The organism is Anoxybacillus sp. J5B_2022 (genome assembly GCF_026847645.1).
In the GTDB taxonomy this organism is placed as follows: Bacteria; Bacillota; Bacilli; order Bacillales; family Anoxybacillaceae; genus Anoxybacteroides.
The window spans coordinates 1-54717 of sequence record NZ_JAPSMC010000017.1; the positions used below are offsets into that span (position 1 = coordinate 1).

Sequence of the window (54717 nt, forward strand, 5' to 3'; positions counted from 1 at the left end):
ACTTTATATAAATCAAGCGAAATATTGCCGGACGGTTTCGTGACAAAATCGACCGCTCCGTATTGCATCGCTAAAATCGTATTTTCTGCCCCTTCTTTTGTTGTGCTCGAAAGCATGACGACCGGCAAAGGGGCGTTTTCCATGATCGTCTTTAACGCCTCTAGTCCGTTCATCACCGGCATTTCGACGTCCATCGTAACGACGTTAGGGCGGAGGGATGAAATTTTCTCCAGTGCATCTTTTCCGTTGCGAGCTGTTCCAACGACTTCAATTTGCGGATGTTCCGATAAAAAATCTGTAATTACTTTTCGCATAAAGGCGGAGTCATCGACGACTAATACTTTGATGTGCTTCATAAACTCCCTACCTTTCTAACAGAAATTGGCGCAACCGCGCAAAAAAATTGGCAGGACGGGAAGCAGTCGCTTCGTCGAACGTCCGATTCGCTAAATAACGTTCTACTAGTTCATTCATCGCCCGACTAATTTTCGTTGCTGGGTCGAACAGCAGAAACGGTGTTTGGCTTGTGACCGCTTTAGAAACGGTGCGGTCTTCCGGCAAAATGCCTAATTTTGTTACGTCTTTGCCAAGAAACTGTTTCATCGCGTTTTTCAGCCGCTGCAACGTGTCGCGTCCCTCTTGATCTGTTTGGGCGCGATTGACAATCACATAAAATGGTACCTTTTTTTCTTGCAAGTGAATGTATTTCATCGCTGCGTACGCATCCATAATGGCAGTCGGTTCGGGAGTGGTAATAACAAAAATTTCATGAACGGCCATTAATAACCGTAGCCGGTCTTCTGACATGCCCGCCCCCATATCGAAAATAAAGTAGTCGTACTGTGTAGACACCGATTGAAGTTGCTCTAAAAAATAATCGACTTTTTCATTATCCATCGCGAATAGCTTCGCTAGCCCTGTTCCGCCGGAAATAAAAGATAAGTTGCCCGGTCCTTTTCGGATTAACTCTTGAATGGAGATGCGCCGCTGAAATAAATCAATAATCGTCGTCTGTGACGACTGACCGAGCAAAATATCGATGTTCCCCATGCCAATGTCCATGTCAAATAGCAGTACGTGAAAGCCTCGATTGGATAACGATAGCGCAAAATTAAGCGAAAAATTAGACTTTCCCACACCGCCTTTTCCGCTAATGACCGCAATCGCTTTCGTTTCCGCGCCTTTGTTCATTCGACTTAATCTTAGACGTAAGCTTTCTGCTTGATCTCTCATCTTCAATCGACCCCAAGCAACGTATTCACAATTTTTTCTGGAGATGCTTCAATAATGTCATCAGGAACGTTCTGACCGTTCGTCAAATAGGCTACGCCGACGTGATAATCGGTCATTAAATTGAACATCGCCCCGTATTGGCTCGTTTCATCTAATTTAGTAAAAATTATACGATCAATATGAATGAGCGAAAATTGTTCGTAAATGGTTTTCATATCCGAATATTTTGCCGTTAATGCCAACACGAGAAACGTTTCCATCTCGGCGTCAAAATCAATAATTTCCCGCAAATCTTGCACGTATTGTTGGTTGCGGAAGTTTCGCCCAGCTGTATCAATAAAAATGAGATCGTACACGGAAAATTTTTTCTTCGCTTCGCGAAAATCATCGATGTTATAACATACTTCTAACGGAACGTCTAAAATTTTCGCATACGTTTTTAACTGCTCAATCGCCGCAATACGGTACGTATCTGTCGTAATAAACGCTACTTTTTTCTGATGCTTCAATACGCAATGTGCAGCGATTTTCGCCAATGTCGTCGTCTTGCCGACGCCTGTCGGTCCAACGACGTTGACGTATTTTTTCGTAAATGAAATACCGCCAAACGACAAATCAGCCATTTTCTTTAGCAACAGCTCTTTTGTCCACTGCAAAAGTTGCTTCTTGTTTGCCTCGCCTCGCTGCAAATACCATCGCTCCACTAACTCCCCCATCATTTCTTGCCGAAGCGTATTCGATAGCTCTTGTGCGGCTAACGATTCATTTAATTCGTTTAACGGTTGTGGGTAAGTGGCAAAATTCGTCGTTACATTCGTAGAAAGCTGTTTCAGCATTGCTTTTAGTTCGGTTATTTCCCCCAACAGTGCTGCATCAGCTAGCTGCTTTCCTTCTTGCACCGGTCGCTCGGAAAGCTTTTCTACCGATTTCCCTTTTTTTTCTGTCACGGCAGAACGGGCTGGTTTTGGGTCCACGGCAGCAATTACTTCGATATTTTTTTTCGTGAACAACCCGAAGAACCCGCCTTTATGAACGACTTTTGAATTTAAAATGACCGCATCGTTTCCAAGCTCTGCCCGAATCATTTTCATCGCTTCCGGCATCGATGGAGCGACAAATTTTTTTACTCTCATTCGATATCCACCACCCCGACACTTTGAACTTCCACCGTTGCCTCTAATTCATTATAAGATAAGACAGGAACATGAGGAAAATAACGCTCTGTAAGCTGGCGCACGTACATCCTTACCGCTGGTGAACAAAGCAAAATTGGCGTTTGGTTTTGGATGGCGTTCTGCTCTAGTTGCATCGCTACTGATTCAATGATTGCTTGCGATACGCTCGGATCAAGCGACAAGTAGTTTCCGTGCTCGGTTTGATGCACTCCTTCTGCCACAGCTTTTTCCACTTTGCCTGACAACGTAATGACCCGCAACGGTTCGCCGGATACCGCGTACTGGCTCGTAATTTGCCGCGCGAGCGCTTGACGGACATATTCTGTTAATATGTCCGTATCGCTTGTCACCCGCCCAAAATCCGCAAGCGTTTCAAAAATGACCGGCAAATTGCGAATCGATACTTTTTCTCGTAATAATTTTGCCAATACTTTTTGCACATCGCCGATAGAAAGTGGGGTTGGGGTGACCTCTTCCACTAAAATCGGATACGACTCTTTTAAGTGATCAACTAATTGCTTCGTTTCTTGTCTACCGAGCAATTCATGGGCATGCGCTTTTAACACTTCCGTAATATGCGTTGATACGACCGACGGCGGGTCAACCACCGTGTAACCGAACATTTCGGCTTGCTCCTTCATTTCTTCAGAAATCCATTTTGCCGGCAAACCGAAAGCAGGCTCAAGCGTATCAATTCCTTCAATCGAATCATCGTCGATTCCCGGACTCATCGCTAAATAATGATCGAGCAGCAACTCGCCTCTCGCCACTTCATCCCCTTTAATTTTTAAGCGATACTCATTCGGCTGGAGCTGAATGTTGTCGCGAATGCGCACAACTGGGATAACAAGACCAAGTTCAAGCGCTAGTTGCCGGCGAATCATGACGATGCGATCCAACAAATCCCCGCCTTGATTGGCATCTGCGAGTGGAATAAGCGCATAACCAAACTCAAATTCAATCGGGTCTACACTCAGTAAATTAACAACACTTTCCGGACTTTTCATTTGGTCCATTTCAGCCACTTCGCCTTGCTCTTCTACCACCGTTTCTTCTTCTTTCGCCGATCTTGTCGAGAAATGATATCCTCCAAGCGCTAGCAATCCAGCGATCGGGATCGTTAACACGTCGTTAATCGGGGTAAACAATCCTAATAAAAAAATCGTTCCAGCCGTTACGTAAAGCATTTTTGGGAAGGCGAACAACTGTCGCATAATATCGCCGCCGAGGTTGCTATCAGACGCTGCTCGAGTGACGACAATCCCTGTTGCGGTGGAAATGAGCAGCGCAGGAATTTGGCTGACGATACCGTCCCCAACTGTTAGCAACGTATAACGATGGGCTGCTTCCGCCACGTCTAGTCCTTGTTGAACGACGCCGACGACCATGCCGAATAACATGTTAATAATCACAATAATAATGCCGGCAATCGCATCCCCTTTGACGAATTTGCTCGCCCCGTCCATCGCTCCGTAAAAATCGGCTTCTTGCGCCACTTTTTCGCGGCGTTGGCGCGCTTCCTGTTCCGAAATCATGCCGGCGTTTAAATCGGCATCAATGCTCATTTGTTTTCCCGGCATCGCATCAAGCGTAAAACGCGCCGCTACTTCGGAAACGCGCTCCGCCCCTTTCGTGATCACGACAAACTGAATAATAATTAAAATTAAGAACACGACGAAGCCGACGACGACGTTTCCCCCGACAACGAACGTCCCGAACGTTTCGACGACGCCACCTGCTTCTCCTCTGCTTAAAATAGAACGAGTGGTCGATACGTTCAACCCTAAACGAAACAACGTTAAAAGGAGCAAAAGCGATGGAAAAATCGAAAATTGCAGCGGCTCGCGCATATTCATCGATGTCAAAAGCACTAGCAGTGCAAGGGAAATATTAATAATAATGAGAACACTAAGAAGCCACGTTGGAAGCGGAATAATTAACATTGCCACAATGAGCACAACCATAAGCAACACTGATAAGTCTCTTGCTGGCATTCTTTTTCTCTCCTTGAATAGCATCTCTTATAGATGCAATTTAGCATTTTAACGTTCCCGTCTTTTATGGTTACTTTTCGAGTGTCGCGTGGCGAAAGCAAGTCACCGAATTGCTCCGACAAGTCGGAAAAATGAGTAGTCTAGCTTGTATACTGCTAAATTTTTCGTTTTAAACGGTATACATACGCTAAAATTTCCGCCACCGCTTTGAAAAACTGCTCCGGAATCGCGTCGCCAATTTCCGTTTGACTATATAATGCCCTAGCGAGTGGGCGATTTTCCACCGTCACGACATCATGCTCTTTTGCTAGTTGTTTAATTTTCAGCGCCATATAATCCACCCCTTTTGCAATCACAATCGGCGCATCCATTTTCCCGTCCTCATATTTTAGCGCCACCGCATAGTGCGTCGGGTTCGTGATGACAACATCGGCTTTCGGTACTTCTTGCATCATGCGCTTCATCGCCATTTCCCGTTGTTTTTGCTTAATTTTCGATTTGATCAACGGATCCCCTTCGGTTTTCTTATACTCTTCTTTAATTTCTTGTTTCGACATGCGGATATTTTTTTCAAAATCGAACCGTTGATATAAATAATCTAAAAATGCAAGAAACAATAAAGCGGCGGACGCATAAAGCCCCATTTGAACCGCTAAACTAGCTAACGAGCTTAATGTCGTGTTCAACGATTTCGTTGTTAACGACAAAATTTGTTCAAGTTTCGTCCATAGCACAAAAAATGTGATAAACCCAACAAACGCAATTTTTAAAATCGATTTTAATAATTCTACAAACGAACGCAACGAAAACATCCGCTTAAACCCTTGAATCGGATCAAGCTTGCTTAATTTCATTTGCAGCGGCTCGGTCGTAAATAAAAAACCAACTTGCAAAAAATTAGCGATCAATGCACCAAAAATAGCGACGAGAAAAATAGGGGCAACGATCCACGCTACTTGCTTAAGAATTGTTAAAAATAAAAGGTGCACCGAGTCAATCGTCACATCTGCTTTGATATATTGTTGAAATGATTGTTGCAAAAGCCGAAAAAACGCTTCTTTATACAAACTACCGGAAAATAAAAGGGCAGCAAAAACAAATAGCAGCACGATTGCAGTGTTTAAATCCGCGCTTTTGGCAACTTGTCCTTTTTCGCGCACTTCTTGACGCTTGCGCGGCGTCGCTTTTTCCGTTTTTTCTCCAGCAAAAAACTGCAAATCAAGACGTAATGCTTTCATTTACCTGCCCCCTATTATGTTCATGAGATCACGTAATGACATAAACATCGTTTCGAACAGATGTTGGGCAGCGATAAACAATGTCGCCATCATCACCATCAGCAACAAAAAACCGACGATCACTTTCACAGGTAGTCCGACAACAAAAATATTTAGTTGCGGCACCGTTCGCGCGACAACACCAAGCGCAACGTCGACTAAAAATAAACACCCGACGATCGGAGCGGACATTTGAAACGCGATAATAAACATTTCGCTGAACGCTTTTAACGCGAAGCGCGCAAAACTCTCGTCACTAAACGGAACAACCGTATGCAACGGAATGAACCGATAGCTATAAAATACCCCATCCAATAAAAGATGGTGCCCATTTAAAGACAGCAGCAACAAAAGCGCAAACGTATATAAATATTGCCCCATCAACGGGCTTTGCGCCCCCGTTTGCGGGTCAATGACGTTGGCAATCGCAAACCCCATTTGAAAATCAATAAGCCCGCCAACAATTTGGATCGCTGCCATTATCATATAAGCGAAAAAACCGAGACAAAGACCGACCAATACTTCTTTGCCGACAAGCAATACGTACGTGTCATCGAGCGGAATCACTTCCTTTTTCATTCCGAGAAACATGATCCAGCTAACAAAAAATGACAAGCCAATTTTATGTGCATTCGGAATGGTCCGGTACGAAAATAATGGCATCGTTGTAAAAAAGGACGCCACTCGGGCGAACACTAATAAAAATGCCGGGAAATAGGACAACACTTGCTCCATACGATCAGCCTACAAATCGGGTTAAATTATTTAAAATTTCGTATGCATAAGAAACCATTCGCGACAGCATCCACGGACCGAAAAAAACGAGCCCAATTAACACCGCAACAATTTTCGGAACAAAGGCAAGCGTTTGTTCTTGAATTTGTGTAGTTGCTTGAAAAATGCTGATTAGCAAACCAACGGCAAGCGCCAGCAACAATAGCGGACCACAAACGATTAAAATCATATACACGCCCCGTTCGGCAAGTTGGACTACGACGTTAGCATTCACATTCGTTCACCCACTTTTCAAAAGCTTTCCAGTAACGATTTGACGACTAAATACCAGCCATCGACTAAAACGAATAATAAAATTTTAAACGGCAACGAAATCATGACTGGCGGAAGCATCATCATTCCCATTGACATCAGCACACTCGCAACGACCATGTCAATGACGAGAAACGGAATAAAAATCATAAATCCCATTTGAAACGCGGTTTTAATTTCGCTAATCGCAAAAGCAGGAACAAGCGTAGTCAACGGAATGTCTTGAACGGTTTTTGGCGTTTTTGCCCCGCTGTATGTTAAAAATAGCGCCAAATCTTTTTGCCTTGTATGTTCGCTCATAAACTCTTTGAGCGGAACAGAAGCGCGCTCGTATGCTTGCTCTAAGTTGATTTTTTCAGAAAACAATGGTTGAAGAGCTTGATCGTTAATTTGCTTAAACGTCGGTGCCATAATAAAAAACGTTAAAAATAACGCTAACCCGATGAGCACTTGGTTTGGCGGCATTTGCTGCGTTCCAAGCGATGTACGAACAAACGATAAGACGATGATAATGCGAGTAAAGCAAGTCATCATAATTAAAATGCCCGGTGCAATCGAAAATACCGTCAATAGTAGTAACAGCTTTACCGACATTGAAACATTTTCCGGAGCCACCTGGTTAAAAAACTGCATAAACTCATTCATCGGACGTTGTCCCCTTCTCTATCTGCTTCAGCAGCTTTTGGCGCTCTTTCGTTAATTCTTGCATTTGTTGGGCGAATAAATCGCGAAACGAGGTTGTTTCCTGTTTCGTTTCCTTTTTCATTAAACGATGCAACCATGAAGTGAGCAACTCGTTCGGTTCTAACATTTTTTGTAGCGATTCGTTATGCATCGCCAATAGTTCCTTTATTTCTTCTTCGTCATCAATTTCTCGTAACAAATGAACGGAATCGCCGACACCTACTACAAAAATGCGTTTCCCTACTTTTACAAGCTGGACGGAACGATTTGTCCCAACATGAGCACCGCCGAGATGTTCGACTAAGCCGCGTTTCGACAAAAAGCGGCCTCGTTGATTCATAAACCGCAACAATGCGTAAATAAGCGCTAACACAAACAACGTTGCGAAAATTAATTTTACGACATCCCAAGCAGTAAACGAGGAGACTGCTTGCGCCGGCTGCTGATCGGTTGTCCCTTTTTGATTAACAGCCGTTGATTTTTCGCACGTTTCCGGATGTTCTAAACATTGTTTGACAGTAGGAGATTGCTCCGCAAACACAGGCGTACTTGTTTGCGAAGCAACCATCGCTACTAACCATATAAATGTGAGTAAAATGGTTCGGAGTTGAAGCAAATTCGTTCCACCTCTTATGTTAGCTAAGCGTTTTGTTAATCGCTTCAATCACGCGATCCGCTTGGAACGGTTTAACGACGAAATCTTTCGCCCCCGCTTGAATCGCATCGATCACCATCGCCTGCTGTCCCATGGCAGAGCACATAATGACTTTAGCGTTGCTATCAAATTTCCGAATTTCTTTTAGCGCTGTAATCCCGTCCATTTCTGGCATCGTAATATCCATCGTCACTAAATCTGGGCGAACTTCCTTATATTTCTCAACAGCCTGAACCCCGTCTGCTGCTTCTGCGACGACTTCATGTCCGTTTTTTGTTAAAATGTCTTTGATCATCATTCTCATAAATGCTGCATCATCTACGATTAAAATTCTCGCCATTCCAAAAACCTCCTACATTATTTTAATTTTTTTAAACGATCGCTCTGGCTAATAATATCGGTCACGCGCACACCGAAATTTTCGTCGATGACAACAACTTCCCCTTTGGCAATTAATTTGTTGTTGACGAGTATATCGACCGGTTCCCCTGCAAGCTTATCGAGTTCAATGATCGCTCCAGACGAAAGGTTTAAAATGTCTTGCACCGATCGCTTCGTTCTTCCTAGTTCAACCGTCACTTGCAACGGTATATCAAGAAGCATGTTCAAATTGCGCGTTTCTGCTTCCACTAAAGGAACTGGTTCAAAGCTTGCAAAATCAACCGGTTGGACATGCTGCTGTCCCATTCCCGCATAGGCGCCGGCGCCAAAATGATTCGGCGTATGCGGCGGTTGTTGCGCATGTGCATAAGATGGATACGACTCTTGCGGCATGTGAGGTACCGGTTGCCCATAGCCATAAGCCGTTTGATTCGACAGATTCGTCATCGAAGAAGGAGATGGTGCATTGTTCCCCCCGCTATTCTCCACGTCTATTTTATCGGATGCAGGCTCGCTCGGACTAGACATTTGCAATAAATTTTGCACTAACTCTTTTGCGAAATCAACCGGCAATAGCTGCATAATGTTCGAGTCAATTAAGTTTCCAATTTTTAGACGGAACGAAATTTTAATTAAAATATCTTCTGGCGGCAAATATTCGATTCCTTCGCCTTCTTTCACATCTAGTAAATGAAGCGTCGGCGGCGAAATATCCACCTTTTTCCCGAAAATTGTTGACATCGATGTTGCCGCTGAACCCATCATTTGGTTCATTGCTTCTTGAACAGCGCTTAACTGAATTTCTCCTAACAAATCAGCTGGGTTCAGCCCGTCGCCGCCAAGCATTAAATCAGCGATAATCGCTGCGTCAGACTGTTTAATGACGAGCAAATTCGTTCCTAAAAAACCGTCTGTATAGTTCACTTGGATAGCTACGTACGGGTGTGGGAACTCTTGTGGCACATCTTCTCGGCGAATGACCGATACGCTCGGTGTTGTAATTTCTACTTTTTGGTTTAATAACATCGAAAGCGCCGTTGCTGAGCTACCGAACGAAATGTTGCCAATTTCCCCTAACGCATCTTGCTCCATCGTCGATAATACGTCGTCGACAGACGGAGTGGCGGGCGGAGTATCATCAAAACTCGCCGTTCCGCGCAACAGTGCATCAATCTCATCTTGGGATAGCATATCATCGCTCATCATCGTTGTCTTCTCCCCCTTTCATCGTATCCAGCACTTGAATTGCCAAGCGCTTATTCCTTTTTCCTGGCTGACCAATAAATTTCGGCACATCGCCAATTTTAATAATTAATGGCTCGTGAATCGATTGGTCAAGTTGAATAACGTCACCTACGTCCAATTGTAAAAATTCTTGCACTGTAATCATCGCTGTCCCTAACTCCGCAATAACTGGCAGTTTCGCCACTTTAATTCGTTTTTCCAATACTTCCACTTCTTCGGGAATCCGTTCTTTCTTTTGCGTCTGCATCCAATAATGAACGGAAAGACGAGGAATAATTGGCTCTAACACAACGTGCGGAATACATATGTTAATCATCCCGCTCGTTTCGGCAATTTGCGTGTTTAACGAAATGACAACAACCGTTTCATTCGGCGATACCATTTGCAAAAATTGCGGATTCACCTCAAATTCGGTTAACATCGGATCAATTTCAGTGACCGATTCCCATGCATCACGCAAATTGCTGAACGCTTTTTCAAACAAATTGGACATAATTCGCATCTCAATTTCCGTTAAATTGTCCACTTTATTTAAGCTCACGCCCCGTCCGCCCATCACACGGTCAAGCATCGCATAGGCAATGTTTGGGTTGACTTCCATAATAATGTGACCGTCTAATGGCGGCACTTCAAATACGTTTAAAATCGTCATCTTTGGAATGGAGCGAATAAATTCTTCGTACGGAATTTGATCAGCCGAAGCGACAGAGATTTGCACATACGTCCGTAATTGCGCTGAGAAAAACGTCGTTAGCAGCCTTGCAAAGTTTTCATGAATGCGGGTAAGGCTGCGAATCTGGTCTTTGGAAAAGCGAAGCGCACGTTTAAAGTCATATACTTTTACTTTTTTATCCGCTTCTTCTTTTTTTAGTTCCTCCGCATCCATTTCTCCTGCAGACAACGCCGCTAACAACGCATCAATTTCACTTTGCGATAACACTTCACCAGACAACGCTATCACCTCCTCGCATAGTTATTGGAGGATGAAGGAAGTAATGTACACTTGCTCCACTTTCCCATCTTGCATAATTTGATTAATTTTTTCTTTCAAGCGATTTTTTAAGTTCGTCTTTCCTTGCTCCCCGTTAAAATCGGCTGGTTTCATCATCGATAATTGCTCGATAATAATATCTTTTATTTGAAAATCGCGCTTTTCTGCCTCGGCTTTCCCATCTTTGCTGTCCATCTGGATTTTAAATGAAATTTTGATAAAACTTCCGTCGGCTAAGTTTGTCGTAATTTCTGGCACATCCACCGAACTAGCGACAATTTCATCCGCCGTCGGTGCTTTTTTCTCTTGATTGCCGGTAAATTTCAAAACAATCACTAATGCAACGACCGATATAAGCGTAATGCTCACTAATGTAACGAGCATTATTTTCCATAGTTTACTCACTATTTAATCCCTCCACCTCTCGAGGAAGCCCTAAAATTGAAATTTGTTGGTAAAATTGTTTGACGAGTTCTACCACATCCTGTACAGATTCGCGTACGACAATTTTTTTGCCGTTCGTTAATGTGATCGTTGTATCGGGAAAGGCTTCCACTTGTTCTATGTATAGCGCGTTTAACGTAAATGTTTTTCCATTTAGCCGCGTCAATGTGATCATATGTATGTGGGCACTAGACGGCGTCTAGTGCCCTCCCTCCCTTATTATTTCTTTAGGTTGACAAGTTCTTGCAAAATTTCATCGGACGTTGTAATAATGCGCGTATTTGCTTGGAAGCCACGTTGGGCGACGATCATTTCGGTAAACTCTTCAGAAAGATCGACGTTCGACATTTCCAGTGCGCCGGAAATAATTTCACCAGCTCCGTTTAACCCTGGACGCGATAATTCATTAATCGTTAAACCGTTCGCATTTCGGTCGAGTTTCCCTGAGTTGTTCGTTTCTTTAAACGTATTGCCACCCATTTTTTCTAAGCCACTTGGGTTCGGGAATTGCGCTAATAAAATTTGTCCAGCAATTTTTAATTGCCCGTTGCTGTCGATAAACGTCACTTTCCCGTCTGCGGTAATTCCAAAGCTTTTCGCCGTCTTCGGAATTTGAATGAGTCCTGGCTCAAAGCTAGTCACATTTCCGTATTTTGGCTCACTATAATCTTGTAACACTCGTTGGACACTTTCAACAAAACCGCTAATTCCTTCCAAGTAAGGTCCCATCATTTTTTCGGCTTGATCCAACGTAGTTGGCCATCCGCTCGTCGGAATTGTTGTCATGTTGTTAATGCTTGCATTGGGCGAAACTTTGTTATTAAAGTTGCCGATATTCGTATTCATATTATTAATTTGCGTATTAAAGTTATTGATAAAAGTATTAAATTTAGTAAACGAAGGAGGATCAAAATTATTTTTCCAATTTTGAATAAAATTAACTAACCCTCCAGGTCCATTAACAAAACTATCAAGCTGAGTTCTTAAAGTGTTAACTTGATTAAGGTTTTCGGCAGAAGGCAATGTTTTAATCGCTGCTTCACCGATTAAATATTGTCCATCGGAGTTTACAACATAACCGTATTCATCTAAATAAAAGTTCCCCGCACGTGTAAAGTTCAAATTGAACACTTGATCAATCGGAACTCCTGTATTCACTTTATTTGTCCCTAATTTTCCAGCTGGTCCATCCATACTAATTAACGTCACATCATTAATCGACCCAACGACGAAAAAGCCGTCGCCGCCAAGCGCCAAATCAAGCGGACGCGATGTCGTTTGCGTCGAACCTTGTGTATGAATCGTTTCGATGGAGCCTAGGCCGCTTCCTAACCCGATTTGTTTTCCGTTAATCCCCCCGCGCGTCCCAGTGGATGACGTCGCAGCAGAAATTTGTTGGGAGACGAGATCTTTAAATGTAACGCGCGCTTTTTTATACCCGTACGTATTGACGTTGGAAATATTGTTGCCGATGACGTCTAGTTTATATTGGAAGTTGCGAATTCCACCAATTCCTGTAAACATGGATCGAAGCATAAAGAAATCCTCTCCTTATTCGTAATTTTGAGCCGCTTCTGTCATTCCGCAAGCTCTTGGCCTCCAAAATGGTCCAGCCTTATTCTAAAATAATCGCACCGTTAATGTTCGTAAACAGTTGCGCTTGTGCTTCTTCACGGTTCATCGCTGTAATGACCGTTTGATTGGCTGCGTTCACAATAAGCGCCGCCTGATTTGTTAATACTAGTGAATCCCGTACCCCTTTTTGCTTCGCCTCCAACACTTTTTGCCCAATGAGCGCCCATTGCTGCTCATCGATCAAAATATTTCGCTCTTCTAACCGTTGTTGCGCATGTTTGCTAATTTTCAATGTTTGCTTCGCTTCGGACAACGCCTCGCGAAACGATGGTGAAGCGATTGCCTTTCGCGTCTGGGAAGCATTCGGTACAAGCGGTGTACGTGGAAAAAACTGCACCCGGTAACTCAAACGCTCACCCCCTATGACTCTGTTACTTTTGTTACATCAGATGGTGAAATCGTATCACCGTTATCTAACTCTAACATCCACTTTGTTCCTTGTTGAAGAACAGACTTTACTAGCGCAGATTTCTTTTCGCCTGCTGTAGTACTCCACTCCACTAGTTTGCCAATCAATTCGCTATATCGCGTTAACGACTGAATGCTTTGTTGCTGGACAAGCTGCTGCAACGAATCCGACATGCTCGTCAATTTTTCCGACGTCGCTGATTGCGAATCAATAAATTTTTGCATCATCGTCGACATATTGACCATCTGCTCTAACGTCGAAAAACTAGCCATTTGCGAAATAAATTCTTTATCTTCCATCGGATTTAACGGGTCTTGATGCTCCAGTTGTGCAATTAATATTTTTAAAAAATCGTCTTTGCCTAACGTTTGCTGCCCTGTTTTTCGTTCCGCCGGTTTATAGTTGCTTAAAAATAAACTAGAGTCGATCGTGTTAGTAGTAGCCATCCCACTCACTCCTAAATAGTCGTATTTAGTTCCTCTTGTAGCGCATCTGCAAACTCTTCGGCAGCTCGTTCTGATTTCTCGGCTTGTTTTTCATGTTCAAACGGTTGTTTCGATTGGTGCTGCTGTGGATGCCGGTTCATTCCATCAAATTCCTGTTGTGTCCATACATCAAACCGCTCTACGACAATATTTTCCGTCGGGATAATATGACGAATTTGGTGAATACTTGCTTCCACTAACTCTTTTGCAGCGGTTGTATTCGTCACAATTTTCGCGGCTAACTCCCCATCCTTTTGAGCAATGAGCTTAATCGTCAACGTTCCTAAGTGCTCTGGATGCAGCCGGATGACGAGCTGTGATTGGCCATTAGGGCCCTTCGTAAACTTGCCTGTTTTCATAATTTCTGTCAATTGGTAAACGAACGATCGTTGAACATCACTTTTTGCTGCATTCGACGGCAATGAAATGGTATGTTCACTCAACACTTTCCCCCCAACGAGAGCGGTTGCTAACTCTTCTTCGCTATTCGCTAGTTCTTCATTGTTGATTAACGTTGGAGCGACAGCTTCATGAGAAAGCTGCGTTTCTTGCTTTAGCTGTTCTGTTTGTGGTATTTGCTGTTCTAGTGATGGGCGAATATGGAATATCCCTTTAGAAAAATCATTCGATAGTAACGCTGCCGCTTGATTTTGTACTTGCAATGAGCGGCTTAATTTGTCAAGCAATGCCCGCACGTTCCTATCACCTACATGAGATGGAACAACGGTTTCGTTGACTGGAAAGACCGTTGCGAGCCGTTGCTGCAATCCTTCGAGCGCGTCAGACGGAAGCGGAAGTTGTCTTTGCTCTAATTGAAACAGCATGAGGGCAACTGCAAGCAACGTCCCGTTGTTTTCTAACGCCTTTTCATCTTCAACCATTTGCTCAACCGAACGACCTGGAACAAACACTTCGGTTACTTGTTCTTTCAACGCTGTCGGCAATCGCTGAAGCAGCTGTCCAACTATAGGATCATTCAACGTCTCTTGTCGCGCATACCCTTCATCGATCGGAATCGAATCGAACAATTGCTGCAGCTCGTTGTACAATTCCGTCGGATAAGCCGGAAGCACCGGCAAAGACGATGACGTGCTGCTCAGTTCGTCTTGTGGCAGCATTGCCTGTTTCGTATTAGTCAATAGTGCCGCAAATCCGGACGCCGTTGCTTCTTGTTTCGGCGCAATTGGTGATACTATCGTTGCTGGCGGAAAAACGACCGGGCTAATCATTTTCTCACCTCCTTTCATTGCTTCGCGTTTGCTTGTGCTTCTTTTGTCAAAAGCGCGGTATATTTCGCCGCATCCGCCGGTGTCATTTTTTCAAGAATCGCCGCTGCTGTATCCCTGCCTAACGTGGAAAGAATGCGGACAGCTTCTTGATCCGACATTTTCGGAATAATCGCAGCCGCATTTTTCGGCGACATCGTTTCATACATTTTCGCAATATCTTGAATGGTCGGCTTTGTTTCACTTGGCGATGTTGACGTTGTTTCTTGTTTCTGTTTAGCTGATAGTTCGGCATTTAACCGCTTGATTTCTTGCTTTAGCGCATCGATTTCACTTTGTTTATTTTTGATTTCTTTTTCGAGCTTTTTGACTTGTTGCGTTTTTTCTTCGATCATCGCTTTTTGCTCGAGCATCGTTTTTTGTAACACTTGCTCCGCTGATTGTTGTTTGCCGTTCATCCATTCCGATAGAAAAGGAATGTTCGACCCATATTTTTGAACAGCGCCAAACACATTAAAACCGGCAACAGTGGCAATAACAAGTGCTAGCGTGATCGTAAATAAAAGCGGTATGACGATCACAAACAAGAACCATTTTAACTTTCCAACTTTCTCTTCCGCTTCTACGTCGATCTCTTTTTCGATTCCTTGTTCTTTCATCATCTCACCCAATTCTTACGATGGACAAATTGCTGCAACGAAACTTCATCCATCCATCGGTTTTCCGCTGTCTGAATCGCTTTTTGTACAGCTTCTTCATGTTTTTCTTTCATTTTTTCATATTTTTTTACTTCGATCGTTACTTCCGTTAACTTCGTCTGTTTGAAAAACATATGCTCTCGTGCTTGGATCACTAGTTGTTGGTAATGAGAAATGGTTCGTTCTAAGTTCGTCACAAATTGCCGAAAATGGCGGATATCTTGAATGGCAAGACCTTCGCTCATTTTTTGTTTGTACATCTCTTCGTAGTCTTCCTTTTGTTTTAACAGATGATACAGCTTTTCCGCCACCTCTTCAAATCGCTTCACCGCTTCGTTATATTCGCTAAGCGCTTTTTCCTTTTCTTTTTCTTTAATCGTTAATAGTTTATCTAACTTAAATGAACGGATCATCGTTTACTCACCCTGAGTGCACGAGCTGAAGCAGCATATCAATGCTTTCTTCTTTCGTGAATTTTTCGTGTGTATCTTGCTTTAAAAACTCAAGAAGCTTCGGATAATAACGAATCGCCTCATCAATTTCCCGCGATGACCCACGTTTATATGCTCCGATATTAATCAAATCTTCTGAATGCATGTATGTCGAAAGGAGTTGGCGAAATCTTTCAGCTGCCGCTTTATGCTCTGGCGTAATGATATAATTCATCACACGGCTAATGCTTTTGAGCACATTAATCGCTGGATATTGCCCTTTATTCGCTAAATTCCGCTCCAACACGAAATGCCCATCCAAAATGCCACGAACGGTATCAGCGATTGGTTCGTTCATATCGTCCCCATCGACTAACACTGTATAAAACGCAGTGATCGTGCCATGTTCGTTCGTTCCCGTCCGCTCAAGCAACTTCGGCAAAATCGCAAACACAGATGGCGTATACCCTTTCGTTGTCGGCGGCTCCCCGATCGCTAGCCCTACTTCCCGCTGCGCCATCGCCACACGCGTGACGGAATCCATCATTAGCATGACGTTCATCCCTTTATCACGGAAATACTCGGCAATCGCTGTCGCCGTATACGCACCTTTAATGCGCATGAGCGCCGGCTGATCCGAAGTAGCGACGACTACGACCGAGCGGGCAAGACCTTCCGGGCCAAGATCTCGTTCGATAAACTCACGCACCTCACGTCCCCGTTCACCAATTAGGGCGATGACGTTCAAATCCGCATTTGTGTTGCGAGCAATCATGCCAAGCAATGTACTTTTGCCGACACCAGAGCCGGCGAAAATGCCGACGCGCTGGCCTTTTCCTACGGTCAGCAAGCTATCGATCAAGCGAACACCGACTTCGACCGGTTCAGCAATCGGCGGCCGCAATAGCGGATTCGGCGGCTCTTGCTCGATCGATAACGACCGTAAGCCTTTCGGAAGCGCGCTCCCATCGAGCGGCTGACCAAGTGAATCTAGCACTTTGCCGACTAAATCTGCACCGACTTTGATTTGTAGCGGTTTCCCAGTCGCCTCTACAATACAACCTGGGGAAATATCTTGAACGGTGGAAAATGGCATTAGCAACACATGTTGCTCTCGGAAGCCGACAACTTCAGCAGCAATTTTCTGCTTTTTTCTTCCCCCGCCGACATGAATATAACAAACGTCTCCGATAGAGCTTTCTGGGCCTTTCGCTTCGATCATCAAACCGATGACGCGCGTCACTTTTCCGAACCGCTTATAGGAGTCGATCGTTTCGATGTCGTGAAGCAACGTTTGCCAATTCACCGTTCCGCCTCCTCGAGCCGTTCAAGCAACTGTTGCTTTATTTGCTGCAACTGCGTATCCACGCTTGCGTCGATACGCCCGAACGGTGTTTCAATGACACATCCGTTTTCAGATAATTGCTCATCCGGGTAAATAAAAAGATCTGTCGATTGATTAAATATTGCTCTTAGTTCGTCTTTCTGCTGCACAAGCCATTCATAATAGCGCGGATGAACGTAAATTTTCACTTCGGCTTGCTCTCGCACTTCTTTCATCGCCCGTGTGACAAGCGAAAGGAAATGTTCATGACTTTCTGTAAGTTTCTCACCAAGAATGCGCTCGGCTACTTTTAGCCCGATGAGCAAAATCGTTTCACTTGCCGCTTCAATTTGTTCATAAAACTGTTCGTTTGCTGTTTCGACGATGCGTCTAGCATCGTGAAGGAGCCCTTGATATTGGCGAAGCGCTTCTTCTTTCCCTTGAACAAAGCCGGCTTCATATCCTTCTTGCTGGGCCATTGCCGCAAGCTGTTGTTTCTCGATTTGCCACTGTTCTTGCTCTTGTAAAATTTGCTGCTTCACTGAATGATAATATTGTTCTGCTTCTTGTTGAATCAATTGCGCTTCCTGCTTCGCTTGCTCGATCAGCATTTGCGCATCTTCTTGTTCTTCTTGATCGAGTGGTGAAGCATCTGGCTGTTTCAGAAAATAATGTTTTATTTCAATCATTTTTTTATTTTGGTGGTCGGTTTTTGTAAACGGAGCTTTAATGACATTAGACAATAATATCATCTCCTCCACCGCGTGCTACAACGATTTCGCCCGCTTCTTCGAGACGGCGAATCACTGCTACAATGCGCGATTGTGCTTCCTCCACATCGCGGAGGCGAACAGGTCCCATAAACTCCATTTCCTCTTTGAACGTTTCCGCCATGCGCGTTGACATGTTCCGGAAGACGACTTCTTTCACTTCGTCGCTCGATACTTTTAATGCCAGCATTAAATCGTTATTATCAACTTCGCGAATAACGCGCTGAATCGCACGGTTATCGAGCGTCACAATATCTTCAAAGACAAACATCCGTTTCTTAATTTCTTCCGCTAATTCTGGATCTTGAATTTCAAGCGCATCTAAAATCGTGCGTTCTGTCGCCCGGTCTACTCCGTTTAACACTTCGACGACCGCTTCGATGCCGCCTGTTTGCGTATAATCTTGTACAACAGTAGCCGAAAGCTTTCGTTCTAAAATTTGTTCCACTTCGTTAATGACTTCTGGCGATGTGCTGTCCATCAACGCAATTCGACGAGCAATATCCGCTTGCATCTCTTGTGGAAGCGACGATAAAATTTGCCCGGCTTGTGCTGGTTCTAAATAAGAAAGGACAAGGGCAATCGTCTGCGGATGCTCGTTTTGAATGAAGTTTAATAGCTGCGCCGGATCCGCTTTGCGCGCGAAGTCAAACGGGCGAACCATCAACGCAGATGTCAGCCGGTTGATGATATTTAACGCTTTTTCCGAACCAAGCGCTTTTTCTAACACTTCTTTCGCATAGGCAATCCCGCCTTGGGCGATATAATCTTGCGCCAAGGCGATTTGATGAAACTCCTCCAACACTTCCTCTTTTTCTTGTGCCGCCACTTGACGAACGTTAGAAATTTCTAGCGTTAATTTTTCGATTTCCTCTTCTGATAAGTGCTTATAAACCGATGCGGACACATCCGGTCCGAGCGAAATGAGGAGTATGGCCGCTTTTTGTTTTCCCGTTAGTTCCCCTTTTTTTTCTTTCTTCGCCATTTTCCCCCTCCTTCTAGTCTTCTGCTAACCATGTTCTTAACAATTGAGCAAACTCATCCGGCTTTTCTTTCGCCAGTTTTTCCAGTTGTTTACGTCGCAACGTTGCTTCTGTTTCCTTTTCTTCGTGAATATCCGGAAGTTCTGGCGTAGGCGATGAATCGATAAGCTCCTTGATCTCTTCGTTCTCTTTTTTCCGTTTGCGCATAAAGAGAAAGACGACTAAACCGATTAGCACGAGCAAAAGCGCGCCCCCGGCGATATAAGCCCATGTTGGAATCGTTGACTGCGGCTGTGTAAAATCTGTTTTCCCATTGAATTTTTGCACCGAAACGACAATTCGGTTTTGAATGTCTTGATCGGTCAACGTTTGTCCGTCTTGTTTATTAATCGATGTGCGAACAACCGTGCCTAAAATTTTCTTAATATCATCGACTGTTTGTTGCGGCAAAGAATTCGGGTTTTTCGGGTTCGGCGGCTCCACCATTACTTGAATGCCTAAATCCCGCACTTTATACGGACTTTCGACAATATGCTTTTTAATTCGGTTCACTTCGTTATTAATCGTTTCTTCCGTTTTTTCATAGTCACCGTTCGAACCGCTTGTTGATGCTTGATAGCTCGGAACGTCATTTGTACCAGAACCAGTCACCCCACCCGGCTGGGCACCTTGACCAGAGTATGTTTCTTTAATACGTTGCACGCTCACCGCGATCCCTTGTTTATTTTGTTCGTCGACTGGAGCGACAAGATTTTCCTCGCGATTTTCTTGTGTGAAATCGACGTCCGCTGTCACGGACACAACTACTTTATCTTGCCCCATCATCGTACCAAGCATTTGCTGAATTTGCCGTTGAATGTCGCGTTCAATTTGCTTTTTAATCTCATTTTGCGTCGTGAACGCCGTCGCTGTCGAAAATTTTTCATCATTTTTTAGGTCAAAGTACTCAAAATATTGGTTCATAATGACGATATTATCAGTAGGAAGATTAGGGACGCTTTTTGATACGAGATGATAGAGTGCTTTAATTTGTTCGTCGCTAAATTTATACCCCGGTTTTGTTTTTAGGACGACAGAAGCAGACGCCTCACCCTGATCATCCGACACAAATACGCTCGGCTGTGGAAGATTGATCATCACCTTGGCATCTTCCACACCGTCAATATTTTTAATTAAATTCGCCAGTTCTGTTTGCATCGCTTTCAGCTTAACAACATTAAACTCATTATCTGTCATACCAAAGCTAGCGTTTTTCCCGAAAAAGGAATAATCAATGCTCCCGCTGTCAGGAATTCCTTCTGCCGCTAATTCGACCTTTAGCGTATCTGCCAACTTTTCTGGGACTTTTATCGTTGTGCCGTTATCAGCTACTTCGGACTGAACACCGCGCTGGTCAAGCGTGGCTTTAATTTGTCCGGCTTCTTGCGGCGTAAGGTTGCTGTATAGCGGGACGAAATTCGTTTTCGTCGCAAAATACGAGGCCGTCCCGACAATGGCAAAGAAAAGAAGGAGCGCACCTACCGCCATTGTTTTTTGTGCTTTCGTTCTTTCCCGCCAAAAAGCTGCCAATCGCGTAAGCCACTCTTTTATTCTTTCGTTCATAGTATTCCTCCGATTATTGCAAGATAAATAGAGTGCTCGTTTCGTAGCGCATCAATTATACTTGCATCCGCATCATGTCTTGATATGCTTCAATCGCTTTATTGCGAATTTCGATCGCAAGCTGCAAGGAAATGCTCGCTTTTTGCGCAGCGATCATCACTTGATGCAAGTCGACGTTTTCGCCTTTCACTAATTTTTCTGTCAATTGATTTGCCTGAATTTGCTCGTCGTTCACTTTATGGATCGCGTCTTTTAAAAAAGCAGCAAACTCTTTTTGTGCCTCCGCTGGTTTCACCGATGTAGCCGTTGCCGTAGCAGCAGTTGAAAACAAATTTGCGTTAACTCCGTTAATCATGGCTCATTCTCCTTATTTCCCGATTTCTAACGCTTTCATCAGCATTCCTTTGGACGCGTTGAATACCGTCACATTCGCTTCGTATGAACGAGTGGCACTCATTAAATCGACCATTTCTTTTAACGGATCGACGTTCGGCAATTGGACATAGCCGTCTTTGTTCGCGTCGGGGTTCGTTGGATCATACACAAGCTTAAATGGAGTCGGATCTTCCACAATTTTTGTAACTTTTACCCCGCTTCCGACCGACGAACGATCATCCATCGCTGCCTGTAAATACGAAGAAAAGCCTCCCTCGTTCGGCTCCATGACTACTACTTTCCGCCGGTACGGCTCCCATTGTCCATTGACTAATTTCGCGCGCGTCGTATCGACGTTAGCCATATTGGAGGAAATAACGTCCATTCTTAGCCGCTGAGCGGTTAACGCTGAAGCTGTTGTATTTAAGCTTTGAAAAATCGACACGGATTATTTTCCTCCTTTAATGACCGTTTTTAACGTATTAAACTGGCCGTTTAGCCGCTCAATTAATGCATTGTAATAAATTTGGTTTTCGGCTAAATCCGACATTTCTTTGTCAATATCGACACTATTTCCATTATGATTGTATACTACATCACTTCTTGTCGTCACTAAAAAATTGCTAGTATCAGAGCTTTTAAACGAAAAATGTTTCGGATTCGTCCGATACGCTTCAAGCGGTGCCATCGCTTGTTCGAGCTCCGTCTTAAAGCGTACATCTTTTGCTTTATAATTCGGTGTGTCCGCATTCGCGATGTTGTTCGCGATCACTTTCTGTTTTAGCGACGCATAATCAAGGCTTTGTTCGAGCATAGTAAACGTGCGGGAAAATAATTTCACCGAAAATCCCCTCTTTATCTTCTTTTTTCGACAATATCTGATAGTTTCTATTTTAAAAGAATGTGTAAATAATGTATAGCCGGAAGTTTGTACTATTTTTGCCTTTTGAGCACACAATAAAAGGAGCTGACAAAATCAGCTCCTTTAGTTAGCTTTTAACTTTTCTAATTCTGTTAAAAACTTATCGTTTAGCACTTTAATATACGTTCCTTTCATGCCAAGCGAGCGCGATTCGATAACGCCTGCACTTTCGAGCTTCCGCAACGCGTTGACAATGACCGAACGCGTAATGCCGACACGATCGGCGATTTTGCTAGCAACAAGTAGTCCTTCTGTTCCATCTAATTCTTCGAAAATATGTTCAATCGCTTCTAATTCACTGTACGATAGTGAGCTGATCGCCATTTGCACGACTGCTTTACTGCGTGCTTCTTCTTCAATTTCTTCCGCTTTTTCGCGTAAAATTTCCATTCCGACAACCGTTGCGCCATATTCTGCTAAAATTAAATCGTCATCATCAAATTCACGGTCGAGCCTTGATAAAATCAACGTTCCAAGCCGCTCGCCACCGCCGTTAATCGGCACGATCGTCGTCAAGCCCGTTTTAAACAACTCGCGGTTTTCCACCGGAAACGCCGTATATTCGCTGTTAATATCCAAGTTCGGCGATGTTTCCGTAATATTGAACAAATTGTTCGTATATTCTTCCGGAAATTGACGATCTTCTAGCATTTTTTTCATTCGTTCGTTTTCAATGGATTGTTTAATCGCAAATCCTAACAATTTTCCGCGGCGGCTGACGACAAATATGTTCGCCTCGATCACTTCGCAAAGTGTTTCCGCCATTTCTTTAAAATTAACAGGTTTCCCTGCTGCTTTTTGCAACATTGCATTAATCGTTCTTGTTTTTTGTAATAAGTTCATCTTCAACAGCCTCCTAATATTCCCTACAAAATAAACTCGCTTAAATCTTTGTTTTTGACAATATTCCCTAGTTTTTGTTCCACATATTGCGGCGTAATCACGATTTTTTCTAACACAATATCCGGTGCTTCAAATGATAAATCTTCCAACAGTTTTTCCATAATCGTATGAAGCCGTCTAGCTCCAATGTTATCTGTTGTTTGATTGACTTCAAACGCCACTTCTGCAATCTTACGAATAGCATCGTCAGAAAATTCAAGTTGTATACCTTCTGTTGCCAAAAGTGCTGTATATTGTTTGATGAGCGCATTGTTTGGTTCCACAAGAATTTTCACAAAATCATCGACGGTTAGTTTCGATAACTCAACCCGAATCGGAAACCGCCCTTGCAACTCCGGAATTAAATCGGACGGCTTTGACATATGGAATGCCCCTGCGGCGATAAATAAAATATAATCCGTTTTCACTGGGCCGTATTTCGTCATGACCGTTGAACCTTCGACGATCGGCAAAATGTCGCGCTGCACCCCCTCGCGAGAAACGTCCGCTGAGGAAGCACTTTGTCCTCTGCGCGCAATTTTATCGATTTCATCAATAAAAATGATTCCAGATTGTTCGGCAAGGTGAACCGCTTCCTGCGTTACTTCGTCCATATCGATTAATTTTTGCGCTTCTTCATTGATTAATACTTTGCGTGCTTCGCTCACTTTCAGCTTTCGCTTTTTGCGCCGCTTCGGCATGAAGCTGCTGAGCGCATCTTGCATGTTCATTCCCATTTGCTCAATGCCAGCACCTTGCAAAAAGTCAAACAGTAGTGCTTGCTGTTCTTCGACTTCGACCGTCACAAATTCGTCCTCCAGCTCTCCGTTTGCCAGCTGGGCGGCTACTTGCTTCCGCTTTTGTTCAATATATTGATCGTCCTGGCTGTAACTTGCATCTTGTTGCGCTGTCTGGCCACCGCCAAATAGTAACTCCAACGGATTTTTGATCGTCTGTTTTTGCTTTCCGGGTACTAACAGTTCAACGAGCCGCTTATTGGCTTGCTGTTCCGCCCGGTCTTTGACTTCGTTCATTTTCCGCTCTTTTACAAGCCGTACAGATGTTTCAACAAGATCGCGCACCATCGATTCCACGTCACGCCCTACATAACCGACCTCTGTAAATTTCGTTGCTTCCACTTTGATGAATGGGGCGCCTACCAGTTTCGCAAGCCGTCTAGCGATTTCGGTTTTCCCTACCCCTGTCGGCCCGATCATTAATATGTTTTTCGGTACGACTTCATCGCGTAATTTTTCATCGAGCAAGCTGCGACGATAACGATTTCTTAAAGCGATGGCCACCGCCTTTTTCGCTTCTTTTTGACCGACGATAAACTGATCCAACTTTTCAACAATTTGCCGAGGCGTTAAATTCATCGTTTTTCCCCCCTCCGCTACAATTCTTCGACGATGATGTGATCGTTCGTATACACACAAATATCCGCAGCAATTTCTAAAGCAGCTTCAGCAATTTCTTTAGCCGTCATTTGCTCACCAGCATATCGCTTCAGCGCCCGACCGGCAGCAAGCGCGTAGTTCCCGCCTGATCCGATCGCTAAAATGCCATCGTCCGGCTCGATCACTTCACCCGTTCCAGAAATCAAAAGCAAATGGCGTGCATCCATCACAATGAGCATCGCTTCCAGTCTGCGCAATACTTTATCACTGCGCCATTCTTTCGCTAATTCCACGGCAGCACGTTGCAAGTTTCCATTAAATTCTTCCAACTTCCCTTCGAACATTTCGAACAATGTAAACGCATCCGCAACTGCTCCTGCAAATCCTGCCAATACTTTCCCGTGAAAAAGTTTCCGCACTTTTCTCGCCGTATGTTTCATCACGACCGCATTGCCGAACGTCACTTGGCCATCGCCAGCCATCGCGCACGCGCCATTATGTTGAATCGCAAAAATCGTCGTTGCATGGAATTGTTCCATGTCAAATCCTCCTTTTTAAAAGACAAGAAAGTAGAAACATTTGAATCGTTGTCTAGCTGCGAACTAACATCCTCCTTCGTTCCGCTTTCTCCGCTCGACGTGCATGCACGGCTTCGTCGAAAGCTTGTGCTTCGTCGGATGTTTCCTTGGCTACGCCAAGGACCGTTCTCCGCTTTTCTTGTTTAAGCCCGCGGATGCGTACGCAAATAAATGTGGCGCAGGCGATCTTTCGTCACATGCGTATACACTTGTGTTGACGAAAGATGCGCATGCCCTAACAATTCTTGAACGGTACGCATATCCGCCCCTTCATTGAGCAAATGAGTGGCAAACGTGTGCCTAAATACGTGCGGGCTCACTTTTTGCGTCAGCGCCGCTTTTTCAACCACTTCATTCAAAATGTGGCGTACCCCTCGAGGTGTTAAAGGATTGCCGCGAAAGTTCACAAACAAATAGCTATGCGCTACTTTTCCTTTTTGCAAAAGTTCGTTTCGTCCGTTTTGCACATATCGTTCGAGCGCTTCTTTAGCAAAACTTCCAAACGGAACGTAGCGTTGTTTATTCCCTTTCCCATAAATTAAGATCGTAGAAAGCGAAAAATCGATATGAGAAAGTTGAATGTGACAACATTCACTAACACGAATACCTGTTGCATAAAGCAATTCAAGGAGCGCTTGATTGCGCTGACCGATCGCTGTATTTAAATCATTGACATGAAATAAACATTCTAATTCTTGTTCGTACAAAAAATGAGGAATTTTTTGTTCTTTCTTCGGCAGCGATGCAAGCGCAAACGGATTTTCCGCGACTTTCTTTTCCCGTAACAAAAATTTATAGAAACTTCGCAAACTCGAGATTTTACGGGAGATGGATCGGCTCGTGAAGCGTTCGTTATGTAGCTTCGTCAAATATAAACGGACATCGCTATACGTCACTTCCTCTAGTCGCTTGATCGCCTGCTCACGCATGAACGAGAAAAATTGTTCAATATCATGCGTGTAACACGCAACAGTATATTGTGAATAATTTTTTTCAATTTGTAAATATTCTATGAATAATTGTAACGAAATTTTCAAATTTTCCATTTGCCACACCTCACAAGGGCTACTAAATATTAACACATATTAGTAGCCCTTGCAATTATTTTTTATAAAATTCTGAATTGTGTCTAACGCCCGTTTCGCGTATTGTTCATTGCGGCGTTTTTTATCTTTAATCGTTTCTTCCAGCGGAGCAAATAAACCAAAATTGGCGTTCATCGGTTGGAAATATTTCGGATCCGCCGATGTAATGTAATGTGCCATGCTACCGATGGCGGTTTCTTTCGGAAATACAAGCAGCTCTTGTCCTAACACGAACCGGGCGGCATTTATACCAGCGACTAAGCCAGAAGCGGCTGATTCGACATACCCTTCCACACCGGTCATTTGTCCTGCAAAAAATAGATCATCGCGTCCTTTATACTGATACGTTGGCCGCAATAACTTTGGCGAGTTAATAAACGTATTGCGGTGCATAACACCATAGCGAACAAACTCCGCATTTTCCAGCCCCGGTATGAGACGGAATACTTCTTTTTGATCGCCCCATTTTAAATGGGTTTGAAAGCCGACAATGTTGTAAAGCGTGCCGGCAGCATCATCTTGACGAAGCTGAACGACCGCAAACGGACGCTTCCCTGTGCGCGGATCTTCAAGGCCTACCGGCTTCATCGGACCGAATAATAACGTTTTCTTTCCGCGTTTAGCCATCACTTCAATCGGCATGCATCCTTCAAAATAAATTTCCTTTTCAAATTCTTTTAACGGCACCGTTTCTGCTGAAACGAGAGCTTCATAAAAACGATCAAATTCTGCTTCGGTCATCGGGCAGTTCAAATAGGCGGCTTCGCCTTTGTCGTAGCGCGATTTTATGTACACTTTGTCCATATTGATGCTTTCTTTTTCGACAATCGGCGCAGCGGCATCATAAAAATATAAGTACTCTTCGCCGGTTAGCTCCTTCAGTTTTTCCGACAGCGCTGGCGATGTTAACGGCCCGGTGGCGATAACGGTCGGACCTGACGGAATCTCCGTTACTTCCTCACGAATAACGGTCACGTTCGGATGATTTTGAACAAAATCCGTTACGCGCGCCGCAAACTCATGTCGGTCTACTGCCAGCGCTCCTCCAGCCGGAACAGAGCATTCGTCTGCCGCTTTCATAATAACGGAATTCAATCGCCGCATTTCTTCTTTTAACACGCCGACGGCATTTGTCAACGTGTTTGCCCTTAGTGAGTTGCTACAAACGAGCTCAGCAAACTTTTCTGTATGATGCGCCGGCGTTTGTTTGACCGGGCGCATTTCGTACAATCGGACTTGAATGTTTCGATTGGCTAGCTGCCATGCTGCTTCGCTTCCAGCTAATCCTGCGCCAATGACGTTCACAATCATGCTGATTCCTCCCTTTCCGCATAAAAACGGTGAGGACTAACGGTCGCTCACCGATGATTACGATTGTGGTTCTTCTTCGTAGTCACATTTCACGCATTGCACTTGTATTCCTTTTTTCAACTTTTTCTCTACTAACAAACCGTCGCATTTCGGACAAGGGCGTGCAAGCGGCTTATCCCATGACACAAAATCGCACGCCGGAAAACGGTCGCAGCCGTAGAACACACGCTTTTTCTTGCTGCTGCGTTCAACGATATTGCCTTCATGACATTGTGGACATTTGACACCGATTTCTTTGACGATCGGTTTTGTGTGCCGGCACGCTGGAAAATTCGAACAAGCAACAAATTTTCCGAACCGCCCCATTTTATACACCATCGGGCTTCCACATACGTCACAATCAATACCGGCTGGTTCGTCTTTTATTTCCACTTCTTTCATTTCTTTTTCAGCGATGTGTAACCGTTTTTCAAACTCTCGATAAAACTCATCGACTACTTTGACCCACTCGATTTTTCCTTCCTCAATTTCATCTAAGCTTTTTTCCATTTTCGCGGTAAATTCGACATCTAAAATTTCTGGGAAAAACTCAAGGATTAATTCCATGACAATTTCCCCAAGTTCCGTCGGGACAAAACGTTTATTTTCTAGCACCACGTAATTTCGTTTTTGAATCGTATCTAACGTTGGTGCGTATGTTGACGGCCGCCCGATCCCAAGTTCCTCGAGCGTTTTTACGAGCCTTGCTTCCGTGTAGCGCGGAGGTGGCTGCGTAAAGTGCTGCTTCGGCTCAATGTCTTTGCCGATGACTGTTTCTCCTTCTTGCAAATCCGGAAGCAATCGGTCTTGCTCGTCCGTTTGATCGTCCGTTCCTTCGACGTACACTTTCATAAATCCTGGAAATTTCACTTTTGAACCGTTCGCGCGGAAAATGACACCGCCATTTTCTAAATCGACACTCATCGTATCAAGCAGCGCAGGCGCCATTTGGCTCGCGACGAATCGTTCCCAAATGAGCTTATACAGACGAAACTGATCGCGGCTTAAATACGGCTTCACCGACTGTGGGTCGCGAAACACCGACGTCGGCCGAATCGCTTCATGCGCATCTTGCGCGTTCACATTTTTCTTTTCTTTCCGCTTTTCTTGTGCCACATAGTCTTTGCCAAACGCGGATTCAATATACGAAAGCGCTTCTTTCTGCGCCGTTTCTGATACGCGCGTCGAGTCTGTACGCATATATGTAATTAAACCGACGGTGCCGTCGCTGCCAAGGTCAATTCCTTCGTACAGTTGCTGTGCCAGCATCATCGTCTTTTTCGTGCGAAAATTCAGCTTACGTGCCGCTTCTTGCTGCAAGGAAGAAGTCGTAAACGGTGGAACCGGATTTCGCTTCCGCTCTTTTCTTGTCACCGTCTTCACTGTAAAACGGTTCCCTTCGAGGCGAGCGAAAACCGCTTTTACATCAGCTTCGTTTTTTAACTCGAGTTTTTGTCCGTCCATTCCGTAAAAGTAAGCGGTAAACGCTTCATTTTGCTTCATAAACTCCGCTGGAATCGACCAATATTCTTCCGGCTGAAATGCTTGAATTTCTTTTTCACGGTCGATAATGAGCCGCAATGCGACAGATTGCACCCGGCCGGCGCTTAAACCTTTTTTTACTTTTTTCCAGAGAAGTGGACTAATATTATAACCTACGAGTCTGTCAAGCACGCGCCGAGCTTGTTGCGCATCGACTAAATGCATATTGATTGCCCGCGGATGCTGGAATGACTCGCGGATCGCATCTTTCGTAATTTCGTTAAAAACGACGCGGCAGTCTGAATGAATATCAAGGTCTAGCATATGTGCTAGATGCCATGCGATCGCCTCTCCTTCCCGATCAGGGTCGGCCGCTAAAAACACTTTTTTCGCTTTTTTCGCCGCCGTCTTCAGCTCTTTAATCACCGGCCCTTTGCCGCGAATCGTAATATATTTCGGCTCATAATCATTGTTTATATCAACGCCCATTTGGCTTTTTGGCAAGTCGCGAATATGTCCCATGGAAGCTTTTACTTTATATTTTCTGCCTAAATAACGTTCGATCGTTTTCGCTTTTGCCGGTGATTCCACGATGACGAGATAATCTGACATACTGGATCCTCCCTCAAGAGGTAAAATTAAAATCTTCATTATTATTAATGATTGTACGGGTATTTGTCAAACATGATGTGAAAAATTTTATCCACTTGGAAAAATATAGGCAAATTCATCTATAATATCTTGTGCGGTGCAAACAAGTTTTGCCCCTTGTTGAATAAGCTTATTCGTGCCACTTGCCTGTTCTAGGAAAATAGACCCAGGCACAGCAAACACTTCCCTCCCTTGCTCGAGCGCAAGGGATGCGGTAATGAGTGAACCGCTTTTTTCTTTTGCCTGAACGACGACCGTTCCGAGCGACAAGCCGCTGATGATACGGTTTCGCAACGGAAATTGCCATTTTTGCGGCTTCGTATGCGGAGGGTATTCAGAGATAATAAGGTGATCGCGCATTAATCGCTCCGCAAGCCCCCGGTTTTGCTTCGGATAAATATGCTCTACTCCCCCAGCGATGACCGCAATCGTCTTTCCGTGCTGTTCGATCGTGATTTCATGCGCCGCTGCATCAATCCCTAACGCGAGGCCGCTTACAATCGTCCAGCCCGCTTGAACGAGCGGAGGAATGAGCACTTGTAAGGCGCGAATACCTTCGGTTGTCGGTTGCCTCGTCCCGACAATGCTAAGCATTTTGAGATGTGAAAGCCATTCAATCTTTCCTTTCGCATACAACACCCACGGTGGTTCAAAACTATGCTTCAGCCATTCCGGATAATCGTCATCTAAAACAGTAATGACGTCAATATTTTTGTCCTTATATGTTTTTATCATACTTTTAATATCAAGGGAATGTAAATCTTGGAAAAACAAAGAATTTCGTTCGTGAAAAATCGACATCATCGAAGCAATAGTGGAAGATGGGAGAGAAAAAATAGAGGAAAGCGATGGATCGATGCGCAATAGACGATCGATCGTTTTCCAGCCGACGCCGCGGCAATGGTGAAGATGAATGAGGCGCTCCCGAACGGATGAGTACATCGAATCTTCCTTTCTCGTCGTAGATTGAAAAAATCGTCCCGCATAGAGCGAGATGCGCTATACGGGACGGATTGGATTAATGCGTTTTGCATTTTTCGTAAAGGCCTTGCTCTTTCAAGACAGAGATGAGCGTTTCGCCGATAACGGCAGGCGTGTCAGCTACTTTAATGCCACACTCGTTCATTTTCTTGATTTTTTCCGCCGCTGTTCCTTTACCGCCGGAAATGATGGCCCCAGCATGTCCCATCCGTTTTCCAGGAGGTGCGGTTTGCCCACCGATAAAGCCAACGACCGGTTTTTTCATGTTCGCTTTTACCCATTCCGCCGCTTCTTCTTCCGCCGTACCGCCGATTTCTCCAATCATAATGACGGCATATGTTTCTTCGTCTTCGTTAAACGCTTTTAATACATCGATGAAATTCGTACCGTTGACCGGGTCACCGCCGATACCAACCGCTGTCGATTGGCCAATGCCAGCTTGCGTTAATTGATGCACCGCTTCGTACGTTAACGTACCAGAGCGTGACACGATACCGACATGCCCCTTTTTATGAATGTAGCCAGGCATAATGCCGATTTTGCATTCTTCTGGCGTAATAACGCCTGGGCAGTTTGGCCCGATTAAGCGCGTTTTCTTGCCTTCCATGTAACGTTTGACTTTTACCATATCAAGGACAGGAATGCCTTCGGTAATACATACGACAAGATCTAAGCCGGCATCGACTGCTTCCATAATCGCATCAGCCGCAAATGCTGGCGGAACGTAAATAACGGAAGCGTTCGCGCCTGTTTTTTCCACCGCTTCAGAAACAGTATCAAATACTGGAACACCTTCAATTTCTGTGCCGCCTTTTCCTGGTGTGACACCGCCGACGATTTTTGTTCCGTATTCCAGCATTTGTTTCGTATGGAACAACCCTTGTGACCCCGTAATCCCTTGTACGATGACTTTTGTGTCTTTATTAATAAAAACGCTCATTTGTTCTCCCTCGCCTTCTTAACGTACTAGCTCGACAATTTTTTGTGCGCCGTCTGCCATCGATTCTGCCGCAACAATGTTTAAGCCGGACTCTTGTAAAATCTTTTTCCCTAATTCTACGTTTGTTCCCTCTAAACGGACGACAAGCGGAAGTTCAAGGCCGACTTGTTTCGTTGCTTCGACAATGCCGCTAGCGATGACGTCACATTTCATAATGCCGCCGAAAATGTTCACGAAAATGCCTTTGACGTTCTCATCGGATAAAATGATTTTGAACGCTTCCGTTACTTTTTCAGCTGTCGCGCCGCCACCAACATCTAAGAAGTTCGCTGGTTCGCCGCCGTAATATTTAATGATGTCCATTGTTGCCATCGCAAGGCCAGCACCGTTGACCATGCAGCCGATATTTCCGTCTAATGCGATGTAGTTTAAGTCGTATTTCGATGCTTCGACTTCTTTTGGATCTTCTTCGTCTAAATCGCGGTATTCGAGCACATCTTTATGACGATATAAAGCGTTGGAATCAAAGTTTAATTTCGCATCCAGCGCCATCACTTTGCCGTCGCCTGTCACAACAAGTGGGTTGATTTCTGCGATGGAGCAATCTTTGTCAACGAACACTTGGTATAAGCCCATCATAAATTTGACCGCTTGGTTGACTAACTCTTTCGGAATGTTAATGTTAAACGCCATGCGGCGCGCTTGGAACGCTTGTAATCCGACCGCCGGGTCAATGTATTCTTTGAAAATTTTCTCCGGTGTTTTCGCCGCTACTTCTTCAATTTCCGTTCCGCCTTCTTCCGAACCCATTAGAACGACGCGAGAAGTGGCACGGTCCACAACTAAGCCGATGTAATATTCTTTTTTAATATCGCAACCTTCTTCAATCAATAAGCGCTTCACTTCTTTTCCTTCTGGACCTGTTTGGTGCGTAACAAGCACTTTTCCTAACAGTTCGCTTGCATATGTACGAACTTCTTCCAAACTTTTTGCAACTTTTACCCCTCCGGCTTTTCCGCGGCCGCCCGCATGAATTTGCGCTTTGACAACACAAACGGCACTACCTAATTCTTTTGCTGCTTCTACTGCTTCTTCGACGGTAAACGCCACGCGGCCGTTCGGTACGGCAACCCCATAGCTTCTGAGGATCTCTTTGCCTTGATACTCATGAATATTCATATCCCATCCTCCTATGTATAAAAAGTACTAGCGCTTTCATTGTATACTGTCAGTTTCCATATTGTCTACCGTTTCGACATAAAATCAAAAAAATTCTTATAACAAAAAAGAGTTGTTTTCAAGGAAAACAACCCGCTACTTTTTCTCGCCGAGCGTTCGTTCAAGGTGGTAAATGAACGCAAACAGCTCGGCGACAACTTTGTATAGCTGCTCGGGAATCGCCTCATTAATTTCAAGTTCGCTTAACAATTGAACGAGCGATGGGTCTTCTTGGATCGGGATGCCGTTTGCTTTGGCGACGGCAATGACTTGTTCCGCCACCCGTCCTTTCCCTTTTGCAACAACGACAGGGGCAATATGTTCTTGGGAATTGTATGCTAAAGCAACGGCTTGTTTTCTTTTTTCGTTCATATGCGATAGTCTACCCCCGAATAATTATTCAACACACGTAAAAATAATACATCGCTTTGCTTTTGTTCTGGCGGTGTCGCCACCTTGACGGTCGACAGCGTATATCCGCATGCGGAAAGCCGCTCTTTCAACATTGGCTGCATCAGTGACACGATCGTTTCTAGCTGCGGCGTGTCGTTAAATAACGAAACGTGGATAATGCTGTTTTGAATGCGGACATCGACAGTTATTTCTTTTAACGCGGGAAGCTGTAAATAAAATAGCAGGCGGCAATAGTGCGGATCGATCTCGCCGTTTTGTTTTTTTCGCGTTTGCCAATGAATTGTGACATCGGTGCGCTCATTTCCGAAAAGAAACGGCAATTGAATAAATAAAGGTTGGATGGGGCCTTGTTCGTGCGAAAGCAACTGTTGGCCAGTCAAGCGGTGAATGAGCGTATCGACTTGTTTCGTTAACGTTTCGTCGCTTCTTTCTTGCTGCGCGCGCAACAGTAGCGGTTTTAACCCCTCCATCGCTCGAGCCGTTTGCACGTCTTTTGCTACGTTCGCTTCGTACTCCAACCCGAGCGCTTTGATCAGCGCTTTCATATGTTTAGCGAACGTTTTCGGCAGTTGATCCAGCCTTTGTTCTTGCTGGTCGTCAACCAAAAGGCGATTCATTCGCTCTAACTCTCCGAGGAGCGTTTGTTGCGCTTCCGACAGCTGTTGCTTTGGAATCGATGCGAGCGCGCGCTGCAAATCGGAAAGCTGTGTCGCGAGCGACTCGGGATGTTGCACTGCCTTCAACGCGAAAAAGACCGATTCCGTCACCGGCAGCCGATTCGCATACATCATTTCCAACGCACGCAAATTAATGTCTCTTTCCGGTGTGGCGAGCAGCCATTTTTCCGCTTGGACGATGTCTGCTTTCGCAAACGGCACCTGTTTTTGCAACAAAAAGCGGAGGAGCGACTGCATCTCACGGGAAAGCCGCCATTTTTTCACCAATTGCTCTGCAATCTGTTCGATGGTCGCCTCGCTTCGTTCACTAGGCGCATCTAATCGCTTGAGGAGAATCGTTTCCTCCTCTTTCGTGACTTGAAACGAATAAAATTGGCCAGCTTGAAGCGGCGTTTGTAGCTCGGCTTCGATCATTTCTCCGCCAATTCTCACGAACGCCATCCCGTTCGCCCCTATTTTTTCTACTTTTCCGTATACGACTTGACCGTTTTGCAGAGGAACGGACGATGCCGAAGTTGGCCACCGCTGTTCCGTCGAGCCACTGACACGTTGGATCATCGTTTCCCTCCTTCCCTCAATCTTTTTATTCCAATAACAATAGTTCTTTTACCGGTGCAAATGAGCGACGGTGATGCTCGGTAACGCCATATGTGCGAATCGCCTGTAAATGGTATTCTGTTCCATACCCCATATGCTTTTCAAAGCCGTATTGCGGGTATTGTTCGCCAAGCTGTTTCATAATCGAATCGCGCGTCACTTTTGCGACAATGGAGGCTGCGGCAATGGAAACGCTGTTCGCATCGCCTTTGATAAGGCTTTGCTGCGGGATGGCAAGCGGAAGTTCCATCGCGTCAATTAACAAATAATCCGGCTGCGGAAAGAGCTGCTCGACCGCTTTCATCATCGCCTTTTTCGCTGCTTGATAAATATTGAGTTCATCAATTTCTTTCGCTGACACGATGCCGATACCGATAGAAACAGCGGCTGCTTGAATTTGTTCAAATAGCGCTTCCCGTTTAGCCTCTGATAGCTTTTTTGAGTCGTTTAAGCCCGGCAAATACACATCAGGCGGCAAGATGACGGCACCGGCGACAACCGGACCAGCAAGCGGCCCTCGACCTGCTTCGTCGATGCCGGCAACGTAGGAAACTCCTTTCGCATAAAGTGACTGCTCATAACGCGACATTTGTTCCCACTGGTTTCGCTCTTTCTCAGCGTTTTCTTTTTGCTTTCGCCAGCGAGCCAACAGTTTTTGCACACTTTTTCGCTCATCGCGAGCGATTTCTTGAAAAAGCGGATGCTGCTCGTCTAACGTTAGTAATAGTTGTTGGATTTCTTTCACCGTACGTTTCATTGATGATCGTTCCTCTCTATTTTTTATATCGGCACATTCGCAAAAAAATAAAGCCCGGTTTGTTCGGGCTTTACGGTTTCTCAAAGCTGAGGCGGCCAAGTTTTTCTGTTCGGATATCGCGAAGGACAAGTTCTGCCACTTTATCGTAATCGACCGCTCCGCCGCTGGCGAGACAGCCACGGCGTTTGCCGATGGCGTCAAACAACTCGACGATGTCATCTGGAATGTCCGTAAGCGAATAGCGCTCTTTTAGGCGGTCTGGATAGTGCACGGCTAAAAAACGGAGCGCATAAACCGCTACGTCCTGCAAATTTAAAATCGTATCTTTAATCGCTCCTGTTGTCGCAAGTTTCAAACCAACTTCTTCGTCTTCAAACTTTGGCCATAAAATTCCTGGTGTATCTAAAAGCTCCATTTCTTTTCCAACTTTAATCCATTGCTGCGCTTTTGTCACGCCTGGCTTATCACCGGTTTTGGCGATATGTTTTCCGGCGAGTCGGTTGATGAGCGTCGATTTACCGACGTTCGGAATGCCGACGATTAACGCGCGTAGCGGACGAGGGTTTTTAATCCCTTTTGCCGCCATTTTCGCAAATTTTTCTTTTGTCATGTCTTTGGCGGCGGCAACGATTTGTTTCATACCTGTTCCGGCTTGTGAATCGATGGCGAGCGCGCGCAATCCTTGCTCGGCAAAAAAGGAAATCCATTCGTTCGTTACTTTTTCGTCGGCCATATCGGCTTTGTTGAGCAAAATAATGCGCGGCCTGTTCGTTAAAATTTCGTCGATCATCGGATTTCGCGAAGAGAGCGGAATGCGCGCATCTAGCAGTTCAAATACAACATCAATCAACTTTAATTTTTCTTGCACTTCGCGCTTCGCTTTCGCCATATGGCCTGGAAACCATTGGATCATCATTACTTCCACCTACTTATTTCATCATGCGGGCATCGGAAAGCGGCCAGTATACAATGCTCGCTTTTCCCACTACTTTTTCCATTGGAATAAAGCCGATATGACGGCTGTCTTTGCTAAAGCGGCGATTGTCGCCCATCACAAATAAATAGCCTTTCGGCACGGTTTTTCTGCCTGTAATCTCCTCTAGCGTAAATGACTCGGTTAATGGCCCGTCGATAAGCTGTTTTTTATATTCATCTAAATACGGCTCTTTATACGCCTTTCCGTTGACGTACAACGTATCGTTTTTATATTCGATACGATCACCTGGCAAGCCGATCACCCGCTTAATATAATCTTTCCCTTCTTCCGCATGAAACACAATAATATCAAAGCGATGCGGTTCACCGATTTTATAAGAAAGCTTGTTGACAATCATCCGATCACGGTCATGAAGGGTCGGCATCATCGACAGTCCATCGACAATAATCGGCGCAAAAACAAAATAGCGGATGCCGCCCGCTAAGAGCACAGCAATCACGATCGCTTTCAGCCATTCCCACGTTTCGCTTTTTTTCTTTTCCATCCTTCTCCCACCTACATTTGATTAGAAAAAAGGAGCTTGAACTTCAAGCTCCTTACTCCATCTTTCCGTGTTTCCATTCGCTTAGCGAATTTCTTTAATACGTGCAGCTTTACCGCGAAGTTGGCGCAAGTAGTAAAGTTTCGCGCGACGCACTTTACCGCGGCGAACAACTTCTAATTTTGCGATTTTTGGCGTGTGCACTGGGAATGTACGCTCTACACCTACGCCGTAAGAAACTTTACGAACCGTAAATGTTTCGCTTACGCCTGCACCGCGGCGCTTAATGACAACGCCTTCGAATACCTGAATCCGTTCACGGTTTCCTTCCACAACTTTTACGTGAACGCGCACTGTGTCACCAGGGCGGAAGTCAGGTAGATCTGTTCGCAATTGTTCTTTTGTGATTTCTTGAATTAAATGATGCATCGTATTCAACTCCTTCCAACAGATGCTCATACCAATGCTTTTCGTCATTGCAGCGGAACATCGTTTTAACGACTTAAGCCTAAGTCACAAAGATTATACTAGCATAAAGGGGTATCGTATGCAATAGTTACCGTTCGTTTTTTTGAAATTCTTCCAGCCATTTTTTTTGCTTGTCCGTTAATTTGCATTGCGCTAGAAGATCAGGTCGGCGCAAAAATGTGCGGCGCAACGATTCTTTTTGCCGCCATTCGTCAATTAAGCGATGATTTCCTGATAAGAGCACTTCCGGCACTTTGAGCCCACGAAAGTCGGCTGGGCGCGTATATTGTGGATATTCCAATAGTCCAGAACTGAACGAATCGTGCACGGAGGAAGCTTCGTTACCTAGCACGCCCGGCAACAGGCGGACGACGCTGTCGACGATGACCATCGCGCCTATTTCTCCGCCAGTTAGCACATAATCACCAATCGAAATTTCATCGGTTACTAAATGTTCGCGAATGCGCTCATCATACCCTTCGTAATGTCCGCAAATGAGAATTAAATGCGATTCTTTTGCAAGCTCTTCCGCTTTTTTTTGCGTGTAACGTTCCCCTTGTGGACAAAGCAAAATGATGCGCGCATTGTTTGCCTGTTTCGTCAAATGGGCGACCGCATCAAAAATCGGTTGCGGCTTTAATACCATGCCTGCACCGCCACCGTACGGATAGTCGTCTACCGTTTGGTGTTTGTTATCGGCAAATTCGCGAAAATTAATGACATTGATCGAAACAGCTTGCTTTTCTTGCGCTTTTTTTAAAATCGATTCATGAAGCACGCCGGTAAACATATTAGGGAATAATGTTAAAATGTCAATTTTCATCAGTCAAGCAGTCCTTCCATCGGGCGAATCGTAATTTGTTTTTCGTTCACATTAACGTCGATGACGACATCAGTAATGTACGGGATTAATGCCTCTTTTCCGTTTTTTCGCTTGACGACCCAGACGTCGTTCGCCCCTGGTGTCAATATTTCTTTGACTTCGCCAATCGTTTCCCCGTCTTCCGTTATGACCGTACAGCCGATAATTTCGTGAAAGTAAAATTCACCTTCGCCAAGTTTACTGAGCTGGCTTTCCGGCACTTTTAATACGCCGCCTTTCAATTTTTCAACGAGGTTAATGTTGTCGTATCCTTCAAATGATAATAAGTCAAACGATTTATGGACGCGGTGGCTTTTTACTTTTACTTCGATTGGTTGTGGAGCGTTGTCCATGAAAATATAGAGCGTATTGCCGATTTTATAGCGTTCATCGGCGAAATCGGTTTTAGAAATGACGCGCACTTCGCCGCGAATGCCGTGCGTATTCACAATTGTGCCGACATGAAACCATTTCATCATTCTCACCTCTTTTTCAGCGAATTTCTTTCACAATGCCGTCTTCGATAACAATGGCGCGCATGTTGACGATGTCGTCCCAGCGGTCGCCGACACGGACATCGACTAACGCTTGTACTTCCCGTTCTTTTAGTTCACTGCCTAACGGTAGGATGTGTAATTGTTCGAGCTGAAAATCCAATAGTTTGATTTTTTCGAGCCGATCGTCGATTTCTTTCGTGAAGTATTGTTTTAAAATCGTCGGCGAATATTTGGCGGATTTTTCGAGGCGCTTTTGTTCAAAACGAAGTTGGTCGCATTCTTGTTGTAGCTTTCGCTTGCGGGCGGAAAATTTTTCGTGCAGCTCTGCGCGGCTTTTTTCGGTTAAAATTTGCTTCACTTCAACGGTTTGGATAATTTTCATGGCGACACCCCTCAAACGGTAATAAAAAAGGGGAGGATTTCCCTCACCCTTTGTCGTTAATTTGCACGATGACGCGCTTCGGCAGATCAGATGCCGCTGCATATACAACCGTTCGAATCGCGTGAATCGTGCGCCCTTGCTTCCCGATTACCTTTCCGATGTCTTCTTCATGAACGGATAACGTATAGGTAATCGTCTGTTCGTCCGCAGTTTCCGTAACAACAACCTCGTCTGGATAATCGACAAGCGCCCGTACAATCGTTTCAATTAGCGGCTTCATTTACATCACGCGCATTATTTGCCGTATTTTAAGTTGTGGAATTTTTCTAAAATTCCTTGTTTCGAAAGCAAGTTGCGAACCGTATCCGACGGTTTTGCCCCGTTTTGTAGCCATTTTAATGCTAATTCTTCGTTGATTTTCACTTCAGCTGGCTCCGCTACTGGGTTGTACGTACCGATTGTTTCAATAAAGCGGCCGTCGCGCGGTGAACGAGAGTCCGCTACTACAATACGATAGAAAGGTGATTTTTTCGCACCCATGCGTTTCAAACGAATTTTTACTGCCATTTTTTCTAGCACCTCCGTAAATAGTTCACACAAGATAGTATATTAGCAATAATCGTGTAGTTTGTAAAGTGTTTTTTCTTAACACATTATTCCCTACATAAACGGGAATTTAAACCCTTTTTTCTTTCCTTTTGTCATCGTCGTCATCATTTTCATCATTTTTTTCATTTCTTCAAATTGCTTTAATAACCGGTTCACTTCTTGAACCGATGTGCCGCTTCCTTTAGCGATGCGCTTTTTGCGGCTAGCGTTAATAATTTCTGGGTTGGCTTTTTCTTCTTTTGTCATCGAGCGAATAATGGCTTCGACGTGCGCAATTTGTTTTTCATCGATTTGGATATTGTTTAAGCCTTTGATTTTATTGGCACCAGGAAGCATTTTCAAAATTTCATCGAGCGGCCCCATTTTGCGCACTTGTCCGAGCTGTTCGAGGAAGTCATCGAACGTAAACGACATCGTGCGCATTTTTTGCTCAAGCTCTTTCGCTTTTTCTTCATCGACCGCCGCTTGTGCTTTTTCGATGAGCGTAAGCACATCCCCCATGCCTAAAATGCGGGAAGCCATCCGCTCCGGATGAAACGGCTCAAGGGCATCCATTTTTTCGCCCATCCCGACGAATTTAATCGGCGTGTTTGTGACCGCTTTAATCGATAGCGCTGCCCCACCGCGCGTATCGCCGTCCAGTTTCGTTAAAATGACACCGGTTAACCCAAGCTGCTCGTTAAAGCTTTGCGCGACATTGACAGCATCTTGTCCGGTCATCGCGTCGACGACGAGAAAAATTTCATCCGGTTTCGTCAGTTCTTTTATTTGCTTTAATTCGTCCATTAGCGCTTCATCAATATGAAGCCGCCCAGCGGTGTCGATGATGACGTAGTCGTGATGGTCTTCTTTCGCTTTTGCAATCGCTTGTTTGGCGATTTCGACTGGGCTGACTTGATCGCCGAGGGAAAATACCGGAATGTTCAGCTGTTTGCCGAGCGTTTCGAGCTGTTTGATGGCGGCCGGACGGTAAATGTCGGCGGCGACTAACAGCGGCTTCCGGTTATATTTTTTGCGCAATAAGTTCGCTAATTTTCCCGTCGTCGTCGTTTTTCCGGCCCCTTGCAAACCGACCATCATAATGACGGTTGGCGGGCGAGTAGCGACAGCAATTTTGCTTTGTTCTCCGCCCATGAGCGCCGTTAGTTCTTCTTTGACGACTTTAATGACTTGTTGGCCTGGCGTTAAGCTTTTTAGCACTTCTTGGCCAACCGCGCGCTCGCTGACGCGTTTAATAAAGTCTTTAACGACTTTAAAGTTTACGTCCGCTTCTAAAAGCGCAAGCCGGACTTCGCGCATCATTTCTTTCACATCGGCTTCCGTCACTTTTCCTTTGCCGCGGATTTTGTTCATCACGCTTTGCAGACGGTCGGCTAATCCTTCAAATGCCATACGTTACCGCCTCCTACTCTAGTTTCTCCAACGCTTCAATCGTTTCCCATAGTTTGTCGTCGGCATATTGTTTCGCTATTTCCTTCAGCCGCTTGATTAGCTGTTGCCGTGCTTGAAACTTTTGGAACAATGCGAGTTTTTCTTCGTATTCCTCAAGCATCGCTTCCGTTCGTTTAATGTTATCGTAAACGGCTTGCCGGCTGACTTCGTACTCTTCTGCAATTTCGCCGAGGGAGTAATCGTCTAAATAATAAAGCGACATATAGCTTCGTTGCTTCGGGGTTAACAACGACTGGTAAAAATCGTACAAATAGTTCATTCGCGTTGTTTTCTCAAGCATCGAACTCCCTCCCCGTTTGTTAAGTAAAATACCTTTACAAACATTTAGTGTACCGTCTTTTCCTCAAGGTGTCAAGGGTTGGGGCTTAATCCTTCTTATTTTCTTCATCATCCTGATCCAAGCATGTCCGGAGAGGCGAATGCACGTAGTTTCCTTCTCGGTGAATCGATGAAAAAATGGCAAAAATGGTGTGGTCGTTTAAAAGCAGCCGTCCTTCTCTACGGTCGTCTTGCAGAAGGTTCGTCATCTTCACCAAATAGAAAAACAGCACCGCTTTTGTACGCCGACAATGGCTTTCTCGTTTTCACCGTCACCGAAACGCCCGTCGCAATCTCCTCCGGTTTCAGCTGTTTGCCAGTGAAACTGCGAATAACCGTATGGGAATCAATCGATATTTTGTAAAAATAACCGACGTCTATTTTTTGTTTCTCTAATTTAGATGACTGAGACCAATCGACCCATATTTCCTTCTCGGTCGCCCTAATGACTTCGCCTCTAATCGTGTCCGATTTTGCTTGGCATCCCGAAATACCAGACCACACTCCCAATAGAACCGCTAAAACAAGCAAAAAAGGTCTCATCGCATTTTGATCTCCATTTGCCCGTTGTTTTGTCTTTTAATGAACGTTTCTTTATTCTTCCAATAAATCCGCAAACAGTCCGTAGACGTATTGTTCTGGGTCGAAGGCTTGCAAGTCGTCCATTTTTTCGCCGAGGCCGACGAATTTGACTGGAATGTTCAGTTCATTGCGGATCGCTAAGACGATGCCGCCTTTGGCAGTGCCGTCAAGTTTCGTGAGCACGATGCCGGTCACGTTCGTCGCTTCTTTAAAAATTTTCGCTTGGCTCATCGCGTTTTGTCCAGTCGTCGCATCGAGTACGAGCAACACTTCGTGCGGCGCTCCCGGAATTTCGCGCTCAATGACGCGTTTCACTTTTTCTAACTCTTTCATTAAGTTTACTTTATTTTGCAAACGACCAGCCGTATCGCATAGCAAGACATCGACGTTGCGCGCTTTCGCTGCTTGAATCGCGTCATACATAACGGCCGCTGGGTCAGAACCAGCCGACTGCTTAATGACGTCCACTCCAACGCGCTCGCCCCATACTTCGAGCTGCTCAATCGCCCCAGCGCGGAACGTATCACCAGCCGCTAAGAGTACCGTTTTCCCTTCCAATTTCAACTTATGCGCTAATTTTCCGATCGTCGTCGTTTTCCCGACCCCGTTGACGCCGACAAATAAAATGACCGTCAAGCCGTTTTCTTGCATATTTAACGTAGCCGGCGCGTCATCGCCGCCTTTATAAATGTCGACAAGCTTCTCCGAAATGACCGCCTGCATTTCTTTTGTCTCTTGAATGTTGCGGCGCTTCACTTCCATCTTTAATTCGTCAATTAAATCCATCACCGTCGTCACGCCGACGTCGGCAGCGATTAAAATTTCTTCCAGCTCTTCAAAAAACTCTTCATCGACTTTTCGGTAGCGGGCAATTAAATCATTCACCCGTCCTGCAAACGAATCGCGTGTTTTCGCTAGCCCTTGTTTAAACTTTTCCGTTACCGCATCCGTTTGCTGTGTAATTTTCTCTTTCAGCTTTTTAAAAAAATTCATCGCTTTTCCACCTTTCTTTACGATTTCACAAGCTGCTTTGAATCTTCTAAACGAACGGATACTAATTTCGATACTCCTGACTCTTGCATCGTCACCCCATAGAGCACGTCCGCCTCTTCCATCGTTCCTTTCCGATGGGTAATAACAATAAACTGCGTTTGGCTGCTAAATTGTTTTAAATAGTGGGCGTAACGATGCACGTTCGCTTCATCAAGCGCCGCTTCCACTTCGTCCAATACGCAAAACGGCACCGGCCGCACTTTTAAAATCGAAAACAATAACGCAATCGCCGTCAGCGCCCGCTCGCCGCCTGATAATAAACTTAAATTTTGCAGCTTTTTCCCCGGCGGCTGGGCGACAATTTCCACACCTGTATTTAACAAATCCGTTGGATCGGTCAGCTGCAAATCGGCACGTCCTCCGCCAAATAGTTGCTGGAAGACGTCGCTGAACTGGGAACGAATTTGTTGGAACGTTGCTAAAAACCGTTTTTTCATCTCTTGATCCATCTCGTCAATGACTTGATAAAGCGTTTCTTTCGCTTGCTGTAAATCGCTTTTTTGCGTCGTTAAAAACTGATACCGCTCCGATACACGTTCATATTCGTCAATCGCGCCTAAATTCACCGTTCCGAGCTCTTCGATCGCCCGTTTGATGAGCTTCACTTTTTTCCGCGCTTCAGTAGCCTCGATTTCAAGCGGATATTTTTCTTTTGCCGCTTCAAACGTTAACATATACTCTTCACGCAAGCGCGCCAACAAGTTTTCAAGTTCGACGTCGAGGCGATTCAATTTCACTTCTTCGTCTTTGATCATATCGGTGAGCTGTTTATACTTGCGTTTTTTCTCTTTTAATTCGCGTTCAAGGTTTTCAAGCGTTTGTTGATAGTGTAGGCGCTGTTCGCGGCGGCTGGCAATGAGCTCGACCGTTTCGTTTTTATGCTGCATCTTTTGTTGCCGCAATCGTTCAAGCTGCTCTTCGCCAGAATCGTTTGACTCCATTTCCGCACAGAGCGCGGCCAAATCTTCTTCCGCCGTTTTCCGCTTCATTTCCGTTTCGTTTTGTTCGAGCTTCATTTGCTCGATTTTTTCTTGTAAATGTTTAAACAGCTGCTGCTTTTCGGCAAGGGCGATTTTTTGTTCCGTCATCGCTTGTTGCAACGCTTCTTTTGATTGTTGTTCATCTTGTTTTTGCACCGCGAGTTGTTGCATTTGTTCATCAATTTCCGCGAGCGCTTGCTCCATTTGTCGTAGCTTTTCATCTGCGGCAGCTATTTTTTCTTCGAGCTGCATCTTTTCTTGCTCGTCGTGCGCTTTTTCATGATCGTATAATGCAAGCCGTTCATTCACATTTTTTTCTTGCCATTCGACGTCGCGCCATGCGCTTTTCACTTCTTGCAACACTAAGCGCCATTGTTCGATTTGGTTGCGAAGCTCTGCAATTTCCGCTTCGTGTTCGCTTGCTTCTTGCTTTTTCGCTTGTACGTATTGCTCAAGCTGCGTCGTTTTTTCTTCCATTTCTTGAAGTTTACTCGTAATCGCTTCTAGCTCGCGCGTTCGGCCTAAGAGCGAGTTCGCCTTTTTCGCCACACCGCCACCCGTCATCGCACCGCCTGGGCTGACAACATCTCCTTCAAGCGTCACAAGACGATAGCGGTACTTTAGGAGCCGCGCCAGCTCGTTCGCTCCTTTTAAGTCAGTCGTGACAATGACATGACCGAGCAAATGGGCCATTACCGTTCGATACATCGGGTCATAGGAAATAAGCTCGCTCGCCACCCCAATAAACGCTGGATGGTTCTGCACAAGCGCAAGTTGTTCTTGTGGGATATACTTTCCTTGAATGACGTTGAGCGGCAAAAACGTCGCCCGTCCGTATGCGTTCGTTTTTAAATAATGGATCGCCGCTCGCGCCGCTTCTTCATTCGCGACAACAATATGCTGCATCGCACCGCCAAGCGCTATGTCAAGCGCCGTTTCGTATTCCGTTGGAACAGAAATGAGTTCCACTACCGCCCCATGAATGCCGGAAAGCTGATGGCGCGCTTTTAAAATTTCTTTGACGCCTTGGAAAAAGCCTGCGTAATCATGCTGCATTTCTTCCAACATTTCTTTGCGCGATTTCGTTTGCTGCAAATATTGGTATGCTTGATAAAGCATCGCTTCTTTTTGCTCGATTTCTTGCTTTAGATGCGACAGCTGCTCGAGCTTTTCTTGCAGCATTTGTTCGTGCATCGCGATTTTCTGCTCCGCTTGCTCGTATTGCGCTTTCCATTGCGCCTGTTGCTCTTGCACGCGCTGGCGCTCGAGCAAATATTTTTCGTTCTCTTTCGCAAGCGTTGCCTGTTTCGTTGTTAATTTTTCGAGCTGCGCCTGCAAATGTGAACGGTCGTTTTTTAACGACGCCTGCTCATGAACAAGCTCAATATAATCGCTTTTTAATTTCTCCATTCGTTCTTCGACGCTTACGTCGTACAGCGAAAGTGCTTGCTGCTTTTCTTTCAATTCCGCTTGAATCGCCGCGATTTCGTGTTTTGCTTGCATAAGCGTTTGCTCTTCTTTCGCAAGCGCCTCGATAAGCCGCGCTTGTTTCTCTGTCAAAGAAGCGATCGCCTCTTCTAGCTGTTTTTTATATTGCGCTGCATTTTTTTTCCGTTCTTTTAATACTTCTTTCCGACCTTCTAGCTTTTCGAGTTCTTCGCTTACCGAAAGCAACACTTGCTGTAAGCCGTCAATCGATTCGTCAAGCGCGGTCAATTGATCGCGAAGCTGCTCAACGGACGCCTCTTCTTTTTGCATTGTCGCCGATAACGACATTTCTTCTTGATGATGGGTCGCGACTTGTTCGTTTAACTCTTTCCATTGGCGATGAAGCTCTTCGATTTCATGGGCGATGAGCGCCACTTCAAACTTCTCGAGTTCCTCGCGTTTTTCTAAATAGTCTTTGGCAATCGACGCCTGTATTTTTAGCGGTTCGAGCTGATGCTCTAACTCATGTAAAATATCGTTCACCCGATGCAAGTTATCTTGCGTTTCCAAAAGCTTATGCTCTGCTTTTTTCTTACGAATCTTATATTTTAATACCCCAGCCGCCTCTTCAAAAATCGTGCGCCGTTCTTCGGGCTTACTGCTTAAAATTTCTTCGATGCGCCCTTGGCCGATAATCGAAAACGCTTCCTTCCCTAAACCGGAATCCATAAATAAATCGACGATATCTTTCAACCGGCACGGCTGCTGGTTAATAAAAAATTCGCTTTCTCCCGAACGATACACGCGCCGTGTGACACTTACTTCTTGGTAGTCAAGCGGCAAAAATTGGTCTTCGTTATCGAGCGTCAACGTCACTTCGGCAATGTTGAGCGGCTTGCGCGAATCGCTTCCGGCAAAAATAATGTCTTCCATCTTCGCACCGCGAAGCGATTTCGCCGACTGCTCGCCTAGCACCCAACGGATGGCATCGGTAATATTGCTTTTGCCGCTACCATTTGGACCGACGACAGCCGTCACCCCTGGAACAAACTCGATCGATACCCGATCAGCAAAAGATTTAAATCCGATAATATCTAATCGTTTGAGGAACATATGCGTACCCCGCCTCGCTATCTTTCATCTAAAATCCCCACTATTGTACCATAATTGCTTATTCAAACATAGAGCGGACAAAAGGGCTGACTATGTTTCGCTAAGCCAGCCCTTTATGAGAAAAAGTTGCTTTATTCAGTCGCCAACGCTTTTAACTTTTCTAACGCCATTTGCGCTGCTTTTTGCTCCGCTTCTTTTTTCGATCTCCCGACACCGACGCCAAACTCTTCGCCGTTTAGCGACACGCGGGAAACGAACTCTTTATTGTGCGCAGGCCCTTTTTCTTGCAAAATCGTATACTCGATGACACCGCTACCATCGCGCTGCACAAGCTCTTGCAGTTGGCTTTTATAATCCATCACATGAGAAAAAGCACCTTCACGAATTTTTGGAAAGATCGTTTGCTCCAAAAATCGAATGACCGCATCCATCCCTTGATCTAAATAAAGCGCGCCAATAAACGCTTCAAACACGTCCGCTAAAAGCGATGGCCGCATGCGCCCACCCGTCATTTCTTCTCCTTTTCCGAGCAACACAAGCTGGCCGAACGCAAGGTCATTGGCAAATTTCACAAGCGACGGCTCGCACACAATCGCCGCCCGCAACTTCGTCAATTCCCCTTCGCTCATATGCGGAAAATGTTGAAATAAATATTGAGAGATGGTTAACTCTAGCACAGCGTCGCCTAAAAATTCAAGGCGTTCATTATCTTCTTGCGGTCGTTTGCGATGCTCATTCACATACGATGAATGGGTAAACGCTTGAATTAACAGTTTTTCGTTTCGGAAAAAAATTCCGATTTTCTCTTGCAATTGTTGAAATTTCCCTTTCCTTTTTTCATTCGTACGCTGTTCTTTCTCTTTCTGTTTCGACATAAATAAGGACCTCCGGACTTCATTCCATCATCTGCTCGCTGAACCGATCGCCCAAGTGGATCAATGAAAAAGCATAGAAAGCCCCGTTTATGCAACGGGACTTTTCCTAGTTATTCATTACATGCGGCTTTTTATGTAGTTCACAGCGTCTCCAACTGTGACAATTTTCTCTGCTTCCTCATCGGAAATTTCCATGTCAAACTCATCTTCTAATTCCATGACAAGTTCTACTACGTCTAAAGAATCCGCGCCTAAATCTTCTTTAAACGAAGCTTCTAGCGTCACTTGCGACTCCTCTACGCCTAGACGGTCTACGATAATTTTCGTTACGCGCTCTAATACGTCTGCCATAATTACATTCACCTCCTCTCATGATTATAGTCAATTTCTTGCCAAAATACTAGCGTGAATTTACATGACCATTCCGCCATCGACATGAATTGTTTGGCCGGTAATGTAATTGGCAGCGTCCGATACTAAAAAGGAAACGACTTTCGCAATATCATCCGGCTCCCCGAAACGAGCGAGCGGAATTTGTTTTAACATTTCCGTCCGAACGTCTTCGCTGAGGCGGTCGGTCATATCAGTCGTAATAAAGCCTGGCGCAATCGCATTCACCGTAATATTGCGGCTCGCAAGCTCTCGTGCGGCTGTTTTCGTAAAACCAATGACGCCCGCTTTCGCCGCGACGTAGTTTGCTTGCCCTGGATTGCCACTAACACCGACGATCGAAGCGATATTGACGATGCGGCCGTATCGCTGCTTCATCATCGGGCGGGTCACCGCCTTTGTGCAATGGAACACTCCTTTTAAATTCGTGTTAATCACGTCATCCCATTCTTCTTCTTTCATACGCATCAGTAAATTATCGCGCGTAATGCCGGCGTTGTTGACTAAAATGTCGATGCGGCCAAAGCGTTCGACCACTTCTTTTACCATTTGCTCTACCGCTTCGCCGTTGGCGACGTCCGCTTGCACCGCAAACGCTTCTCCGCCCATCTTCTCAATTTCTTCTACTACTTCTTTCGCTTTCGCTTCGCTGCCAGCATAGTTGACGGCTACTTTTGCCCCTTGGCGCGCAAGTTCTAACGCAATCGCTCTGCCAATGCCGCGCGACGCCCCTGTAACAAGTGCGACTTTTCCTTGCAACATGTTTATTCTCCTTTCAATTCCGCAATGGTTGCTTCGAGGGAAGCAAGATCATAAATCGAATACACGTTGACATTGCGGTTAATTTTTTTCACAAGCCCTGACAATACTTTGCCCGGTCCAATTTCTACGAACGTATCGACACCTAATTCGATCATTTTGACGACGGATTGTTCCCAACGAACGGGCGAATAGAGTTGTTCAATTAACAATCGCTGAATCGTTTCCTTCTCCGTCATCGGCTCTGCTGTCACGTTAGCGATGACTGGAACCTCTGCGTTATCGATCGAAATGGACGATAGTACATCCGCTAACTTCCCAGCGGCCGGCTTCATGAGCACCGAATGGAACGGACCGCTCACATCAAGCGGAATCACACGTTTCGCCCCTTTTTCTTTCGCTAGCTGCGCTGCACGTTCCACACCTGCTTTGGAACCGGAAATGACGATTTGCCCAGGACAGTTTAAATTGGCTAGTTGCACAGGTGCGCCGTCATTCGTCACTTGCTCCGTAATCGCTTCAAGTTCCTCTGCTGCCATTCCAAGGACGGCCGCCATCGTTCCTTCCCCAGCAGGCACCGCTTCTTCCATAAATTCACCGCGCTTTCGTACCGCATACACAGCATCCACAAATGAAATAGCCCCCGCTGCTACAAGCGCCGTATATTCGCCTAAGCTATGGCCAGCGACATAATCAGGCGTAATCCGTGCTTCTTTCACTTTTTCCAACAACGCAACGCTCGTCGTTAGCAACGCTGGCTGGGCGTTGTATGTCAACGTCAACGTTTCTTGCGGCCCTTCAAAAATAATGGACGAAAGCGAAAAGCCGAGCCGTTCATCTGCTGTTTGAAAAATCGCCGCTGTTTTTTCATCTTGTGCCGCTAATTCTTTTCCCATTCCGACCGTTTGCGAACCTTGCCCTGGAAACATAAATGCTAATTTGCCCATGCTACTTCCCTTCCTTTTGCATCTGTTCAAGTTCTTCTTTGATCGTCCCCACCATATCGTGCAGCACCATTTCCCGCGCTTGGCGAACCGCGTGGAAAATGGCATTCGCATCTGACGAACCGTGCGCTTTAATCACCGGAGCGTTTAATCCAAATAAAGCAGCACCACCGTATTCCGAGTAATCCATTTTCTTTTTAATGTGTAGTAGTTTCGGCTTAAGCACCGCTGCCGCAAGTTTGCTAGAAAAGCTGCTCGTGAGCGCCTCTTTTAACATCGAAAACATCGAAATAGCGGTTCCTTCGATCGTCTTTAAGGCAACATTCCCAGTGAAACCATCCGTCACAACGACATCAGCGACCCCTTCTAGTAAATCGCGCGCTTCGACGTTGCCGACAAAATGGACATTGGCGGACTGAATGAGTTGAAACGCCCGCTTCGCTAAGTCATTTCCTTTTTGGTCTTCTGTTCCAACGTTTAATAGTCCGACACGCGGCTTGGCAATTCCACGCGCTTTTTTCGCATAAATCGAACCCATTAACGCATATTGCAACAAATGCTCTGGGCGAGCATCGACATTGGCACCGACATCTAAAAAGACAAACCCTTTCCCGTCAAGCGTCGGCAACGTTGGCGCTAAAGCAGGGCGTTCAATTCCTTCGATTCGGCCGACGATAAATAAACCTGCCGCCATCAGTGCCCCTGTATTCCCTGCCGAGATGCAGGCATCCGCACGCCCTTGCTTCACTTCCTCTGCCATCAACACCATCGACGCTTGCTTTTTCCGGCGGACGGCCCGCACTGGTTCGTCTGTTGCTTCGATGACTTCCTCTGTATGAACGAGTTGAATTCGGGCGGTTTCCGGAAGAAATGAACGAATCTTTTCTTCCTTCCCGAAAAGTGTAATTTCGATATCAGAAAAATGTTGGACAGCTTTTAGCGCCCCGAGAACGATTTCTTTCGGAGCATGGTCTCCACCCATAGCATCAATTGCGATTCTCATCGTTGACTCCATCCTTTTTTGCGATGTTCGATCGATACATTTCAAATTCTCCGGAAAAGACAAGCTCCTGCCCGACGTAACTGTTCACTTCGACAATCGTCCGGCCGGCTTCGTTAACTCCTTTTACTTTTGCTTTTGCCACTACACGTTCATTTTCTTTTACTTGCCGCGTAAAGCGAAGATTCGCTTTCGCTGTCAACGCCAATTCATCGTTGATGACGGCAACGGCGAGCGAATTCGCTTGCGCAAATAGATGGTGGCCGCGCGCGATTTGGTTTCGTTTAAACACATGTTCTTTTTTGACATCAAAAATGGAAATCGCGCTTTGATCCGGCTCAATATCGATCATTTCTCCGATCACTTCGTCAATCGGAAGCGATTTGACTTTATCGGCAAACGATTTTTCCGCCACATGTTTAATGCGTTCACGCAATTCTGGAATCGATAATTCTAACCGATCAAGACGAATCGTTTGAATGCTGACGGAAAATTTTTCGGCTAACTCTTCGTCCGTAATAAACGGATTTTCTTCAATCGTTTCTTTCAGCATTCGTTGACGTTCCCGCTTCGTTCTTCGCATGATGTATACACCGTCCACTTCTATGACTAGGTACTAATAGTAGTATATAATCAAAAAAAACAGATTGCAAGAATAAGTTTGCAACCTGTACCGACTAATCTAGTTTTTCACCGTTAAGCACGCCTGATTGTTCCAAATAGCGGCGCAGCGGACGATACGCCTCCTCATGCCAAAAGGCGCGGGACTCTATCAGTTTGGCAGCATCGCTTCGCGCCACTTCAAGAATGCGGTAGTCGTGCACGACGTCTCCTAACTTGAACTCCGGCATCCCGCTTTGTTTCGTACCGAAAAAATCACCAGGACCGCGAAGTTCTAAATCTTTTTCCGACAATAAAAAACCATCGTTTGTTTCGGTCATAATGCGCATCCGTTCTTTCCCCGTTTCCGATTTCGGGTCGGCGACGAGAATACAGTATGATTGTTCGCTGCCGCGGCCGACGCGCCCCCGTAACTGATGAAGTTGCGCCAGGCCAAAACGTTCAGCGTCATAAATGACCATCACTGTCGCGTTCGGAACATTTACGCCGACTTCGACGACCGTCGTCGAAACTAAAATGTGGACGTCGTTGCGGCTGAACGCTTTCATTACTTCCTCTTTTTCTTCTGCAGAAAGCCGACCGTGCATCAGCCCGATCCGGTATTTCCCACGGTAATGATGAACGAGCATGCTATGGACATCGATCGCATTTTGCACATCCAATTTTTCCGACTCTTCGATTAACGGACAAATGACGTATGCTTGCCGCCCTTTTTGCACTTCTTTCTCTATAAAATCCAACACCCGCTCGAGCATATGATGTTTCACCCAGTACGTTTCAATTTTTTTTCGTCCCGCCGGCATTTCATCAATAATTGAAACATCCATCTCGCCAAAGGCGGTAATCGCTAACGTCCTTGGGATCGGGGTCGCTGTCATAAACAACACGTCCGGCGACTCCCCTTTTTCTCGTAAAATGCGCCGTTGCTCGACGCCGAAGCGGTGCTGTTCGTCGGTAATGACTAAGCCTAGCCGATGAAAATTCACTTCTTCTTGAATAAGGGCGTGAGTGCCGATCACAAGATCAATCTGCCCTTCCGCAAGCTTTTCGAGCAATTCTTTTCGCCGCTTTCCTTTTACCGAGCTCGTTAACAGTTCTACCGATACGCCCACCGGCTCTAACAGCTGGCGAAGCGAGTGTGCGTGCTGTTCCGCTAAAATTTCCGTCGGCACCATAAGCGCCCCTTGATAGCCAGACAAAACCGTCGCATATAAAGCGATCGCAGCAACGACTGTTTTTCCGGAGCCGACGTCTCCTTGCAAAAGCCGATTCATTCGGTACGGTGCTCGCATATCGTTTATAATTTCGCGAACGACCCGTTGCTGAGCGCCAGTCAACGGAAACGGGAGTTGCTCGATAAACTGCTTCCATTTTTCTAGCGGAAAGTCATGGGCGATTCCTTGCGAATGTTCGCGCTGAATTTTGCGCAGTGCGTACATCTTTAATTGAAACAATAAAAACTCTTCGTAGACGAGGCGCCGCCGCGCTTGCTTTAATGCTTCATGGGAGGATGGAAAATGAATGGCCAACAGCGCTTCTTTTTTCGTCCATAAACGATACGCCTGCATAAGCGACGGTGGAAGTGTCTCTTCGATTGCCGCGCCAAATTGGTCTAACGCCAATTTCATAAACCGCCGCATCCCTTTGACGGTGAGCGCCCCTCTCGTCGAGTAGACCGGCTCTAATTCTCGGATTTGCGTAACCGCCCCGAATTTCACTTCCATCGCCGTAATCGTTTGGCGATGCTGGTCCCATTTCCCGACAACCGTCACCGTTTCGTTGATCGCTAGCTTCGTTTTTAAATACGGCCGGTTAAAGCAAACGACCGTAATTAAATAACGGCCGACGAGCAGACGAAACGTTAAGCGCGATTTTTTGCGGGCATAATAGGTAAGAGAAGGCTCGCTATGAACCTTCCCCTCGACCGTTACTTTTTCATCATGCTTGACATCCGCTAAATCGCGAATTTCATAGTCTTCATAACGAAACGGAAAATGCGTGAGCAAATCTCCGATCGTTTCAATGCCCATCTCGCGAAATGCTTCGCTCGTTTCTTCTCCGATTCCTTTAATTTGTGTGACTGGTTGTTGCCATACGTTATTCACGGTTCATCTGTGAAACGCCGAAAATTTTCGCCGCTAATGCGCGACCTGTCGGCGTTGCCGCTAACCCCCCTTGTGCAGTTTCTTTTAAAGCTGTCGGCATCGTTTCGCCGATGCGATACATCGCTTCGATCACTTCGTCGCACGGAATGCGGCTTTTAATGCCGGCGAGCGCCATATCCGCTGCCACCATCGCATTGGCGGCGCCCATCGCATTGCGTTTGACACACGGTACTTCCACTAATCCCGCTACCGGATCACATACTAATCCTAACATATTTTTTAACGCAATGGCCATCGCTTCAGCTGCTTGGCTCGGCGTTCCACCCGCCATTTCCACAAGCGCCGCTGCCGCCATGCCCGTCGCCGATCCGACTTCCGCCTGACAGCCGCCCGCTGCACCTGAAATGGAGGCGTTGTTGGCGACTACAAAACCAAATGCACCGGCGGTAAATAAAAATTCCACCATTTGTTCCCGCGTCGGTTGCAACTTCTTTTTCACCGCAAACAACGTTCCTGGTACGACGCCGGCAGACCCAGCAGTCGGTGTTGCGCAAATTGTCCCCATCGCCGCATTTACTTCATTCGTTGCGACCGCTTTACTTACCGCGTCTAAAATCGTTTCTCCTGATAAAAACCGTCCTTGTCGAATATAGTTTTGCAATAAAACGGCATCGCCGCCGGTTAAGCCTGAGTGAGAGGAAACGCCGGCCAAACCTTTCATCACCGCTTGTTCCATCACTTGCAAATTTTTATCCATTTGCGCAAAAATTTCTTCCCGGCTTTTTCCTGTCACTTCGATTTCTTGCCGAATCATCACTTCGGCAATTTTGATTTGTTGGCTCTCCGCCAACTCCACTAATTCCGCCACATTTCGAAACATCTCAGTTGCCACCCCTTTGCGTCTGTAAACGCTTTCTTATCCTTAGTCAACAATTTTCGTCACTTGAATAATATGTGGAAGCTGCTCTAATTCTTTGACGATCGCCTCATCAATCGGTTGGTCGACTTCGATCGTCATGAGCGCTTCTTTTCCTTTTTCTTTCCGTGACACTTCCATGTGACCGATATTAATCGCGTATTTGGCTAGGACGTTCGCCACAGAAGCGATCGTGCCATAGCGGTCGTTGTGCATAATGAGAAGTGCCGGATGATGCCCAGATAGCTTCAGTTCGAATCCATTTAATTCGGTAATTTCAATTTTTCCGCCGCCGATAGAAACCCCAACAAGTTCCAATTCTCCATTTTCGTCGCCGATGCGAATTCTCGCCGTATTCGGATGATTCGGCACGGCTTCTTCTTCATAAAATGCGATTTTCATCCCTTCTTGTTCTGCAATGTGAAGCGATGATTTAATGCGTTCATCAAATGTATCGAAATCTAACAAGCCGCCGACTATGGCGACATCGGTTCCATGCCCTTTATACGTTTGCGCAAACGATCCGTAAAAGGAAATGTGCGCCCATTTCGGTTTTCTGCCAAATAAGCTGCGAGCGATCCTGCCAATTCTCGCCGCTCCTGCCGTATGCGAGCTTGATGGCCCAATCATAATCGGACCGATAATATCAAATACGCTTTTATACTTCATGATGCTCTCTCCCTTTAGCCCCAATTAAGAAAAGCGCAAAGCGCCTGCCTATCGGCGAAGGTCGCACAAGTCCCGCTGAGGAGGCTTAGCCGCCGAAAGAAGGTGCGGAGCGATTCGAGCCGATGGCGCTTTAAGCTAGACATCTCTTCAAAATTTAACACTTTTTTATCATATAAAATAGAAGGGGAACTCCCCTTCTACTATTCTAACATATTATTCAA

General features: G+C 45.4%; 61 protein-coding genes. All 61 read right to left on the bottom strand.

What is annotated here, in order from left to right:
* Positions 1-356: response regulator (locus M4I42_RS06805; protein ID WP_268851459.1), on the bottom strand; the 356-nt coding region annotated here is incomplete at its 3' end.
* Between the two features lie 7 nt (positions 357-363).
* Positions 364-1233, bottom strand: coding sequence for a MinD/ParA family protein (locus tag M4I42_RS06810; RefSeq protein WP_268851460.1), 870 nt, complete (start codon positions 1231-1233; stop codon positions 364-366).
* Positions 1234-1235: 2 nt separating this feature from the next.
* On the bottom strand, positions 1236-2366 hold the full coding sequence (gene flhF, locus M4I42_RS06815) for a flagellar biosynthesis protein FlhF (protein ID WP_268851461.1): 1131 nt from the start codon (positions 2364-2366) through the stop codon (positions 1236-1238).
* Positions 2363-4402: a flagellar biosynthesis protein FlhA gene (flhA, locus tag M4I42_RS06820; RefSeq protein ID WP_268851462.1), complete on the bottom strand. Its 2040-nt coding sequence runs from the start codon at positions 4400-4402 to the stop codon at positions 2363-2365. Before flhA ends, flhF begins: the two co-directional genes overlap by 4 nt.
* A 155-nt stretch (positions 4403-4557) precedes the next feature.
* Complete coding sequence (gene flhB, locus M4I42_RS06825; protein WP_268851463.1) at positions 4558-5640, bottom strand: flagellar biosynthesis protein FlhB; 1083 nt, start codon at positions 5638-5640, stop codon at positions 4558-4560.
* Positions 5641-6414, bottom strand: coding sequence for a flagellar biosynthetic protein FliR (fliR, locus tag M4I42_RS06830; RefSeq protein ID WP_268851464.1), 774 nt, complete (start codon positions 6412-6414; stop codon positions 5641-5643).
* Positions 6415-6418: 4 nt separating this feature from the next.
* The gene (fliQ, locus tag M4I42_RS06835) at positions 6419-6688 is read right to left on the bottom strand and encodes a flagellar biosynthesis protein FliQ (protein ID WP_268851465.1); all 270 of its coding nucleotides are present in this window, start codon (positions 6686-6688) and stop codon (positions 6419-6421) included.
* Between the two features lie 17 nt (positions 6689-6705).
* Complete coding sequence (gene fliP / locus M4I42_RS06840; RefSeq protein ID WP_268851466.1) at positions 6706-7371, bottom strand: flagellar type III secretion system pore protein FliP; 666 nt, start codon at positions 7369-7371, stop codon at positions 6706-6708.
* Entirely contained in the window at positions 7364-8026 is a 663-nt protein-coding gene (gene fliZ / locus M4I42_RS06845) for a flagella biosynthesis regulatory protein FliZ (protein WP_268851467.1), read from the bottom strand. The genes fliP and fliZ overlap by 8 nt, the downstream gene beginning before the upstream one ends.
* A gap of 19 nt (positions 8027-8045) precedes the next feature.
* Complete coding sequence (locus M4I42_RS06850) at positions 8046-8405, bottom strand: response regulator (RefSeq protein WP_268851468.1); 360 nt, start codon at positions 8403-8405, stop codon at positions 8046-8048.
* A 17-nt stretch (positions 8406-8422) separates the two neighbouring features.
* Entirely contained in the window at positions 8423-9652 is a 1230-nt protein-coding gene (gene fliY / locus M4I42_RS06855; protein ID WP_268851469.1) for a flagellar motor switch phosphatase FliY, read from the bottom strand.
* Positions 9639-10643: a flagellar motor switch protein FliM gene (fliM, locus tag M4I42_RS06860; RefSeq protein ID WP_183183081.1), complete on the bottom strand. Its 1005-nt coding sequence runs from the start codon at positions 10641-10643 to the stop codon at positions 9639-9641. Before fliM ends, fliY begins: the two co-directional genes overlap by 14 nt.
* A 21-nt stretch (positions 10644-10664) precedes the next feature.
* Positions 10665-11066 carry a flagellar basal body-associated protein FliL gene (gene fliL / locus M4I42_RS06865; RefSeq protein WP_328284593.1) on the bottom strand — a complete coding sequence of 134 codons (402 nt, stop codon included), beginning with the start codon at positions 11064-11066 and terminating at the stop codon, positions 10665-10667.
* A gap of 13 nt (positions 11067-11079) precedes the next feature.
* Positions 11080-11301: a flagellar FlbD family protein gene (locus M4I42_RS06870; RefSeq protein WP_268851470.1), complete on the bottom strand. Its 222-nt coding sequence runs from the start codon at positions 11299-11301 to the stop codon at positions 11080-11082.
* 44 nt (positions 11302-11345) lie between these two features.
* A complete protein-coding gene (locus tag M4I42_RS06875) occupies positions 11346-12662 on the bottom strand; it encodes a flagellar hook-basal body complex protein (protein WP_268851471.1) in 1317 nt (438 codons plus the stop codon).
* 79 nt (positions 12663-12741) lie between these two features.
* Positions 12742-13110: a TIGR02530 family flagellar biosynthesis protein gene (locus M4I42_RS06880; RefSeq protein WP_268851472.1), complete on the bottom strand. Its 369-nt coding sequence runs from the start codon at positions 13108-13110 to the stop codon at positions 12742-12744.
* A gap of 11 nt (positions 13111-13121) precedes the next feature.
* A complete protein-coding gene (locus tag M4I42_RS06885; protein ID WP_268851473.1) occupies positions 13122-13616 on the bottom strand; it encodes a FlgD family protein in 495 nt (164 codons plus the stop codon).
* A gap of 11 nt (positions 13617-13627) precedes the next feature.
* Positions 13628-14884 (bottom strand): flagellar hook-length control protein FliK, encoded by a 1257-nt coding sequence (locus M4I42_RS06890; protein ID WP_268851474.1) that lies wholly within the window; start codon positions 14882-14884, stop codon positions 13628-13630.
* A gap of 14 nt (positions 14885-14898) precedes the next feature.
* On the bottom strand, positions 14899-15540 hold the full coding sequence (locus tag M4I42_RS06895; protein WP_268851475.1) for a MotE family protein: 642 nt from the start codon (positions 15538-15540) through the stop codon (positions 14899-14901).
* On the bottom strand, positions 15540-15992 hold the full coding sequence (gene fliJ, locus M4I42_RS06900) for a flagellar export protein FliJ (RefSeq protein WP_268851476.1): 453 nt from the start codon (positions 15990-15992) through the stop codon (positions 15540-15542). Before fliJ ends, M4I42_RS06895 begins: the two co-directional genes overlap by 1 nt.
* A 7-nt stretch (positions 15993-15999) precedes the next feature.
* Positions 16000-17316, bottom strand: a complete 1317-nt coding sequence (gene fliI, locus M4I42_RS06905) for a flagellar protein export ATPase FliI (RefSeq protein ID WP_268851477.1) — start codon at positions 17314-17316, stop codon at positions 16000-16002.
* A complete protein-coding gene (fliH, locus tag M4I42_RS06910) occupies positions 17313-18086 on the bottom strand; it encodes a flagellar assembly protein FliH (RefSeq protein WP_268851478.1) in 774 nt (257 codons plus the stop codon). Before fliH ends, fliI begins: the two co-directional genes overlap by 4 nt.
* The gene (gene fliG, locus M4I42_RS06915) at positions 18070-19089 is read right to left on the bottom strand and encodes a flagellar motor switch protein FliG (RefSeq protein WP_268851479.1); all 1020 of its coding nucleotides are present in this window, start codon (positions 19087-19089) and stop codon (positions 18070-18072) included. The genes fliH and fliG overlap by 17 nt, the downstream gene beginning before the upstream one ends.
* Before the next feature lie 13 nt (positions 19090-19102).
* Positions 19103-20689, bottom strand: coding sequence for a flagellar basal-body MS-ring/collar protein FliF (fliF, locus tag M4I42_RS06920; protein ID WP_268851480.1), 1587 nt, complete (start codon positions 20687-20689; stop codon positions 19103-19105).
* A 55-nt stretch (positions 20690-20744) separates the two neighbouring features.
* Positions 20745-21044 (bottom strand): flagellar hook-basal body complex protein FliE, encoded by a 300-nt coding sequence (gene fliE, locus M4I42_RS06925; protein ID WP_268851481.1) that lies wholly within the window; start codon positions 21042-21044, stop codon positions 20745-20747.
* Positions 21045-21056: 12 nt separating this feature from the next.
* The gene (gene flgC / locus M4I42_RS06930) at positions 21057-21509 is read right to left on the bottom strand and encodes a flagellar basal body rod protein FlgC (protein WP_268851482.1); all 453 of its coding nucleotides are present in this window, start codon (positions 21507-21509) and stop codon (positions 21057-21059) included.
* A gap of 3 nt (positions 21510-21512) precedes the next feature.
* Positions 21513-21905, bottom strand: coding sequence for a flagellar basal body rod protein FlgB (gene flgB, locus M4I42_RS06935; RefSeq protein WP_268851483.1), 393 nt, complete (start codon positions 21903-21905; stop codon positions 21513-21515).
* 144 nt (positions 21906-22049) lie between these two features.
* The gene (codY, locus tag M4I42_RS06940) at positions 22050-22829 is read right to left on the bottom strand and encodes a GTP-sensing pleiotropic transcriptional regulator CodY (protein WP_268851484.1); all 780 of its coding nucleotides are present in this window, start codon (positions 22827-22829) and stop codon (positions 22050-22052) included.
* A 23-nt stretch (positions 22830-22852) separates the two neighbouring features.
* Positions 22853-24244: an HslU--HslV peptidase ATPase subunit gene (hslU, locus tag M4I42_RS06945; RefSeq protein ID WP_268851485.1), complete on the bottom strand. Its 1392-nt coding sequence runs from the start codon at positions 24242-24244 to the stop codon at positions 22853-22855.
* A gap of 17 nt (positions 24245-24261) precedes the next feature.
* Complete coding sequence (gene hslV / locus M4I42_RS06950) at positions 24262-24804, bottom strand: ATP-dependent protease subunit HslV (RefSeq protein ID WP_268851486.1); 543 nt, start codon at positions 24802-24804, stop codon at positions 24262-24264.
* 182 nt (positions 24805-24986) lie between these two features.
* Complete coding sequence (gene xerC, locus M4I42_RS06955) at positions 24987-25889, bottom strand: tyrosine recombinase XerC (protein WP_268851487.1); 903 nt, start codon at positions 25887-25889, stop codon at positions 24987-24989.
* A gap of 39 nt (positions 25890-25928) precedes the next feature.
* Positions 25929-27239: an FADH(2)-oxidizing methylenetetrahydrofolate--tRNA-(uracil(54)-C(5))-methyltransferase TrmFO gene (gene trmFO, locus M4I42_RS06960; RefSeq protein ID WP_268851488.1), complete on the bottom strand. Its 1311-nt coding sequence runs from the start codon at positions 27237-27239 to the stop codon at positions 25929-25931.
* A 57-nt stretch (positions 27240-27296) separates the two neighbouring features.
* Positions 27297-29372, bottom strand: a complete 2076-nt coding sequence (topA, locus tag M4I42_RS06965; RefSeq protein ID WP_268851489.1) for a type I DNA topoisomerase — start codon at positions 29370-29372, stop codon at positions 27297-27299.
* 87 nt (positions 29373-29459) lie between these two features.
* Entirely contained in the window at positions 29460-30353 is an 894-nt protein-coding gene (gene dprA, locus M4I42_RS06970) for a DNA-processing protein DprA (RefSeq protein WP_268851490.1), read from the bottom strand.
* Positions 30354-30429: 76 nt separating this feature from the next.
* Positions 30430-31332, bottom strand: a complete 903-nt coding sequence (sucD, locus tag M4I42_RS06975; RefSeq protein ID WP_268851491.1) for a succinate--CoA ligase subunit alpha — start codon at positions 31330-31332, stop codon at positions 30430-30432.
* Positions 31333-31350: 18 nt separating this feature from the next.
* On the bottom strand, positions 31351-32511 hold the full coding sequence (gene sucC, locus M4I42_RS06980) for an ADP-forming succinate--CoA ligase subunit beta (RefSeq protein ID WP_268851492.1): 1161 nt from the start codon (positions 32509-32511) through the stop codon (positions 31351-31353).
* A 135-nt stretch (positions 32512-32646) separates the two neighbouring features.
* Positions 32647-32922 carry an EscU/YscU/HrcU family type III secretion system export apparatus switch protein gene (locus M4I42_RS06985; protein ID WP_268851493.1) on the bottom strand — a complete coding sequence of 92 codons (276 nt, stop codon included), beginning with the start codon at positions 32920-32922 and terminating at the stop codon, positions 32647-32649.
* On the bottom strand, positions 32919-34199 hold the full coding sequence (locus tag M4I42_RS06990) for a hypothetical protein (protein ID WP_268851494.1): 1281 nt from the start codon (positions 34197-34199) through the stop codon (positions 32919-32921). The genes M4I42_RS06985 and M4I42_RS06990 overlap by 4 nt, the downstream gene beginning before the upstream one ends.
* Before the next feature lie 25 nt (positions 34200-34224).
* A complete protein-coding gene (locus tag M4I42_RS06995; protein WP_268851495.1) occupies positions 34225-34995 on the bottom strand; it encodes a ribonuclease HII in 771 nt (256 codons plus the stop codon).
* Positions 34996-35065: 70 nt separating this feature from the next.
* Positions 35066-35920, bottom strand: coding sequence for a ribosome biogenesis GTPase YlqF (ylqF, locus tag M4I42_RS07000; RefSeq protein WP_268851496.1), 855 nt, complete (start codon positions 35918-35920; stop codon positions 35066-35068).
* Between the two features lie 4 nt (positions 35921-35924).
* Positions 35925-36476, bottom strand: a complete 552-nt coding sequence (lepB, locus tag M4I42_RS07005) for a signal peptidase I (RefSeq protein ID WP_268851497.1) — start codon at positions 36474-36476, stop codon at positions 35925-35927.
* A gap of 81 nt (positions 36477-36557) precedes the next feature.
* Entirely contained in the window at positions 36558-36902 is a 345-nt protein-coding gene (rplS, locus tag M4I42_RS07010) for a 50S ribosomal protein L19 (RefSeq protein ID WP_066323742.1), read from the bottom strand.
* A 127-nt stretch (positions 36903-37029) separates the two neighbouring features.
* Positions 37030-37764, bottom strand: coding sequence for a tRNA (guanosine(37)-N1)-methyltransferase TrmD (gene trmD / locus M4I42_RS07015; protein ID WP_268851498.1), 735 nt, complete (start codon positions 37762-37764; stop codon positions 37030-37032).
* On the bottom strand, positions 37764-38282 hold the full coding sequence (gene rimM, locus M4I42_RS07020; protein WP_268851499.1) for a ribosome maturation factor RimM: 519 nt from the start codon (positions 38280-38282) through the stop codon (positions 37764-37766). Before rimM ends, trmD begins: the two co-directional genes overlap by 1 nt.
* A 13-nt stretch (positions 38283-38295) precedes the next feature.
* A complete protein-coding gene (locus M4I42_RS07025) occupies positions 38296-38682 on the bottom strand; it encodes a YlqD family protein (protein WP_268851500.1) in 387 nt (128 codons plus the stop codon).
* 43 nt (positions 38683-38725) lie between these two features.
* A complete protein-coding gene (locus M4I42_RS07030; RefSeq protein WP_066323734.1) occupies positions 38726-38962 on the bottom strand; it encodes a KH domain-containing protein in 237 nt (78 codons plus the stop codon).
* Between the two features lie 14 nt (positions 38963-38976).
* On the bottom strand, positions 38977-39249 hold the full coding sequence (gene rpsP / locus M4I42_RS07035; RefSeq protein ID WP_027408160.1) for a 30S ribosomal protein S16: 273 nt from the start codon (positions 39247-39249) through the stop codon (positions 38977-38979).
* A 93-nt stretch (positions 39250-39342) separates the two neighbouring features.
* Positions 39343-40683, bottom strand: coding sequence for a signal recognition particle protein (gene ffh / locus M4I42_RS07040; protein ID WP_183183048.1), 1341 nt, complete (start codon positions 40681-40683; stop codon positions 39343-39345).
* A gap of 13 nt (positions 40684-40696) precedes the next feature.
* Positions 40697-41023: a putative DNA-binding protein gene (locus M4I42_RS07045; RefSeq protein ID WP_183183047.1), complete on the bottom strand. Its 327-nt coding sequence runs from the start codon at positions 41021-41023 to the stop codon at positions 40697-40699.
* Between the two features lie 218 nt (positions 41024-41241).
* Complete coding sequence (locus tag M4I42_RS07050; RefSeq protein ID WP_268851501.1) at positions 41242-41604, bottom strand: hypothetical protein; 363 nt, start codon at positions 41602-41604, stop codon at positions 41242-41244.
* Between the two features lie 51 nt (positions 41605-41655).
* Positions 41656-42636, bottom strand: coding sequence for a signal recognition particle-docking protein FtsY (gene ftsY, locus M4I42_RS07055; RefSeq protein WP_268851502.1), 981 nt, complete (start codon positions 42634-42636; stop codon positions 41656-41658).
* 17 nt (positions 42637-42653) lie between these two features.
* Complete coding sequence (gene smc, locus M4I42_RS07060) at positions 42654-46217, bottom strand: chromosome segregation protein SMC (RefSeq protein ID WP_268851503.1); 3564 nt, start codon at positions 46215-46217, stop codon at positions 42654-42656.
* A 131-nt stretch (positions 46218-46348) separates the two neighbouring features.
* Positions 46349-47092 (bottom strand): ribonuclease III, encoded by a 744-nt coding sequence (gene rnc / locus M4I42_RS07065; RefSeq protein ID WP_268851504.1) that lies wholly within the window; start codon positions 47090-47092, stop codon positions 46349-46351.
* Positions 47093-47209: 117 nt separating this feature from the next.
* Positions 47210-47443, bottom strand: a complete 234-nt coding sequence (gene acpP / locus M4I42_RS07070) for an acyl carrier protein (protein WP_066323715.1) — start codon at positions 47441-47443, stop codon at positions 47210-47212.
* Between the two features lie 60 nt (positions 47444-47503).
* Complete coding sequence (fabG, locus tag M4I42_RS07075) at positions 47504-48244, bottom strand: 3-oxoacyl-[acyl-carrier-protein] reductase (protein WP_268851505.1); 741 nt, start codon at positions 48242-48244, stop codon at positions 47504-47506.
* Between the two features lie 2 nt (positions 48245-48246).
* Positions 48247-49188 carry an ACP S-malonyltransferase gene (fabD, locus tag M4I42_RS07080; RefSeq protein ID WP_268851506.1) on the bottom strand — a complete coding sequence of 314 codons (942 nt, stop codon included), beginning with the start codon at positions 49186-49188 and terminating at the stop codon, positions 48247-48249.
* A gap of 1 nt (position 49189) precedes the next feature.
* On the bottom strand, positions 49190-50188 hold the full coding sequence (gene plsX / locus M4I42_RS07085; RefSeq protein WP_268851507.1) for a phosphate acyltransferase PlsX: 999 nt from the start codon (positions 50186-50188) through the stop codon (positions 49190-49192).
* Positions 50172-50768 (bottom strand): transcription factor FapR, encoded by a 597-nt coding sequence (gene fapR, locus M4I42_RS07090; RefSeq protein ID WP_268851508.1) that lies wholly within the window; start codon positions 50766-50768, stop codon positions 50172-50174. The genes plsX and fapR overlap by 17 nt, the downstream gene beginning before the upstream one ends.
* Positions 50769-50862: 94 nt before the next feature.
* The gene (gene recG / locus M4I42_RS07095; RefSeq protein WP_268851509.1) at positions 50863-52911 is read right to left on the bottom strand and encodes an ATP-dependent DNA helicase RecG; all 2049 of its coding nucleotides are present in this window, start codon (positions 52909-52911) and stop codon (positions 50863-50865) included.
* Positions 52904-53791, bottom strand: a complete 888-nt coding sequence (gene sdaAA, locus M4I42_RS07100) for an L-serine ammonia-lyase, iron-sulfur-dependent, subunit alpha (RefSeq protein WP_268851510.1) — start codon at positions 53789-53791, stop codon at positions 52904-52906. The genes recG and sdaAA overlap by 8 nt, the downstream gene beginning before the upstream one ends.
* A 42-nt stretch (positions 53792-53833) precedes the next feature.
* On the bottom strand, positions 53834-54496 hold the full coding sequence (gene sdaAB / locus M4I42_RS07105; RefSeq protein ID WP_268851511.1) for an L-serine ammonia-lyase, iron-sulfur-dependent subunit beta: 663 nt from the start codon (positions 54494-54496) through the stop codon (positions 53834-53836).
* Between the last annotated feature and the right edge of the window lie 221 nt (positions 54497-54717).

What these genes read in the sequence shown, in the direction of transcription:
- M4I42_RS06810 (WP_268851460.1), bottom strand. Translation starts at nt 1,233, where the DNA reads ATGAGAGATCAAGCAGAAAGCTTACGTCTAAGATTAAGTCGAATGAAC.
- flhF (WP_268851461.1), bottom strand. Translation starts at nt 2,366, where the DNA reads ATGAGAGTAAAAAAATTTGTCGCTCCATCGATGCCGGAAGCGATGAAA.
- flhA (WP_268851462.1), bottom strand. Translation starts at nt 4,402, where the DNA reads ATGCCAGCAAGAGACTTATCAGTGTTGCTTATGGTTGTGCTCATTGTG.
- flhB (WP_268851463.1), bottom strand. Translation starts at nt 5,640, where the DNA reads ATGAAAGCATTACGTCTTGATTTGCAGTTTTTTGCTGGAGAAAAAACG.
- fliR (WP_268851464.1), bottom strand. Translation starts at nt 6,414, where the DNA reads ATGGAGCAAGTGTTGTCCTATTTCCCGGCATTTTTATTAGTGTTCGCC.
- fliP (WP_268851466.1), bottom strand. Translation starts at nt 7,371, where the DNA reads ATGAATGAGTTTATGCAGTTTTTTAACCAGGTGGCTCCGGAAAATGTT.
- M4I42_RS06850 (WP_268851468.1), bottom strand. Translation starts at nt 8,405, where the DNA reads ATGGCGAGAATTTTAATCGTAGATGATGCAGCATTTATGAGAATGATG.
- fliY (WP_268851469.1), bottom strand. Translation starts at nt 9,652, where the DNA reads ATGATGAGCGATGATATGCTATCCCAAGATGAGATTGATGCACTGTTG.
- fliL (WP_328284593.1), bottom strand. Translation starts at nt 11,066, where the DNA reads ATGCTCGTTACATTAGTGAGCATTACGCTTATATCGGTCGTTGCATTA.
- M4I42_RS06870 (WP_268851470.1), bottom strand. Translation starts at nt 11,301, where the DNA reads ATGATCACATTGACGCGGCTAAATGGAAAAACATTTACGTTAAACGCG.
- M4I42_RS06875 (WP_268851471.1), bottom strand. Translation starts at nt 12,662, where the DNA reads ATGCTTCGATCCATGTTTACAGGAATTGGTGGAATTCGCAACTTCCAA.
- M4I42_RS06885 (WP_268851473.1), bottom strand. Translation starts at nt 13,616, where the DNA reads ATGGCTACTACTAACACGATCGACTCTAGTTTATTTTTAAGCAACTAT.
- M4I42_RS06890 (WP_268851474.1), bottom strand. Translation starts at nt 14,884, where the DNA reads ATGATTAGCCCGGTCGTTTTTCCGCCAGCAACGATAGTATCACCAATT.
- M4I42_RS06895 (WP_268851475.1), bottom strand. Translation starts at nt 15,540, where the DNA reads ATGAAAGAACAAGGAATCGAAAAAGAGATCGACGTAGAAGCGGAAGAG.
- fliJ (WP_268851476.1), bottom strand. Translation starts at nt 15,992, where the DNA reads ATGATCCGTTCATTTAAGTTAGATAAACTATTAACGATTAAAGAAAAA.
- fliH (WP_268851478.1), bottom strand. Translation starts at nt 18,086, where the DNA reads ATGATATTATTGTCTAATGTCATTAAAGCTCCGTTTACAAAAACCGAC.
- fliG (WP_268851479.1), bottom strand. Translation starts at nt 19,089, where the DNA reads ATGGCGAAGAAAGAAAAAAAAGGGGAACTAACGGGAAAACAAAAAGCG.
- fliF (WP_268851480.1), bottom strand. Translation starts at nt 20,689, where the DNA reads ATGAACGAAAGAATAAAAGAGTGGCTTACGCGATTGGCAGCTTTTTGG.
- fliE (WP_268851481.1), bottom strand. Translation starts at nt 21,044, where the DNA reads ATGATTAACGGAGTTAACGCAAATTTGTTTTCAACTGCTGCTACGGCA.
- codY (WP_268851484.1), bottom strand. Translation starts at nt 22,829, where the DNA reads ATGAACTTATTACAAAAAACAAGAACGATTAATGCAATGTTGCAAAAA.
- hslU (WP_268851485.1), bottom strand. Translation starts at nt 24,244, where the DNA reads ATGAATTTAACGCCTCGGCAAATTGTTGAAAAGTTGGATCAGTTTATC.
- hslV (WP_268851486.1), bottom strand. Translation starts at nt 24,804, where the DNA reads ATGGAACAATTCCATGCAACGACGATTTTTGCGATTCAACATAATGGC.
- xerC (WP_268851487.1), bottom strand. Translation starts at nt 25,889, where the DNA reads ATGGAAAATTTGAAAATTTCGTTACAATTATTCATAGAATATTTACAA.
- trmFO (WP_268851488.1), bottom strand. Translation starts at nt 27,239, where the DNA reads ATGATTGTGAACGTCATTGGCGCAGGATTAGCTGGAAGCGAAGCAGCA.
- topA (WP_268851489.1), bottom strand. Translation starts at nt 29,372, where the DNA reads ATGTCAGATTATCTCGTCATCGTGGAATCACCGGCAAAAGCGAAAACG.
- dprA (WP_268851490.1), bottom strand. Translation starts at nt 30,353, where the DNA reads ATGTACTCATCCGTTCGGGAGCGCCTCATTCATCTTCACCATTGCCGC.
- sucD (WP_268851491.1), bottom strand. Translation starts at nt 31,332, where the DNA reads ATGAGCGTTTTTATTAATAAAGACACAAAAGTCATCGTACAAGGGATT.
- sucC (WP_268851492.1), bottom strand. Translation starts at nt 32,511, where the DNA reads ATGAATATTCATGAGTATCAAGGCAAAGAGATCCTCAGAAGCTATGGG.
- M4I42_RS06985 (WP_268851493.1), bottom strand. Translation starts at nt 32,922, where the DNA reads ATGAACGAAAAAAGAAAACAAGCCGTTGCTTTAGCATACAATTCCCAA.
- M4I42_RS06990 (WP_268851494.1), bottom strand. Translation starts at nt 34,199, where the DNA reads ATGATCCAACGTGTCAGTGGCTCGACGGAACAGCGGTGGCCAACTTCG.
- M4I42_RS06995 (WP_268851495.1), bottom strand. Translation starts at nt 34,995, where the DNA reads ATGAAACGTACGGTGAAAGAAATCCAACAACTATTACTAACGTTAGAC.
- lepB (WP_268851497.1), bottom strand. Translation starts at nt 36,476, where the DNA reads ATGGAAAAGAAAAAAAGCGAAACGTGGGAATGGCTGAAAGCGATCGTG.
- rplS (WP_066323742.1), bottom strand. Translation starts at nt 36,902, where the DNA reads ATGCATCATTTAATTCAAGAAATCACAAAAGAACAATTGCGAACAGAT.
- trmD (WP_268851498.1), bottom strand. Translation starts at nt 37,764, where the DNA reads ATGAAAATTGACATTTTAACATTATTCCCTAATATGTTTACCGGCGTG.
- rimM (WP_268851499.1), bottom strand. Translation starts at nt 38,282, where the DNA reads ATGATGAAATGGTTTCATGTCGGCACAATTGTGAATACGCACGGCATT.
- M4I42_RS07025 (WP_268851500.1), bottom strand. Translation starts at nt 38,682, where the DNA reads ATGAAAATTATCCAAACCGTTGAAGTGAAGCAAATTTTAACCGAAAAA.
- M4I42_RS07030 (WP_066323734.1), bottom strand. Translation starts at nt 38,962, where the DNA reads ATGAAGCCGCTAATTGAAACGATTGTACGGGCGCTTGTCGATTATCCA.
- rpsP (WP_027408160.1), bottom strand. Translation starts at nt 39,249, where the DNA reads ATGGCAGTAAAAATTCGTTTGAAACGCATGGGTGCGAAAAAATCACCT.
- ffh (WP_183183048.1), bottom strand. Translation starts at nt 40,683, where the DNA reads ATGGCATTTGAAGGATTAGCCGACCGTCTGCAAAGCGTGATGAACAAA.
- M4I42_RS07045 (WP_183183047.1), bottom strand. Translation starts at nt 41,023, where the DNA reads ATGCTTGAGAAAACAACGCGAATGAACTATTTGTACGATTTTTACCAG.
- M4I42_RS07050 (WP_268851501.1), bottom strand. Translation starts at nt 41,604, where the DNA reads ATGAGACCTTTTTTGCTTGTTTTAGCGGTTCTATTGGGAGTGTGGTCT.
- ftsY (WP_268851502.1), bottom strand. Translation starts at nt 42,636, where the DNA reads ATGAATTTTTTTAAAAAGCTGAAAGAGAAAATTACACAGCAAACGGAT.
- smc (WP_268851503.1), bottom strand. Translation starts at nt 46,217, where the DNA reads ATGTTCCTCAAACGATTAGATATTATCGGATTTAAATCTTTTGCTGAT.
- rnc (WP_268851504.1), bottom strand. Translation starts at nt 47,092, where the DNA reads ATGTCGAAACAGAAAGAGAAAGAACAGCGTACGAATGAAAAAAGGAAA.
- acpP (WP_066323715.1), bottom strand. Translation starts at nt 47,443, where the DNA reads ATGGCAGACGTATTAGAGCGCGTAACGAAAATTATCGTAGACCGTCTA.
- fabG (WP_268851505.1), bottom strand. Translation starts at nt 48,244, where the DNA reads ATGTTGCAAGGAAAAGTCGCACTTGTTACAGGGGCGTCGCGCGGCATT.
- fabD (WP_268851506.1), bottom strand. Translation starts at nt 49,188, where the DNA reads ATGGGCAAATTAGCATTTATGTTTCCAGGGCAAGGTTCGCAAACGGTC.
- plsX (WP_268851507.1), bottom strand. Translation starts at nt 50,188, where the DNA reads ATGAGAATCGCAATTGATGCTATGGGTGGAGACCATGCTCCGAAAGAA.
- fapR (WP_268851508.1), bottom strand. Translation starts at nt 50,768, where the DNA reads ATGCGAAGAACGAAGCGGGAACGTCAACGAATGCTGAAAGAAACGATT.
- sdaAA (WP_268851510.1), bottom strand. Translation starts at nt 53,791, where the DNA reads ATGTTTCGAAATGTGGCGGAATTAGTGGAGTTGGCGGAGAGCCAACAA.
- sdaAB (WP_268851511.1), bottom strand. Translation starts at nt 54,496, where the DNA reads ATGAAGTATAAAAGCGTATTTGATATTATCGGTCCGATTATGATTGGG.